The sequence below is a fragment of the Roseovarius sp. 10 genome (genome assembly GCF_033100315.1).
Taxonomy (GTDB): Bacteria; Pseudomonadota; Alphaproteobacteria; order Rhodobacterales; family Rhodobacteraceae; genus M30B80.
The window spans coordinates 347836-404819 of sequence record NZ_JAWLVH010000003.1 but is presented as its reverse complement, the minus strand read 5'-3'; the positions used below and the strand labels follow the sequence as shown (position 1 = coordinate 404819).

Sequence of the window (56984 nt, the reverse complement as noted above, 5' to 3'; positions counted from 1 at the left end):
CTGTTTGCGCGGGCGGTCGAGGCACCGGGCGGTTTGAAAATCCAGACAATCCACTCCTTTTGCGCCTCAGTTTTGCGGCGCTTTCCTGTTGAGGCGCACATATCGCCCGCCTTTGAGGAAATGGACGATCGCGACCAGACCGACCTCATCTCGGAAATCCTCGAAGATATGGCCACCGATAGTCTTGGACAGGGCCGTATCGCATTGGATGCGGTCGCCCCGTTTGTGTCTGACCTCGATGGGCACGAACTGGCCAAGGCGGTCATCAACAAGCGAGAGGCGTTTGATCCTGCCGCCACAGAAGCCCAACTGCGCCAGTTTTTTGAGCTTGGAACCAAGACCTTTGCAGATCTGATCGCTGAAACATTCATGGGGGATGAACAGGCACTTTGCGATAAATTGGCCAAGCTGTTGAGCTATGACAACAACAGGCAAAGAAAGTCCAAGATCACACTAGAAACCTATGATTGGTCAAAACACAGCCTTGCTTCCATCGCTGCGATAGAAGATGTTTTCGTCAACGGATCAACGGCGAAAACCAATCCAGATCAGGCCAAAGGCGCCACAATTTTCAACACAGATGTGCGCAAGGCAATGGGGGATGATTTCCCTGCCCTCTGTGATTTCATGGAGCGCCTTGCAACAGCGCGGCAGACCCGCCGCGCCTTGACCATGTTTGAAAAATCAAACGCGCTTCATCAATTCGCGGCAGAGTTTCTCACCCGATATGATCGCGCCAAGGAACGGCGCGGTTGGCTTGATTTTGACGACCTGATCCGGCTGACCAATCGACTTTTGACCAAAACCAGTCTGGCCCAATGGGTGTTGTTCCGCCTTGATGGCGGCATCGACCATATGCTTGTGGATGAGGCGCAAGATACGTCTCCCGCGCAATGGCAGATCATTGCAAAACTGGCAGAAGAATTTGCGGCGGGCCAATCCGCGCGCGATGGTTTGACCCGCACAATTTTCGTTGTGGGGGACAAAAAGCAATCCATCTATTCTTTCCAAGGGGCCGATCCCGAAGGGTTTGATCGCATGCGCGATGAGTTTGATCATCGCCTTGCCGCGGTGCAGTCGAAACTCCATAAAAACGTGCTGAAATATTCGTTCCGCTCGGCGCCAAGCATTTTGCAATTGGTTGACCGCGTGGCCGCCGATCAAGCCTATGCAGGTTTGGGTCAAGATGTGGAACACGCGGCCTATTTTAGCGACCTTCCCGGGCGGGTGGATATTTGGCCCGCAATTCCAAAAACCGAAAAAGCGGATATCCCCGAATGGGACAGCCCCGTGGATTTGGTTCATGACAGCCACCACACCGTGATTTTGGCTGATCAAATCGCTGATTTCATCTCGGAGAAAATCAATTCAAAGCAGATGATCCGCCTGAAAGGGGTAGACCCGCGTCCTGTGCGACCGCGTGATTTTTTGATCTTGCTGCGCAAGCGCAGTGATTTGTTTCACCAAATCATCCGTGCGCTCAAGTCACGGAATTTGCCCATCATGGGCGCGGATCGCCTGCGCATCAGCGCAGAACTGGCTGTGCGCGATCTCACGGCATTGATGAACTTTCTTGCGACACCAGAAGACGATCTTTCACTGGCCGCTTTTTTGCGCTCTCCCCTTGGCGGTTTGAGCGAAGACCAACTTTACGAGTTAGCCCATGGCAGGGCGGGCACGCTGTGGCAGGCGCTCTCTAACCACTCTGCTTACGCGGGGATCGTGTCCACGCTGCGGGAGTTGCGGAACAAGGCCGATTTTGAGAGGCCCTACGAGATTCTGGAAAATATCCTCACCCAAAAAGGTGGCCGCCGCGCTTTGATTGCGCGGTTGGGGCAAGAGGCCGAGGATGGGATCAACAGCCTGCTGCAACAGGCGATGAGCTATGAGCGCCACGATGTGCCTAGCATTGCGGGCTTTGCTGCATGGCTTCGGCACGGGGATGTGACCATCAAGCGGGACATGTCAGGGGATGATGACCAAATCCGCGTCATGTCCATTCACGGGGCCAAGGGTTTAGAAGCCCCGATTGTGATCCTGCCCGATACAGCGCGACAGAATAGTCGTGGCGGGGGTGGGGTTAACCTGCTTGAACCCAAAGACGGGCCACTGGTTTGGGCGAATTCGTCAGACGACCTCGATGCCGATCTGCGCGAAGCCTACGAGGCGCGCAAAGCCGCGCAGAATGAGGAAGAAAACCGCCTGCTTTACGTTGCAATGACCCGTGCAGAGACTTGGTTGGTCATTGCAGCCGCAGGTGATTTATCCGCAAAGTCGGGCGACAAACTATGTTGGTATGATCAAATTCGCGCCGCCGCAGAAAACCTGCCCAATGTGAAAGCCATAGACATGGCAGGGCAAACGGGGCTGCGACTGGAGAATGGCAACTGGGATAGTCACGCTCTCGACACATCTGACCCTGAACCCGCCTCGCCTCAAGGTGTTTCTGCACAGGTGAAAGCAGCCCTCGCCTCATGGGTGCGACAAGCACCGCCTCAACAGGCAAAAGACAAACCTGCGCTCAGCCCTTCAGATTTGGGGGAGACACCCGCACCCAGCCCGCAAGAGGCGGCCCTCAAAACCCAATGGGGCGATGCGGAGGCAGCCAAACTGCGGGGGCGGCGTCTGCATCTGTTGTTAGAGCATTTGCCCAAAACAACACCCGCCGCATGGGCTGCAACCGCGCCGATGATTTTGGCGGCTGAGGGTGATTGCAGCCCAGAGGAATGCGCAGCCCTCTTGAGAGAGGCAGAGCGCGTCTTGACCCACCCCAATTTGCGTGAGCTGTTTGTGGAAGATGCCTTGGCCGAAGTGCCGCTGACAGCCTTTAGCAAAACATTGAACCATCAGGTCTATGGCGTAATCGACCGCTTGATCCTTCGCGATGCAGAAGTGTTGGCGGTGGATTTCAAATCCAATCAAATCGTGCCGCAAAGCCCTGCTGAGGTTTCCGAAGGTTATTTGCGCCAAATGGCGGCCTATGGCGAAATGCTCAGGGCGCTATATCCATCACGGGTCGTGAAATTGGCCATTTTGTGGACAAGCGGGCCAAGCTTGATGGAACTGCCCGATGATCTGTTAGAACAAGCGCTGCAAAGAGCCGCAGGGAAAGGCGTGGGTTCTTGACGCGGGGCAACGGCATTCATAGGTTCCGTGTTAACCACTGGCATCCCAAGGAGGGCTATATCATGGCCACGACCGCAGTTACTGATGCGACCTTCGATAGCGAAGTTCGCCAATCCTCTATCCCCGTCATCGTTGATTTTTGGGCAGAATGGTGTGGCCCTTGCCGCCAAATTGGCCCCGCTTTGGAAGAGCTCTCATCCGAGTTTGAGGGCAAGGTGAAAATCGTCAAAGTGAATGTTGATGAAAACCCATCCTCGCCGATGGAGTTGGGCGTGCGCGGCATTCCTGCATTGTTCATGTTCAAAGATGGCGAAGTGATTTCAAACAAGGTCGGCGCAGCGCCTAAAGCCGCGCTTCAGAAATGGATCGAAGACACGATCTAATTCACCTCGCAGATGGGATCAAAAGGGCGCCTGATCTTGGCGCCCTTTTTCGTTACTCATAGACCCGCATGGCAAGCGTGGTTCCGTCTGCGCGTATCAAACTGGTTGCGCTGCAAATCCGCAATGCGCGTGATTTCGGCCATGACCGCTTGCGGAACGCTGAACCTGATGAGGCCCAAAAAAACCAGTCCACCGCGCATATCAGTCCAGCGCAACAAGCAACAGGATCGCCGCAACAAGTCCAGCGCCCACCATAACGCCGCGCGGCAGTTTGAATTCAACCTCTGCCTTCAGCCATGCTATAACAGTGGCCGTGGTGACTTGTGTTTCGTCCGTGTCGGATTGTGAAGCGTTGTTTTCCATATGTAATACCTTCCCAGAATTTAGCAGTGATACAGATATGGGCAGGCCAAAACGCAACAAAAACACAATCGATTGCTAAATTCTGATACTTTTTAGCTATAGATTTTTTCGCGCAAAATAAAAGGGCGCCCTGATAGGGCGCCCTTTCTCGTATGCCTCTGCCTGAAGGGAGGGAGGGAGGATCAGGCAGAGGTCGCGTTCTTCAATCAGCCTTTGGTGAAGTCAGGATAGGCTTCCATGCCCAACTCTGCCACATCAAGGCCACGGATCTCGTCCTCTTCGGATGGGCGTAGACCCATGATGCCTTTGAGGATGATCCAGACGATCAACGAGGTGACGAAGACGAAGGCACCGATTGCCACGATACCGATGATCTGCGCGCCCCAGTTGCCTGTGTAGAAGGCCACGGCAAGTGTGCCCCAGATACCCGCTACGAGGTGAACGGGGATTGCACCCACAACATCGTCAATCTTCATTTTGTCGAGCATTGGCACCGCAAAGACCACGATGACACCACCCACAGCACCTGTCAGCAGGGCGCCGAACAAGGACGGGGCAAGAGGCTCGGCAGTAATCGACACGAGACCTGCGAGAGCGCCGTTCAGCACCATGGTCAAGTCAACCTTACCATATAGAACCTGCGTCAGGATCAGGGCGGCAACGGCACCTGCTGCTGCGGCCATATTGGTGTTGGCGAAGATACGGCTTACATCCGCAACGTCACCCACAGTGCCCATGGCCAACTGCGAACCGCCGTTAAAGCCGAACCAACCCAGCCACAGGATGAATGTGCCAAGCGTCGCCAAGGCAAGGTTAGAACCAGGCATTGGGTTCGTCTTGCCATCTTTGAACTTGCCCAAACGGGGGCCAAGGACGATAGCACCTGCGAGTGCTGCAAAGCCACCTGCTGCGTGTACGAGGGTTGAGCCAGCGAAGTCGGAGAACCCAAGTTCAGACAACCAGCCGCCGCCCCACTGCCAAGATGCTTCGATCGGGTAGATAAAGCCAGTCAGCACGACAACAAAGACCAAGAATGGCCACAGTTTGATGCGCTCGGCCAAGGTGCCCGAAACAATCGAAGCGGTTGTGGCACAGAACATCAACTGAAAGAAGAAGTCGGAACCAACAGATGCATAATCCAATGCGGTATCTTCTGGGGACACGCCGACAGGCTCAAGCGAGGTTGGCGCGAAGGCCCCAAGCCAGCCGCCGATGCTCCAACCATCGCCTGGATACATCAGGTTAAAGCCAACCAACCAATACATGATCGCGGCCAAGGAAAAGAGCGCGATATTTTTGGTCAGCTGCATGGTTACGTTCTTGGAACGCACCAGACCCGCTTCCAACATGGCGAAACCTGCCGCCATCCAGAACACGAGGAAACCACCCATCAAGAAAAGAAGGGTCGTCAGAATATAAGATGTGTGAAGCGCAGGTTCACCCGTAGCAACGGTGGCGTCCTGTGCAAGCCCCATCGAAGGCAGCGCGACCGAAGCGGCCACGGCGGCGAGGGGAAGGAGGAATTTGGTATTCATTGGAATGATGTCCTTCTTGTCGAAAGAGCGCTCAAAGCGCATCGTCGCCTGTTTCGCCCGTGCGCACGCGCAACGAAGACGCAACGTCCAGAACGAAAATCTTGCCATCGCCGATTTTGTCGGTTTTGGCGGTTTTGTGGATGGTGTCGACCACCTGGTCGGCAAGACCATCAGCGACCACGATTTCCAGTTTGACTTTCGGCACGAAGTTCACGGCATATTCCGCGCCGCGATAGATTTCAGTATGACCAGATTGCGAGCCAAAGCCTTTGATCTCGGTCACCATCATGCCGCGCACGCCGATCGAAGTGAGCGCCTCGCGCACTTCTTCCAGCTTGAACGGTTTAATTGCTGCAATGATGAGTTTCACGTCATTTACCCCTTGCGGTTGATGCTGTCCCCTAAGGACGTCACGGCTCTCACAACACTGTGAGACGGGGGTGGCGACAACAAAACGGGCGGTTTCCAAGGGGCTGGAACGGGAAAAATGCAAAAATTTTGCGCAAATTTTGGTATCTGCCTAATTATTAATCACATGATTTATGACTTCTTTGGCTGCTCCCCCCTCCACAAGTGAGTCGAAAAGGCCTATTTTGTAGAAAAATTGGCAGGTCAAAATGAGCAAACCCCCTTCAGGCAGACGGCCCCTCGTGGCCCCGCGCCGCAATTCCGCTTCTGCATCACGCAGTGGCAGCGGTGCAGCTCGGCCTGCGCGGCGCAGTTCCAAGAAGAAGAAAAAACCAAGCGGCAATCATTCGCTGCTTGGGCGGTTTTTCCGTTGGATTGGGCGTATGGTGTTTGCCGTGGCGTGGCGTGGCGCGCTTTTGCTTGCGCTGATCCTATTTGGCTTCACCTTCTACTATTATAGCAAGCTGCCCCCCGTGTCTGACCTGTTAGACGCGCGCGCGCGCGGCTCCGTGACGATGTTAGATCGCTACGGCGAGGTTTTCGCATGGCGCGGCGAGCAATTTGGCGGCGCAATCACACCTGACACTGTCAGCCCTCACCTCTTGCATGCGGTTGTCGCAACCGAAGATCGCCGTTTTTACAATCATTTTGGCGTGAGCCCGCGCGGCATTTTGGGCGCAATGATCATTAATATGCGCGAGGGGCGCGGGCCCTTGCAGGGGCATGGTGGCTCAACCATCACGCAGCAGGTGGCCAAGCTGATGTGTTTGGGCACACCTTATGATCCAGAACTTTGGGACAGCGAAGCCGCCTATGAGGCCGATTGCCGCGAAACAACCATCGCCCGCAAATTACAAGAAGTGCCCTTCGCCCTCGCAATGGAGTGGCGCTACAGCAAAGATGACATCCTGAGCATCTATTTCAATCGCGCCTATCTGGGTGCGGGCACTCGGGGGTTTGAGGCGGCAGCGCAGCGGTATTTTGGAATTTCCGCCGCCGAAGTTAACGCACCCCAAGCCGCAATGTTGGCAGGGCTTTTGGTGGCACCTTCCTATTTCGCCCCCACCCGCAACTTGGAGCGTGCGCAAGAACGGGCCAATGTGATTTTGGGCCTCATGGCGCGCGAAGAGTATTTGACCGCCTCTGAATTATCCGCCGCGCGAGCCAACCCTGCCACGCTTTCGGATGCAGCCCGCGACAATATGGGGGGATATTTCGCCGATTGGATCATGTCCGAAGGGCCAAGCTTTCTGACACGCGACACCACAGAAGATGTGATCCTGCGCACCACCTTTGACCCCGCCATGCAGCGCGCCGCTGAAGACGCAATCAATGATGTCTTTACCAACCAAGTCCGCGAAGGATCAGAGGCGCAAGCCGCAATTGTTGTGATGAGCGCCGATGGGGCCGTGCGTGCCATGGTCGGGGGCCGCGATCTGCGGGGGGCAGGTTTGTTCAACCGCGCAACACAGGCGCAGCGGCAGACAGGCTCGGCGTTCAAGCCCTTTGTCTACGCAACCGCGCTGGATTTGGGATGGCGTTTTGACGACCTTATTCTTGATGCGCCGCTGACATTGAACATTCCAGGCTCTGGCGCATGGTCACCTGAGAATTACTCAGGGGAATTTTATGGCGAGGTCACCCTGACCGAGGCGCTTCAAGCCTCGCTCAACACCGCAGCGGTGCGTTTGTCTGAACAGGTGGGCCGCGATTTGGTGCGGCAGGTGGCCAGTGAATTCGGCATAGACAGCGATTTGGCGGCTGGCCCTGCCTTGGCGCTTGGGGCTTCTGAATCAAGCCTCTTGGAAATGTCGGGCGCCTATGCAGGTATTTTGAATGGTGGCTCTGCGGTTACGCCTTATGGCTTGTTGGAATTGCGCCTGATGGGGGATGACACTCCCTTAATGGGCCAAACAGGTGGTATTCGCGAGCGCGTGATCACGGATAATGCAGCGCGCCAATTGATCTATATGATGAACCAAGTGGTCGAAAATGGCACAGGGCAACGGGCCAATCTTGCCGATGTTGAGGTGGCGGGAAAGACGGGCACCACCAACTCAGCGCGGGATGCTTGGTTTATTGGCTTTACCTCCGATTATGTCGCAGGCGTTTGGATGGGTTATGACGATAACCGCCCTCTCACAGGTGTCACTGGCGGCGGATTACCCGCTGAGTTGTGGCGCCAAACAATGGAGCGTATCCAAGCAAATCAACCCGCCTCGCCTTTGCCGATGATTGACCCAATCGCCGAAGGCAGCCGCGGGCCAAATCGTGTGTTGAGCACCAATGAGGGCACAGGCCAAGTCCTAGACGGCGCGGCTGATCTCGCAGAGCAAATTTTGATGCAGGTTTTGGGCGGGCTTTTAGGGCGCAGCGACCAATAATCAACTGGCGTTGAGCGCTGCAATGAGGGCGTCAATGCTGCCGCCATTGGCATCGAGAATCGAGCGCATTTCTTGGCCTTCGGTGCTGCGAAGGTCGATGCCTTCAATCAAGATATTAAAGATGCGCGGCTGCCCAGATCCGTCAGACACGAGCCAAATCACCTCAACAGGTGACTGCCCCGCAAGACGCGCGCGGGAGCGCACTTCGAAAAAGCTGCGGATCGGACGTGCACCCGTCACTTCGATTGAGCCGCCCTCAAATTCATGGAAACGCGCGCCGTATTTACGGGCAAGATACCCGCGCAAGGCCTGTGTGAACCCGCGCCGCTGCGCATCTGACGCACTGCGCCAATCCACCCCCAAGACAGTTTGGGCAATAATCGGCATATCCGCATAGCGATCCAAAATGCGCTCGAACTGTGCAGGCGAAGCCGCGGCACTGCCCGATGCAATGGCGTTCAAATCGGCGCTGACGGTCTGGATCAATGCAGCCGCATCGCCCTCGGTCATCGCGCCTTGCGCCATATGCGCTGTCGAAAGCGCAAAGGACGAGGCCGCAATCAAGGCTGTCAACACAGCACGGCGGTTTGGACGGTCAAACATAGCGCGGCCACCTTTCACTGTGCATAAGGATCCGCGTAGGGATCCAGATATGGATCAGCATAGGGGTCAGATGCGGATGCAGCCCCCCCCTCGCCACTCACGGTTTCCAAATCACCACTTGCGAAATCGTTCAACTCAAACCGTCTGTTCTGCAGATAAATTAGTCGTGACTGCGCATAGCTATCCGCGCTGTCATAAAGCACTGTCTCAATTGTGCCACGCAACGCGTAGCGCACGCCAACAGTGTCAGCTACGCGCACCCGCCGCGCAGCAGACAGGGCATCATCACTGGGGCTGAGATGCCCCAAGGGATTCATGGCAAAGTCAACAATAAGCCCCGTTGCATCCCGTGTGGTTGACGGGCCGAATAAAGGCAATTCCAAATACGCCCCCTCGCCCGTGCCCCAAACATGGAGCGTCTCACCGAAATCGGCGGGTTGCCCCTCGATCCCCATCAGGGTTGCGACATCAAACAGACCGACCACTCCGATGGTCGAGTTGATCAAAAACCGCGCCCCATTGGTTGCCGCCTGATCCAAACGGGCCTGAAGAAGATTATTCACGAAATTTGAAGGCTCGCCCAAATTTGAGGCCATATTACCGATACCCGTGCGCACAGGCGCAGGGATAACCGTGCCATAGACCATCGAAACAGGGCGCAAAACAACCGTATCGACACCTTTGTTAACCGCGTGCATTCCGCGATTAACGGGTTCCAAAGGATCATTGGCGCTGCGGCTTGCTGCACCATCGCCCACGGTCGAGCAGCCTGCCAGAATGGCAAAAAGACCTGCGCCAAGCACAGCTCTTGCTCCCCGCTTTTGCGATGTAAAGGTCTTCACAGCCGCCACTTACCAAAATCCTATGAGTCGCATCATGAGGATAATAGATTAGTGCTGCCTGTTGGCCAGCCCAAGGTCAGAAACAATATTTTTTAGATTTAATCACCAATGTGTGCCCATTTGGCCAAGTTATTTGCAGCTGCACTAAAATGCATCGCAATTGCCAATTGGCGGCGGCTGTGGCAGCGGTAGGGTCAAAGCAATGTTATCACAAGGGATACTGCAATGAGCCAAACCTACGAAGCCCGTCTTGCCGAACTGGGCGTGACCCTTCCAGACGCGCCCGCCCCTGCCGCCAATTACGTGCCATTCGTGCAATCGGGCAACATGGTCTATGTATCGGGCCAAATCTCGATGAAAGATGGCGCGCTGATTACGGGCAAATTGGGTGCCGATCTTGACGTGACCGAAGGCGTGGCTGCCGCCAAATGCTGCGCCATCGCCCTATTGGCCCAACTTAAGGCGGCCTGTGGCGGTGATCTTCAGCGTCTACGCCGCGTGGTGAAACTGACGGGGTTTGTAAACTCTACCCCAGATTTCACCGATCAGCCCAAAGTCGTAAACGGCGCCTCGGATTTTCTGGTTGAGGCCTTGGGGTATGCAGGGCGTCATGCCCGCTCTGCGGTTTCCGCTGCAGCTTTGCCGTTGAATGTGGCGGTTGAAATCGAAGCGATTTTCGAAATTTCCGCCTAAAGCGGACTCGCGCTGCGCGGGTCTGCCTTGACCCGCGCGGGCCATGCGCCACATCTCATACTCTGACAACAGGGTCACAGCGCGCGCAATGAGCAACGACAATCTCACCATCGAAACGTATGATCGGATCAGCGCAATTGATGCCGAAGATTGGGATCGTTGCGCCTGCCCAGAAGCGCGCGATGGGGGCAGGCCCCGCGACCCTTTTACAACCCACAGATTTCTTGCGGCGCTTGAAGATAGCGGCTCCGTTGGGACGGGAACAGGATGGCAGCCGCTCTATCTCAGTGTCAAATCCGAGGGGAAAATCATCGCCTGCGCGCCGATGTATGCCAAGTCGCACAGCCAAGGCGAATATATCTTCGACCACGCTTTTGCCGATGCCTATATGCGGGCGGGTGGACGCTATTACCCCAAGCTGCAAATCGCCGTGCCTTTTACCCCCGCCACAGGGCGGAGATTGCTTGTCGCCCCAGAAGCCGAAGGTGTTGGGGATCGCGCGCTGATCACGGGTGCGCTTTCGGTGATGGAAGATCATCACCTATCTTCGCTTCATATCACCTTTTGCACCAAGGACGAGGTGGCCGCCCATGCCGATGCCACCCTCTTGCCACGCAAAACCCAGCAATTTCATTGGCACAATCAGGGCTATCAAACCTTCGATGATTTTCTTGCCGCGCTCTCCTCGCGCAAGCGTAAGAACATCCGTAAAGAACGGGCAGAAGCACAGAATTTTGGGGGCGAGATTGTGCTTTTGACGGGTGATCAGATCGAACCGCATCACTGGGATGCATTCTGGGAATTTTACCAAGATACGGGCGCGCGCAAATGGGGGCAGCCCTATCTAACACGGCGCTTTTTCGATATCGCCCATGAAACCCTGCGTGACGATATGCTGTTGGCCCTTGCCATGCGCGAGGGGCAGCCCGTGGCGGGGGCGCTGAATTTCATCGGACGCGAGACGCTTTATGGCCGCTATTGGGGCTGTGTCGAAGACCATCCCTGCCTGCATTTTGAGCTGTGCTATTATCAGGCGATTGACTGGGCAATCGCGCAAGGTCTGTCACGGGTCGAGGCGGGCGCACAGGGCGGGCATAAACTGGCGCGCGGATATCTGCCCGTTGAAACCTATTCGCTGCATGCGATGCGCGAGCCCAGTTTTTCGCGCGCTGTGGCAGAATATCTCAAAGCCGAAGCCCGTGCGATGGAGGAGGAGATCGAGATCCTCACCAGCTATGGCCCGTTTCGGAAAACAGCCGTGGAGGAACAAGAATGAGCATTGCAAAACTGACCCAAGCTGAGCGCGATAGTGATCTGGCCAACCTTATAGAAAACGGATGGTCACTTGTGGATAACCGCGATGCAATCGCGAAAACCTATCAATTTTCCAATTTTATTGCCGCTTTCGGTTGGATGACCCGCGCTGCGCTACAGGCGGAGAAACTGGATCATCACCCCGAATGGTTCAACGTTTACAACCGTGTCGAAGTGGTTCTGTCCACCCATGATGCAGGCGGCCTGACAGGTTTGGACATCAAATTGGCCCGCGCCATGGATCGCCTTGCAAGCTGAGCGCCCTGCCCAAAGCGAGGCAGGGCGCGCATGTCTTTTAGATCGCCGCCAAAAGGGCTTCGCCACCTGAGATTTCGCAGGTGCCAGGGCTTTCTTCGGGATGGAAGGCTGTAACAACCCCATCTCGCGCATAAAGCGCGTAACGCTTGGAACGCGCCAAAAGGCCAACAGGCTCGGCGGTGAAATCCATACCAATCGCCTTGGTAAAGGCGCTGCCTGCATCCGAGAGCATCGTCAACCCCGCCTCGGTCGCACCCGTGGCCTCGCCCCATGCTTTCATCACAAACGGATCATTGACCGAAATGCAGATGATCTCATCCACGCCTTTTGATGCAAACTGATCTTTAGTTCGGATAAAACTTGGCACATGCGCTGAATGACAGGTTGGGGTGAAGGCACCTGGAACGGCGAAAATCACCACGTTACGCCCTGCCAATTTCTCGGACAAAGACACGGTTTCTGGGCCTTCTGCCCCCAATCGGATCAATTGGGCCTCTGGCAGTTTATCCCCGACACTGATGGACATTTTTTGCTTCCCTCGCTTCTTGCAAATCCTATCCGCCCATATAGGGTGAAGCCGAAACAACGCCAGACCAAATCTGACGAAGGGCGCGCAAATGGCAGGGATTGCAATTATTGGGGCCGGGCAGGCAGGGGCGGCGCTTGCCGCCAAACTGCGCAGCGAAGGGTATGAGGGCGAAATTGCGCTCTTTGGCCGTGAGCGCGTGCCCCCCTATCAGCGCCCGCCCTTGTCAAAGGCCTATCTCTTGGGAGAAAGCCCGAAAGAGCGCCTCTTGCTTCGCCCTGAAACCTTCTACGCCGATCAGAACATCAGCCTGCATCTTGGGCAGACCATCACCGAAATTGATGCCGCGGCACAAAGCATCACCACGGCTGAGGGGGCGGTTTTCACCTATGACCAACTTGCCTTTACCACGGGCGCAGAACCCCGCCGTCTGAGTGCCGAACAAGGGGGCGATTTGGGTAATGTCTTAACCATGCGCAGCATGGATGATGCCGACAGGCTCGCGCCCCTATTAGAGGACGGCAAACGCGCTGTGATTATCGGAGGCGGTTATATCGGTTTAGAGGCCGCCGCCGTCTGCGCCAAGCGCGGGATGCAGGTTACCGTGATCGAGGCCGCCCCACGTATCTTGGGCCGTGTCGCTTGTGAAGAAACCGCCACTTATTTCCGCGACTTGCATGAGGGCAATGGTGTCACCATTCGCGAAGGCGTGGGGCTTGATCGGCTCCGTGGCACCGATGTGGTGCAGGCAGTGCATCTCACCTCGGGCGAGACTTTGGCGGCGGATTTGGTTCTGGTGGGCATAGGGATCATACCTGAAACCCAACTGGCCGAAGCCGCAGGGGTTGCGCTGGATCGGGGGATCGCAACAAACCAGATGGGGGCAACCTCGCTTCCGCATATTTGGGCCGCTGGGGATTGCACAAGCCTACCCTATCGGGGGGAACGTATCCGCCTTGAATCGGTCCAAAACGCGATTGATCAAGCCGAGGCCGTGGCCTGTAACATGCTTGGGGCTGCAACACCTTATGTCCCAAAGCCTTGGTTCTGGTCGGATCAATATGACACGAAACTGCAAATCGCAGGATTGAACACGGGCTATGATCGCATTGTCATTCGCGACAATGGCGAGGGTGCGCGCTCGCATTGGTATTATCAGGGCGACACGCTCTTGGCGGTGGATGCGATGAATGACCCCCGCGCTTATATGGTCGCCAGGCGATTGATAGAGGCGGGCAAAAGCCCCGATGCCGCAGCCATTCAAGATACAAGCGGCGATATAAAATCGCTCCTGCGCTGATGCGGATTATTGGCGGGACATTGCGCGGCAAGAAATTGGCCGAGCTTGGCGCGGGTGATCTGGCCGCACATTTGCGACCGACCTCTGACCGCGTCCGCGAAAGCCTGTTCAATCTTTTGATCAACGGGGCGCGCGGGAATCTTGTGTCAGAGGCGCGCGTCCTTGATCTTTTTGCGGGGACGGGCGCCTTGGGGTTGGAGGCGCATAGTCGCGGTGCAAGCTATGTGCAATTTGTGGAAAATGGCGCAAAATCAAGCGCCATTCTGCGCGAGAATGTCACTGCCTGCCGCGCCGAAGCGACAACCCACATTCACCGAATTGACGCGCTGAAACTGGGGCGCGCGACATTGCCCCCCTCGACCCTTATCTTCCTTGATCCGCCCTATGGAAAATCCATGGGCGAAGCAGCCCTTGCCGCAGCCCTGTCGGGCGGTTGGATCGCGCCCGAGGCCATTGTGGTTTGGGAGGAAAGCACCCCCCCTGTTTTGCCACCAGAATTCACCCTTCTTGATCAGCGCAGCTATGGTGGCACGCTGATCACCCTAGCCCAAAGATTTTAATCATGCCCCTCTCCGCTGCCCCTCAACTTGTGATTTTCGACTGCGATGGCGTCTTGGTGGATAGCGAGCCAATCACGAACCAAATCTTAGTCGACAATCTGGCACGTTATGGTTTGCAGGTGTCACTTGCCGATTGCATGACGCTTTTTGTGGGCGGCACGATGCGGGGGGTAGAGACCCGCGCGCGCGAGTTGGGGGCCGACTTACCCAAAGATTGGATTGATGAGATTTACGGCGATATTTACGCGCGCCTGCGCCAAGGCCTGCCATCCGTTCGCGGAATCGAAGCCGTGCTTGATCGGCTAGAGGCGGCAGATATTCCCTATTGCGTGGCCTCAAATGGCAGCGAGGAAAAGATGGAGATTACCCTTGGCGCAACGGGGCTTGCGCGCCGCTTTGAGGGCAGTCGCTTTTCGGCCCATACACTTGGCGTGGCCAAACCTGATCCGCGCTTGTTTTTGATTGCGGCTGAGAAAATGGGGGGCGATGCCGCCCATGCCGCAGTGATCGAAGACAGTCCCACAGGCGCAAAAGCGGCCGCGCGGGCGCATATTCCCTGCTTTGGCTATGCGGAACATGATGACGGCGCGCGCCTTGCTGCGGAAGGGGCCTATGTGTTCCACGATATGGCAGATTTGCCAGCGCTTTTGCGCTTGCCTTAACCTTGTGCCTTTGGCCCCGATATGGGACAGAAGGGCCAAAGCAGCAAAAAAATAATCAGGCATGAGCAGCGCAGAGGCCCTTTTATCCCGTGTATTCGGCTTCCAAAGTTTCCGCCCTGGACAGGCGGAGATTGTGGAGGCCGTGGCCAAAGGTGAAAACGTCCTCGCCATTATGCCGACAGGTGGGGGGAAATCCCTTTGCTTTCAGCTGCCAGCCTTGATGCGTGATGGCGTCACTTTGGTCATTTCGCCCCTGATTGCATTGATGCGAGACCAAGTGCGGGGCTTGCGCGAAGCAGGGATCAATGCAGGCGCGCTCACCTCAGGCAATACGGCCGAAGAAACCGATGCGGTCTGGGACAGTCTGTCCAAAGGCGAATTGAAACTTCTCTATATCGCGCCAGAACGCTTGGCCTCGGGCGGGATGGAGCGGGTATTGGCAAAATCGAATGTCAGCTTGATTGCCGTGGATGAGGCCCATTGTGTCAGCCAGTGGGGCCATGACTTTCGGCCTGATTATCTGAAAATTGGCGCGCTCAGGCGCAGCCTTGATGTGCCGCTTGCGGCCTTTACCGCGACAGCGGATGCCGAAACCCGTGCCGAGATTGTCACGCGGCTCTTTGATGGCCAAGCCCCACAAACTTTTTTACGCGGCTTTGACAGGCCAAATCTGAGCCTTGCCTTCGAGGTGAAAAATCAACCACGCCAACAAATCTTATCTTTTGCAGCAGCGCGCAAAGGACAGTCAGGCATTGTCTATTGTGGCACTCGCGCAAAGACAGAAACCTTGGCACAAGCCATGCGCGAGGCGGGGCACAATGCCTGCTATTATCATGGCGGGATGGAGGCCGAAGATCGGCGCATCGTTGAAAGCCGCTTTGCCAATGAGGATGGTTTGGTTGTGGTTGCCACTATCGCCTTTGGAATGGGGGTCGATAAACCTGATATCCGTTGGGTGGCCCATGCCGATCTGCCCAAATCCATTGAAGGCTATTACCAAGAAATCGGGCGCGCAGGTCGTGATGGCGCACCGGCGGACACGCTCACACTCTATGGCCCCGAAGATATCCGATTTCGCCGCACCCAAATTGACGAGGGGCTAGCCCCGCCAGACCGCAAAGCGGCAGATCACGCACGGCTGAACGCGCTTTTGGGTTTGGCCGAGGCAATTTCTTGCCGCAGGCAGGTCTTGCTGCGTTATTTCGGGGAAGATAGCGCGCCTTGCCAGAATTGCGATCTGTGCCAAACCCCGCCCGCGTTATTCGAAGGGGGCGAGGCCGTTCAAAAGGCGCTATCGGCCATTTTGCGCACAGGCGAAAGTTTCGGTGTTGGCCACCTAACCGATATTTTGGTCGGCAATCCCACCGAAAAAGTGCGTGAGCGCGGCCATGACAGTTTGCCCACATTTGGGGTCGGGCGCGAATTTGATACGCGCGGATGGTCAGCCGTTTTTCGGCAAATGATGGGCCATGATTTGGTGCGGCCCGACCCAACACGGATGGGGGCCTTGCGGATGACTGAGGCCGCGCGACCGATATTGCGCGGGGAACAGGGCATCACACTGCGCCGCGATACGGTGCAAAAAACAACGCGCCAACCGCAGGTCAAAACACTCGTTTCCGAGGATGATGCGCCCCTATTATCTGCCCTCAAGGCCAAGCGCCGTGCATTGGCCGAGGCGGGCGGCGTGCCACCCTATGTCATTTTCACCGACAAAACCCTGATCGAAATGGCGCAAACGCGGCCCCAAGACCTTGACGCTATGGCACGCATCTCAGGCGTAGGCGCGGTTAAACTGGAACGCTATGGCGCAGATTTTCTGGCCATCATTACAGGGGAAAGCAGCGCCAAACTGCATCCTGCACGCCGCAAATTGGCGGGGCAGGCAGGGGCTGATCTCTATGATCAATTGCTCGAATGTCAGGCGGGGCTCTATTACGGGGCAGATAACACCGAAAAACCCTTAAGTTGCACCGCTGCGCAAATCGCGAAAATTGCGCAAATGCGTCCTCGAGATACGCAGAGCCTGTCGCGAATTCTGGATGAAAAGCGTATCGCACGATTTGGTGACGCTTTTCTCGAAATTTTGCGCACGGGTGGATAATCACCGCGCCTAACCCTAAGTTAGGGTCAAGTTCTGGTTCAGGAGGTTTGATATGCTGGTCGTCATTTCCCCCGCAAAGCGTCTTGATTGGGCTGCGCAAGAGGCAGCCACAACCACACCTGCCTTTGCCGCGAACGCGCGCGAATTGGCGGCCGTGGCTAAGAAACTGAAACCCGCTGATCTGAAAAAGCTGATGTCCATCTCTGACGATTTGGCAAAGCTGAACCATGAGAGGTTCCAGAATTTTGAGGCCGAAACCGATCTGCGCCCCGCAATCTATGCTTTTGCAGGGGACACTTATACGGGACTAGAGGCGCAAAGCCTCTCTGACGATGGTTTGCGCTATGCCCAAGACCATTTGCGAATTTTATCGGGGCTTTATGGTGTTCTGCGCCCGCTGGACGCCATTGCGCCCTATCGCCTTGAGATGGGCAGCCGCATGAAAAACGCCAAAGGGGCCAACCTCTATGCCTATTGGGGCGATCGTTTGGCACAAGCCCTTAACGAGCAGGCACAAGCCACTGGTAGCGCGTATTTGGTTAACTGCGCCTCGGTCGAATATTTCGGCGCGGTGGATGAAAGCAGCCTCGCCCTGAAGGTCATCACCCCCGTTTTCATGGAGGACAAACCCGCAGGGCCAAAAATCGTGAGTTTTTTCGCGAAAAAGGCACGCGGTGCAATGGCGCGGTTTATCGTTGAAAACCGCATCACCGACCCTGAAGGCCTCAAGGATTTTGATCTTGGCGGCTATAAATTCGCGCCAGAGCTCAGCACAGCAGAAAAGCCGACTTTCCTGCGGGATGAGGCCGCTGCAAAGGCGGCTTAATCCGCGGGTTTGTTCTTTTCGAAATCCGCCAATTGCGCAGCGCTCGCATCGGATTGATACTGCGCTTTCCAATCGTCATAGGGCATTCCGTAAATTGCTTCGCGGGCCGTTTCTTTGTCGATGGAAAGACCCTGTTCCTCAGCCGCTTCTTGATACCACCGCGAGAGGCAATTGCGGCAGAACCCTGTCAGGTTCATCATATCAATATTCTGAACATCTTTGCGGCTATCAAGATGCGCCAACAGGCGGCGAAATGCGGCGGCTTCAAGTTCGGTGCGGGTCTGCTGATCCATTCTGCCCTCTCCTTTATCTTACACTAAACTTGGGCATTCCGAAGGGCTTGGTCAAGCAAAGGGGCCAATCGCACGGCCCATGCTTTTTGATCCTCAGGGCGTTCAATCAAATCATTGCGCAATTCAATCAACACATGGGGTCGCCCTGTCTGTAGGCCATGGCGATCCATTGCATCCCCACCCAAGGCCCCTGAATAGGGTTGGTTATCACCCACACAAAGATCCGCTTCGCCACGCAAGAGATCAAGCAGTGGCGCAGCTAAGCGCGTGTCTTGCGCATAGAGCACCCCAACCTGCCACGGGCGCAGGGCGCGACCGCGGAATTGCGGGGTGAAGGAATGCACCGCCAAAAGCACAGGATTGGGCCGTGCAGCAATCACTTGGGCCAAAGCGTTGTGATAGGGGCGGTGGAACTTCGCCAAGCGGCGCTCAACTTCAACCTCGTCCACATGGCGATTGGTCGGAATGATGGTTCCATCATACAGTTTCATCACCAAGGTCGGATCATCCTCGCCCCGATTGGGATCAATCACCAAACGTGAAAAAGTCGAGGCGACAACGGGCGCATCCATCAGCACACCCAAATGGCGCGCGACACCCAAAGCACCGACATCATAGGCGATATGGCGCGCCATATCTTCGGGCGCGATTTGAAGATCACCGCCGTTGACACAAGGCGGCACCGTATTGGACGCATGATCCACCGAAATTACCCAACGAGAGGGACGCATTTCCCCCTCGACTGTGACGGGCACAAAATCAGGATCCGATATTTGCAGGTTTGACTTAGCCATCGTCACGGAATGCTCACACTTGTTTGTCAGATTGGGGTTGAATATCAATCGAAGTGACAAAGGGCTAGGTCATCAATTCGAATTGAAGATAGATTGCTCTTATGCGCGCTTCGTCTATAAGAGGCGCAAGATGTGAGCGCTAACATTCGCGCAAAGCAGAACCAGACCAAGAGAGCGGCCAGAGGGGAAGATCGGATGAAACGGATGCGGAATGTGAAAATTGTTGCCACATTGGGGCCTGCCTCCAGTGACGAAGCGACAATTGAGGCGCTGTTCGAAGCAGGCGCGGATGTGTTCCGCCTTAATATGAGTCATGGCACGCAGGACGACATCGCCGCCCGCCATGCAATCATTCGCCGTATCGAAGAAAAAACCGGCCGCCCCATTGCAATCTTGGCCGATTTGCAAGGGCCAAAACTACGCTGCGGCGTGTTTGAGGGCGATGCCGCGCAAGATCTCGAAGAGGGGGCAGCCTTCCGTTTTGACCTCGACAAAACACCGGGTGACGCGACCCGCGTTTGTCTGCCCCATCCAGAAATTTTTGAAGCCTTGGAAGTTGGCGCGCATCTTTTGGTGAATGATGGCAAGCTTAAACTGCGTGTCACCAAATGCGGCAAGGATTTTGCCGATTGTGTCGCGCTCAATGCGGGCACAATTTCGAACCGCAAGGGCGTGAATGTGCCTGATGTGGTGCTGCCTTTGGCGGCGCTTTCGGCAAAAGACCGCAGTGATCTGGAATTCGCTTGCGAATTGGGGGTGGATTGGTTGGCGCTGTCCTTTGTGCAGCGTGCCGCTGACGTTGAAGAGGCCCGTGGATTGGCGAAGGGCCGTGCCGCGATCTTGTCGAAAATTGAAAAGCCCGCGGCCGTGAAGGCGTTTGATGAAATCCTTGCCGCTTCAGATGGCATCATGGTGGCCCGCGGTGATTTGGGCGTAGAATTGCCAGTGCAAAACGTGCCGCCCATCCAAAAACGTCTGGTGCGCAAATGCCGTTCTGCGGCCAAGCCCGTGATTGTGGCAACCCAGATGCTTGAATCCATGATCGAAAGCCCCGTGCCAACCCGCGCCGAAGTCTCGGATGTGGCAACTGCGATATATGAGGGTGCGGATGCTGTCATGCTCAGCGCTGAGTCAGCGGCGGGCCAATATCCAATTGAGGCCGTTCGCACGATGGACGCAGTCGCGCGCGAAGTGGAAAGTGATCAAACCTATCGCGAAGTTATTGACGCGTCCCGCCGTGTGAACCGCGCCAGTGTTGCGGATGCAATCGTGGTGGCCGCGCGGGAAATCGCCGAAACAACCAACATCAAAGCGATTTGCTGCTTCACCCAATCGGGCACCACCGCCGCCCTTGTGGCGCGCGAGCGGCCTTGCGTGCCCGTGATTGGCCTGACGCCCGTCTTACGGGTGGCGCGGCGGATGTGTTTGACATGGGGAACAACCTGCGTGCTGACCGAAAAGGTCGAGCGCTTCAAAGGCGCCGTCATCAGCGCCGCGCGCGCCGCGCGCGAAGGCGGCTTCGCCGAGGCTACGGATCAGATTGTGGTGACCGCAGGCGTGCCGTTTAACGTGCAAGGCACAACAAATATTCTGCGGGTCGCCCCTTGTGATGAACGGCTGATTTATTCTGCTGATCCTGAGTAACTGTGAATGCCCCTCGTGAACCTATTTTTGGTGACAGGGACACTCTGCGCAGGGCTTGGCGCGGTTGCGGTGATCTCAGCTTGGGCAAATCGCAAACGAAACGTCACCGCGGCGGGCGTTTTGGGGGCAGGGCTGGCGATGCTGATTGCGGTTTATACCCTCGGCGGTCTTCCCATCGGATGGGCGCCATTTGCAGCAAGTTTTGTTGAGGTGGCGGCACTTATACTCCGCTGAAGAGGGGTTGCGCTTTCACCGTTTTGGGGGTAAGCGGCGCTCTCCAACGGTGCGATCGGCCAAAAGTGGCATGCCGAATCGCGCTTGAACGTTGCCTAAGAAGGAGACGAAAATGCCCAAGATGAAGACGAAGTCGAGCGCCAAAAAGCGCTTCAAAATGACGGCGAGTGGCAAGGTCAAAGCTGGCCAAGCTGGCAAGCGCCACGGCATGATCAAGCGGACAACCAAGTTCATCCGCGACGCGCGCGGCACGACAACATTGTCGGCCCCTGACGCGAAGATCGTCAAAACCTACATGCCATACGCTCGTTAAGGAGGCGCTGAGATGTCCCGCACAAAAGGTGGTACCGTCACCCATCGCCGTCACAAGAAGGTTCTTGACGCGGCAAAAGGTTATTATGGCGCGCGTTCGCGCAACTTCCGCACTGCAACGCAGGCGGTCGATAAAGCCAACCAATACGCAACCCGCGACCGCAAGGCGCGTAAGCGTCAATTCCGCGCTTTGTGGATTCAGCGCATCAACGCTGCCGTGCGCAGCTTTGACGCCGATCTGAGCTATTCGCGCTTTATCAATGGTCTTGCAAAAGCAGGGATCGAAGTCGACCGCAAGGTTCTGGCTGATCTCGCTGTGCATGAGCCAGAAGCGTTTGGGGCGATTGTTGCACAGGCGAAAGCCGCGCTCTGATTTGCGCCAAAATTTGGTAAGTGAAACCCCTGCCAACGATTTGGCGGGGGTTTTTCTTTGCTGAACACGCAGCCAAAAGCCGTTGCCCCTGTTGCAGGCCTTGCATTTGAGGGTTCTTGTGATAGCTCAAGCGGCAATTCTACGGAGACAAACCCATGACCGCATTTGATGACCTGCGCCACCTTTGGCTTGATCGCATTGCTCAGGCTTCGGACGAAGCCTCACTTGAAGAGTTGCGTGTGGCTGCCCTTGGCAAAAAAGGTGAGATCAGCCTGAAGATGCGCGAACTAGGGCAGATGAGCGCCGAAGAGCGTCAGGTGGCAGGCCCCGCGCTGAACGCGCTGAAGGATGAGGTCAACAGCGCGCTTGTGGCGAAGAAAGCCGCGCTTGGCGATGCCGCACTAGATGAACGGCTGAAGGCAGAATGGCTAGATGTGACCCTGCCCGCCCGCCATCGCCGTCAGGGCAGCATCCACCCCGTGAGCCAAGTCACCGAAGAAGTCACCGCGATTTTCGCGGATATGGGTTTTGCCGTGGCAGAAGGCCCGCAGATTGAAACCGATTTCTACAATTTCGATGCGCTAAATATTCCAGGCCATCACCCTGCCCGCGCGGAAATGGACACATTCTACACCCACCGCGCCGAAGGGGATGACCGCCCGCCCCATGTGCTGCGCACGCATACAAGCCCCGTGCAAATCCGTTATATGGAGGCCAATGGCGCGCCTTGCCGCATCATTGCACCCGGTCGCGTCTATCGCGCCGATTACGACCAGACCCATACACCGATGTTCCATCAGGTCGAGGGCTTGGCGATTGATAAAGATATCTCCATGGCCAATCTGAAATGGGTTTTGGAGGAGTTCTTCTCGGCCTTTTTCGGCACATCGGTCAAAACCCGCTTCCGCGCCTCGCATTTCCCCTTCACCGAACCTTCCGCCGAGGTAGACATCCAATGCTCATGGGAAGGCGGCACGGTGAAAGTGGGCGAGGGCAATGACTGGCTTGAGGTGTTGGGGTCAGGCATGGTGCATCCAAAGGTGCTGCAAGCAGGCGGGATTGACCCCAATGAATGGCAAGGCTTTGCCTTCGGCATCGGGATCGACCGCTTGGCGATGCTGAAATACGGCATCCCGGATCTGCGCGCGTTTTTCGATTCAGACCTGCGCTGGCTGCGCCATTACGGCTTTGCAAGCTTGGATATGCCGAATTTGCATCGGGGGTGAGGGGGATCAACCCCAACACCTCGCCCGAATAACGCCGAGGGCGCCGGGCGAGCGCCTGCCCGCCCCATCGGGCTGGCGCTATGGCACCACCTTCGCGCGCTCGGGGGTCGTCCGATCTTGAAACGATAAAGTGCTGGATCAGCGCCACCCCGCGGGCAAGCGCGCGCCCTCATTCCACCCTTCCAATCACGCGCGCCGTGGTTTAATCGACATCCGACCGCTTAAACGGAGGCCCACGCCATGAAATTCACGCTGTCTTGGCTGAAAACCCATCTCGACACCACCGCTTCGGTTGAGGACATCGCCGATGCGCTGACCGATCTTGGGCTTGAGGTGGAGGGGGTCGAAAACCCCGCCGCGAAATTGGCAGGGTTTCGTCTGGGCCGCGTCACCCATGCCGAACAACACCCCGATGCGGATCGTCTGCGCGTCTGCACTGTGGCCACCGATGAGGGGGACAAGCAAATTGTCTGCGGTGCGCCAAATGCGCGTGCGGGCATCACTGTGGTTGTCGCGCGCCCAGGTGACTATGTCCCTGGCATTGATGTGACCCTTTCGGTCGGCAAAATCCGCGGGGTCGAAAGCCACGGTATGATGTGTTCCGAGCGGGAATTGGAGCTTTCGGACGAACATAACGGCATCATCGAATTGCCTTCGGGCGAGGTGGGTCAAAGCTTTGCCGATTGGTTGGCAGAGCATGATCCAGAAAAAATTGACCCTGTGATTGAAATTGCCATCACCCCGAACCGCCAAGATGCGCTTGGCGTGCGTGGCGTGGCGCGGGATTTGGCCGCACGCGGGCTTGGCACGTTGAAACCCTATGAGGTCGCCCCTGTCAAAGGCAGTTACCCCTGCCCGATCTCGGTGACGATTGACACCGATACGCTTGATGGCGCGCCGCATTTCACAGGCCGCGTGATCCGTGGCGTAAAGAACGGGCCATCGCCCGCGTGGTTGCAAGCGCAGCTCAAAGCCATCGGCCTGCGCCCCATTTCCGCCTTGGTCGATATCACCAATTTCTTCACCTATGACCAAAACCGACCCTTGCACGTTTTTGATGCCGATAAGGTCAAAGGCGGCTTGCGCGTTCACCGCGCCAAAGGCGGCGAAGAATTATTGGCCTTGGACGAGAAAACCTACCGCTTCGGCGCGGGCCATATGGTGATTTCCGATGACAATGGCCCCGAAAGCATCGCGGGCATCATGGGCGGTGAAGAAACGGGATGCACGGATGAGACCGTGAATGTGTTTCTTGAATCGGCTTGGTGGGATCCTGTTCAAATCGCCTATACAGGGCGTGATCTAAAAATCCATTCGGATGCGCGGTATCGCTTTGAGCGCGGGGTTGACCCTGAATTCACCCGTGACGGGCTTGAGGCGGCAACGCAGATGATCCTTGATCTGTGCGGGGGCGAAGCCTCGGATGTGGTTGAGGCGGGCGCGGCGCTTAAAATGGCGCGCAGCTACAGCTTGAACCCTGCGCGCGTGATCAGCCTTGTCGGTATGGACATCCCGCGCGAGGAACAGGTGCGCATCCTGACTGCGCTTGGTTTTTCAGCCAGCGGCAGTGGCGAGACGCTTGAGGTTTGGGTGCCCTCGTGGCGGCGCGATGTTCAAGGTGAGGCGGATTTGGTGGAAGAAGTGGCGCGTGTCGCCTCGCTCACCAAACTGGCGCCAAAGCCCTTGCCACGCCTTAGCACAGGCGTGACGCGCGCTGTCCTGACCCCAATGCAAAAACGTGAAGCCACAGGGCGGCGCACCCTCGCCGCTTTGGGGTATAATGAATGTGTCACCTATAGCTTTATTGATCAAAAATCTGCGGCGCTCTTTGGGGGTGGCACGGATGCGGTGCGTTTGGAAAATCCGATTTCTTCGGAAATGAGCCATATGCGTCCCGCGCTTTTGCCTGGCCTTTTGCAGGCAGCAGCCCGCAATCAGGCGCGCGGCATGACAGATTTGGCCTTGTTTGAACTGGGGGCCGCGTTCCATGGCGGCGAGCCAGAAGAACAGCATACGCAGGCCGCTGGTCTTTTAATTGGGCAAACTGGCCCGCGTGACCCGCATGGGGCACGCCGCGCTGTGGATGTATTTGATGCCAAAGCTGATGCTGAAGCCGCCCTTTCCGCCATGGGTGCGCCTGCGCGGATGCAAATCATGCGCAGCGATGATCCATGGTGGCATCCTGGGCGGCATGGGGTTCTGTGCCTTGGCCCCAAGAAAATCTTGGGCGTTTTTGGTGAAATTCACCCCAAAATCTTGCGCGAGATGGATGTGAAAGGTCCTGCGATGGGGTTTGTTCTTTACCCAGCTGAAATTCCATTGCCCAAAAATACCTCGGCCAGCCGTGGCGCTTTGGAAATCAGCGATCTGCAACCCGTAGAGCGCGATTTCGCCTTTGTCACCGATGTCACCACCGCTGCCCTTGATCTGGTCAATGCGGCCCTTGGTGCAGATAAGGCTTTGATCACCGATGTTAGCGTCTTTGACGAATTCATCGGCGGCTCACTTGGGGAAGGGCGCAAATCAATCGCGCTAACCGTTCGGATGCAACCGCGCGACAAAACATTGACCGAAGACGAAATCGAAGCCACTGCCGCCAAAATCATTGAAAAAGTGGGTAAGGCAACGGGGGCAACCTTGCGCGGTTAATCTGCGCCCGTTTCGCTGCAATGGCGGCGAAAGGCGGATTTTAGCAAATCAAATTCTGCGCGCAGCATGTCCAACTCAGCGCGCAGATCCCCCGCAATCTGCGGATCACAGACGACAGAAAACCGATCCAATACCGCCCCTGTCTCATGGCGGATGTCGACAATTTGCACCTGCGCCCCAATCAGACGTGCTGGCAGTTCAAGGCGCAGAACACAGGCGCGACCCGTGCCACGCGTGGCCGTTCCGGTGGCAACGACCTGCCCGTTCACAACAGCCTCAAAGCGCAATGCATCCTCGGTCATATGGGCAACTGTGGCCTCATAAACCCCATCTTTCAGGCTCAACCGCGCAAGCGTCAGTTCCGTCATGCTTTGATCCCTTACTCAAAGTTCGGCGCGCGGCATGCACACCACGAGAAAATCGCCCATCTGCAATAAGTTCATGCTGGGGCGCTCGAAAATCAGATCAATCCAGATTTTTTCGATCCGTTTGTCGTTTACTTTGGAATAGGCCATGTCGAATTCGGCACTGAGCCTGCCGTTGTGCCATTCCATTTTGCGCACCAATTGCTCGGAATTCGGGCCATGGATCACATTGACCCGCGCATAAAGGTCAATCGGGAAATCCATGCTGATGTCGAGCGAAACTTGAAGAATATCCGACAGCTTAACGCTTGTCGCCCGCGCACGGGGCACATCAAGCGCCATGGATAAAAACGATCCATCAAACCGAAAAACTTCTAAGGAAATGGCAAAAGGGGCGCTTGCGTGAGGATCATTGCGCGGGGTTTGGCGCAAAATAATCTCTGATTGCGTGCAATCATGAAAAATCTTGAGCCCCCCTTTAAGATCAAAGGGGCTTTGCACCGCAACTGTGGTCGCGGGTTCAATCGGTTGAAACAAGGCATCAGGGCGATACCCCCAATGCGCAATTTCAGGCAAACCCTCTTGGCGGTCTTTTCCAATGGCGCGGCGGCGTAAATCCTGATCAGCCAATCGCGCCAACGCCATCAGATCACTTGCATAGGCGATGGCCTCGGCGCGGCGCTTTTGCAAATCCGATAGGGACAGTTTGCCAAGCCGCGCTTTCAAAGCCGCGATATCAGCGTTGAATTTTATCCATCTGGCCTGCGAAAATGACGGCCTGCGCCAGAACCCCATCCCATTGCCCTCAAGCTTGGCCCGCCCCTCCCAGTCAGAGGGGGGCCTTTTTCCAGTTTAGCAAAGATAGAGATAAGGGGATTTTCTCTAATTGAAAAGCCTACGCAGCAATCCAACCGTATCAAGTGTGCGCACAACGGTGCGCGCGGCCCGTGCGGGTGACACGGTGCGGGTGGTTGGGCGGGTTGGCGCACTGCTTCCTGAACCATCGCCGCTTTGCGCGGTGGCTTGATCACTATCATACGGGCCATCGGGCAAGGGGGTTGGTTCCGCCTCGGCCAAAATCGCGGGCTGTAAACCTGTTTGATTATTGACCGTAGCGATTTGACCAGCAAAGGCGCGCAACGTCTCAAGGCTTTGCGCCTCGGTGAGGTTACTGTCTTCAAGCGCAAGAACACTGAGCGTGGCGATGCGATTGCCCACATCCATATAGACGCGCCAGTAATCTTCTTTCACACCCCGAATGCTGCTGGCCGAACTGTCGCGCGCATTCAAGAAGAACACATCGCCTTGGTGAAACATATCCAGAATTTCAACCGAATTCGGATCTTGGTCGCGGCTTAACAAGCCACGCCCTTGCTCGGAGGTGAAAAATGCAGCCATTGCAGGGATATTGCTGCGCAAACTGCCCTCTGGCCCTGCCTCGGAAATGGCGGCCGTCAGGATTGAAGGATGTTCTGGCTGTGGCAGGCGCGGTGAATTTCCAATAGCCGCGCAATTTCCCAAAAGCACAAAGGCGCTTATGCCGCGATCTTGGGTCGCCGCAGGATCTATGCAAAACCCATCAGGCCCAGTGACCACCAAGCGGTCACTGGTTACGGCAATTTCTGTATCCACATCTGGAAGGGGCCCCGCATAAGGCGCCCCACCGCCCGAGCAGCCGAAAAGAAAAAGGCCCGCACCCAAGAGGGTGCAGGCCTGAACGGATTTAGATGTCCATATAGACATGCTTCTCCTCTTTGCCGCCTGGATGCGTGACCGCCCCATAGCGCGCTGAACCCACCTGTTGCGCATATTTCCAAAGCGCGCCAGTGGCGTAGATTGTTGGCTTTGCGCCTTGCCAATCGGCGCGGCGGGCTTCCAATTCGGCGTCAGACAGATCAACGCTGATCTTCCCATTGATCGCGTCAATCGTGATCATATCCCCGTTTTTCAAGAGACCGATTGGCCCACCATGGGCGGCCTCTGGCCCAACGTGACCGACACAGAAACCACGGGTCGCACCCGAGAAGCGGCCATCGGTGATAAGCGCCACTTTCTTACCCATGCCCTGACCAGACAGGGCCGCCGTGGTTGCCAACATCTCACGCATACCTGGCCCGCCAGATGGGCCTTCATTGCGGATGACGATCACTTCGCCCTCTTTGTAATCACGGGTTTGAACAGCCACGAAAGCATCTTCTTCTGATTCAAACACGCGGGCAGGGCCTGTGAATACAAGCTGCTCTTTTGCCATACCCGCAACCTTTACGATGGCACCATCTGGGGCAAGATTCCCTTTGAGACCGACCACACCGCCTGTTGGCGATAGGGGTTTCTCGATGGGATAGATCACGCGACCATCTGCTTCGCGGGTGATGATGTCGATCTCTTCACCAATGCTGCGGCCTGTTACGGTCAAGCAATCCTCATGGATCAGACCTGCTTTCCGCAATTCTTTGAGAACGACAGGAACGCCGCCCGCCTCATACATATCTTTGGCCACATATTGGCCACCGGGTTTGAGGTCGACAAAGTATGGGGTGTCTTTGAAAATCTCGCAGACATCAAACAGATCGAAATCAATACCCGCCTCATGGGCGATGGCAGGCAAATGGAGGCCTGCATTGGTCGAGCCACCGGTGCAAGCCACAACGCGCGCCGCGTTCTCAAGGCTTTTGCGGGTCACGATATCGCGGGCGCGAATGTTCTTTTCGATAAGCTTCATCACAGCTTCACCCGAAGCCACGCCATATTGGTCGCGGGACTCATAAGGCGCGGGCGCACCTGCTGAATTGGGCAGGGCCAAACCGATGGCCTCAGATACACAGGCCATGGTGTTTGCCGTAAACTGACCGCCACAGGCGCCTGCCGAAGGACAGGCTACACGTTCCAAAATAGCGAGCTGTTCGTCAGAGTAATTGCCCGCCTGATGCTGACCCACCGCCTCAAAAACGTCTTGCACGGTTACATCTTTGCCATCCAACCGACCCGGCAGAATGGAGCCGCCATAGATAAACACCGATGGCACGTTAAGGCGCACCATGGCCATCATCATCCCGGGCAGGGATTTATCACAGCCCGCCAAACCCACCAGCGCGTCATAGCAATGCCCGCGCATGGTCAATTCAACAGTATCCGCAATCGCTTCACGCGAGGCCAAGGAGGAACGCATTCCCTCATGCCCCATCGCGATCCCATCGGTCACAGTGATGGTGGTAAATTCGCGCGGCGTGCCATTGGCGTGCTTTACACCCAATTTCACCGCCTGCGCCTGACGGCTGAGCGCAATGTTACAGGGCGCTGCTTCGTTCCAGCAGGTGGCGACACCCACAAAAGGCTGCGCGATTTCGTCCTCGGTCAAGCCCATCGCATAGTAATACGAGCGATGCGGTGCGCGCGCAGGCCCTTGCGTCACGTGACGGCTTGGCAGTTTGGACTTATCGAATTTGCTCTGCGACATGGCAGCCTCCCTTGGGGTCGATAGAAATGTTACACTCGGCATAAACTTTGGGCCCCTGCGGCACAAGCGCGATTGGAAAAAGACCCATGAAACCTAAGTTTCAGACTATAGATGGGCCATTTATGGGTTCAAGCGGAATGGGGATTTAAAGCGCTGATGCTTCGGGGATTTTTTGCACCACAAAATCAGCCCAATTTGATGGTCGAGGCCGCGCGGGCGCAACCTGCTTTGTGGCGGGTGATTGTGGGCATGGTCATCTGCCTTTTGACCTATGTCTTGGGGCTGTTGGCCTATTTCTATGCAATGTCGCATCTGATCGGCACAAAATTCGAAGCCGTATGGACGGCTGACCCGCAAACATCTGGCCCGAGCCTGACGCTGATCCTTCTGGGCAGTTTCGTGACAATGCTGGTTGGCCCGTTTTTTGTGGCATGGCTGCTGCATGATCGCAGCCCATGGTCACTGTTTGGCCCATTGCGCCAAATGCACCGACAGTTCTGGGTCGCGGTGGCGGTGTTTTCTGCCCTCGCGACACTCAGCGCGCTGATCCCTACCGATTTTGCGCTTGTGAGAAGTCTGGGCCTCAATCAATGGTTGCTTTTGCTGCCTCTCGCCCTTGGGCTGATTGCCATTCAGACAGGGGCTGAAGAACTTCTGTTTCGCGGCTATATTCAAAGCCAACTGGCCGCGCGGTTCAAATCCCCAATCATCTGGGCGGTTTTGCCGTCCGTTCTGTTTGGTCTTGCCCATTTTGCACCAGAAGAACATGGCGGCGCGGCGTGGTATCTTGTGTTGGCCACAGGCGTTTTCGGGCTTTGCGCTGCTGATTTGACCCATCGCTTTGGCACAATCGGGCCAGCGTGGGGATTTCACTTTGCGAATAATGTGATGGCAATGTTGGCTGTTTCGCTGCCTGGTGCTTTGGGGGGGCTTGCCCTGTATCATTTACCGATTGCGGCCAATGATGCCGAGGCGATGGTTCCCCTTATCTTGCGCGACATTGCTGTTACAATTGTGATTTGGCTTGGCATCCGTTTTGTCCTGATATGGCGCGAAAATGCCCATCGCTGATTGCAATCTGCCGCGCCATTGCCTATTGCGAGTGTAAGGATCGGCCAATGGAAAAGACCCAATGAACTGGATCACCAACTACGTCCGCCCAAGGATCAATTCGATGTTCTCGAAGCGCGATATGCCCGAGAACCTTTGGACGAAATGCGATGAATGCGGAACCATGCTGTTCCACCGTGAATTGAGCGACAATCTGAATGTCTGCACAAATTGCGATCATCATATGGTCATCACCCCGCGAGAGCGGTTCAATGCCTTGTTCGATGGCGGTATTTTCACCGAGGTCAAAGTGCCAAAGCCAATTGCAGACCCGCTGCAATTCCGCGATCAGAAACGCTATCCCGACCGCATGAAGGCGGCACAGAAATCCACGGGCGAAACCGATGCGATGCTTGTGGCCGAGGGTGAAATGGGGCGCACGCCCATCGTGGCCTGTGCGCAAGATTTCAGCTTCATGGGCGGCTCGATGGGGATGTATGTCGGCAATGCCATCATTGCTGCTGCCGAGCGCGCGATTAAATTAAAGCGCCCTCTGATCCTGTTCTCCGCCGCAGGTGGCGCGCGGATGCAAGAGGGTATCCTCAGCCTGATGCAAATGCCCCGCACCACAGTTGCGGTAAATATGCTCAAAGAGGCGAACCTGCCGTATATCGTGGTTCTGACCCATCCAACCACAGGGGGCGTAACCGCCTCTTATGCGATGCTCGGCGATGTGCAGATTGCCGAACCAAATGCGTTGATCTGCTTTGCTGGGCCACGGGTGATTGAGCAAACCATTCGTGAAAAGTTGCCCGAAGGGTTCCAGCGCGCCGAATATCTTTTGGATCACGGGATGCTTGACCGCGTGACCCATCGCACTGCGTTGCGCGATGAGTTGATTTCGATCCTTCGGATGCTGATGGGCATGGAACCCCCAGTCAAAGGGGATCTGCCCGCCCCAACTGAGGCTGCGCCAAACGCGGCGGAGGCAAAATAAAAGTGAGCACCCCCCGCTCGGATCTCTTATTGGAGCGCATGATGGCGCTTCACCCAAAGATCATAGACCTGACGCTAGATAGAATGTGGCGGATCTTGGCCGCCCTTGGTGATCCGCAACAGGCGTTGCCGCCTGTCATTCATATTGCGGGCACCAATGGCAAAGGGTCGACCCTCGCCTATATTCGCGCGGGGCTTGAGGCGGCAGGGAAAAGCGCACATGCCTATACATCACCGCATTTGGCACGGTTTCATGAACGCATTCGGTTGGCGGGAACGCTGATTGACGAAAACCATCTATCAGACATTCTTGATGAATGTTTGGCGGCCAATGGCCCAGATGCAATTACCTATTTCGAAATCACCACAGCCGCCGCGCTTTTGGCATTTGCCAGAAATCCTGCCGATTACACGCTGTTAGAGGTGGGTTTGGGCGGACGTTTGGATGCAACCAATGTCATTGACAGCCCTGCAGTGAGCGTGATCACCCCCGTTGATCTCGACCATCAACAATATCTTGGCGATACAATCGAGGATATCGCAGGCGAAAAGGCAGGCATTATCAAGCGCGGGTGTCCCGTAATTGTTGCCCCACAACAAGAGGCCGCACTGGAGGTGATCGAGGCACGCGCCGCGCGGCTTGGCGCGCCCATCTATGCCTATGGCCAACACTGGCATGTTACGACCGAAGCAGGGCGATTGATTTTCCAAGATGAAACAGGCCTTTTGGACTTGCCTCTGCCTGCCCTTGCGGGCCCGCATCAAATCCAAAATGCAGGCACGGCCCTTGCCGCAATGCGGGTGTTGGGTTTGGACGAGGCGGCCTGCGAGGGTGCCATGCGCAACGTCACTTGGCCCGCGCGTATGCAGCGCCTGCGCCACGGGCCGCTGTTTGACACTGCACCCGATGCTGAACTTTGGCTTGATGGGGGCCACAACCCCCATGCCGCGCTTGCCATTGCCGCCACGCTCAAAGGCTTGCCGCAACGTGAAACGCATTTGATTTGCGGCATGCTGAACACAAAAGACGTGACAGGCTTCATGGCCCCGCTTGCGCCCTTCGCATCATCGCTGCACGCTGTCTCAATTGACGGCCAAGCCGCAACACTGAGTGCCGAGGACACAAAGGCAGCCGCAACCCGTGCAGGTATAGCGGCCCAAACCGCACCAGATGTGATCAGCGCCTTGCGCGACATCTGCGCCACAACCCCGAATGCGCGGGTTTTGATCTGTGGTTCCCTTTACTTGGCGGGCGAAATTCTAAAAGAAAACGGTTAGGCTACTAGACAGCGCCTGCACTCTGGCCTAGCCCTGTTGCATGCTCGCGATATTCCTCAAAACACTTCCATTTTTTGCGCTGATCGGTGTGGGCTTCCTCGCCGCATATCGTGGGTTTTTCACGCAAAGCGCGACCGCCTATCTGACAAAATTCGTGTTTTACTTCGCGCTATCGGCCATGTTGTTTCGCTTTGCCTCGACCTTATCGCTTGGCGATATTTTCGATTGGAATTTCATCGGGGCCTATCTGTTTGGATGTTTCGCGATTTATGCGCTTGCGACTGTCGTTGCCTTGATCCGCAAGCGGCCCGCTTCGGAAGCGGCAATTGAAGCACAATGTGCCGTGATCGGAAATACAGGTTTCTTGGGCGTGCCGATGTTGGTGGTTTTGATGGGGCCTGCGGCGGCGGGCCCTGTCTTGATGATCTTGGCCACTGATTTGATCGTTTTCTCAAGCTTGATCGTGATCATCATCACGGCAAGCCGCGATGGCCGCATGAGCCTGACTATTTTCCGCTCAATCGCGATTGGGTTGATTAAAAATCCGATGATTGTGTCTATGGTCGCGGGGCTATCCGTCTCGGCCGCGGGGCTAAGCCTTCCCGCACCTGTGGATGAATTCATGGCACTATTGGGCGCGGCGGCGACCCCATGTGCGCTCTTCGCAATAGGGGCGTCATTGGCAGGCAAATCAACTGAGCGGGCTTCGGTCGCGCTTTGGCTGTCCTTCGCCAAGCTGATCTTACACCCTGCCGCAGTCGCCATTGGTGCGCTTATAATTTTCGAGGTTGATCCCTATGCCGCGGCAGTGATGATCGCGGCCTCCTCGCTGCCTGTCGCAGGAAATATCTATATGCTGGCGCAGCATTACAACGTGGCCCCGCAACGGGTGTCTGCCTCGATTCTGATGTCGACCGCTATTTCCATCCTCACCGTGTCACTTGTGATCGGATGGCTGTCTCAAATGGCGGGCCTCAGCCTGCCTTGATCGCGAAAGGTTTGATCATGTCCAAGATTGAAGCGGTGATTTTTGACATCGGCAATGTGCTGATTGAATGGCAGCCTGAGCGGTTCTACGACCGCACCATCGGGGAAGCGCGCCGCCGCGAAATGTTTGCCACTGTGGATTTGCACGGCATGAATGACCGCGTGGATTTAGGTGAAGGGTTCCGCGATATCATCTATGAAACGGCAGAAGCCTATCCTGAGTTTCGCGCGGAAATTCGGATGTGGCATGATCACTGGTTGGAATTGGCAAACCCTGTGATTGATCACTCCGTGATGCTCTTGCGCCGCCTTCGTGCCAAGAATGTGCCCGTCTTCGCATTGACCAATTTCGGGATCGAGAGCTTTGCCTATGCGCAAGAGCATTTCGATTTTCTGAACGAATTCGACCACGCCTATGTCTCTGGCCATATGGGGGTGATCAAACCCAATCCAACAATTTATCAAATGGTCGAGGATCATTGCAAAATCGCGCCAGAGGCGCTTTTGTTTGCAGATGACCGCCCTGACAACATCACCGCGGCCGAGGCGCGCGGATGGAATGCGCATCTGTTTACAGCGCCACACAGATGGGCCGAAGTCTTGGTCGACCATGGCCTTCTAACCAAGGATGAAGCAGGACTATGACACAAACCCCCTTCCAAATCATCGGGCCTGAGGCCGAAGCCAAGCTTGATTGGCTCAAACTTGGCGCGGCGTTGGAGGCGGGGCATATGCTACCGCGTGCGGAGATTTCGGATAGTTTCCTCTATCGCGGCAAGGACACGTTGCTTAATCGTGCCGCATGGATAGACGGGCTTGGCCTCTTGGTGAAATCGGCCACAATCTTTCCTGAGAACGCCGCGCAAAATTTGCCCGCTGTGAATGGCGGTGCAGCGCTTTATGGCGATAAGAATGGCCTTCTTGAGGCTTTGGTCGATTTCCATCTTTTGACCAAATATAAGACCGCAGGCGATAGCCTATTCGCCGCGATGAAACTGGCGCGACCCGAGAGTAAAACCATTTTGATCGTTGGCGCAGGCACAGTTGGCCGGTCGTTGCGCGCGGCTTATGGCGCGGGGTTTCCTGAGGCGCGCTTCTTGATCTGGAACCGCAATATAGCGCGGGCCGAGGCCCTTGCCCGTGATTTCTCCAATACGGATGTCGCCGAAAGCCTAGCGGATGCCGTGCAGCAGGCCGATATTGTCACCTGTGCAACCATGGTGACAGAGCCCATCTTGCAAGGTGAATGGCTGAAGGCGGGACAGCATATTGACCTCATCGGGGCCTATCGCCCCGATATGCGCGAGGCGGATGATGCTGCGCTCAAAAAGGCGCGCATCTTTGTCGACAGCCGTGCTACCACGATTGAACATATTGGCGAATTAAAACGCCCCATCGCGGCGGGGGTGATCACAGCAGATGATGTTGTGGCCGATTATTACGACATCGCCTCTGGCGCCTTTGCGCGGGGCAATGACGCAGAAATCACGCTGTTCAAGAACGGCGGCGGCGCACATCTTGACCTCATGACCGCCGCCTATATCCGTGACGCGGTGAAAGGTTAGGCGGCCAACGCCCGCTCGCGCAGGGGGCTTTCTTTCACGGGCAAATGGACGATGGCCGAAAGCAGCCCCACGCCAACACCCACCCACCAAACCGTGGTGTAGGTGCCATGCAGGTCATACATCCAACCGCCAAGCCAAACCCCGATGAAGCTGCCCAATTGATGGCTAAAGAACACGATACCATAAAGCGTGCCCATATAGCGCAGCCCATAAATATATCCCACAAGTCCTGAGGTCAGCGGCACTGTGGCCAACCACAACGCGCCCATCGTAACCGAAAACACAATCACCGTCAGGGGCGTGATGGGCAACAAAATGAACGCGGCCGCAATAATGGTGCGGCCAAAATAGATGCCCGCAAGCAGGTATTTCTTAGAATAGCGTTTGCCCAAATAGCCCGCCAAAATCGTGCCACCAATATTGGCCAAGCCAATCAGCGAGATCGACACAGCCCCAAGCGCGGACGTGGTCGTGATGCCCAAAGAATGTAGGAAAGATCCAGGCTCAATCGGGCCGCAAAGTTCGGTCACAAAGGCGGGAAAATGCGCGGTGACAAAGGCAAGCTGATACCCACAGGAAAAGAAGCCGATAAAAATCAGACTGAAAGAGGGATCGCGAAACGCTTTGCCCAAAATCGCGCTCATGCTTTCTTCAAGTTCTGCCTTGGATAGGGGCGCAGGCGCGCGCAGCATGGGAAGGAATAAAAGCGCGGCCAAAATTGCCGCTGCAAAGATCAAAAAGACGCTTTGCCATGGCATCACCGTCAACAGCGCCTCTGCCACAGGCGCACCAAAGACCTGACCTGCAGAGCCCGCCGCAGTGGCAATCCCAAGCGCGAGTGAGCGATGCTCATCCGATGCGGCGCGGCCCACAATCGCCAAGATCACGCCAAAGCCCGTGCCCGCAACGCCAAAGCCCACAAGAATTTCCAAAAGCTGATGCGCGCCGGGCGTGATTGCATAAGCCGAAAAGACCAAACCCGCCGCATACATCAAAGCGCCGATGATAATGGCTTTGCGATCCCCAAACTTCTCGGCAATCGCGCCAAAAATCGGCTGCCCCACGCCCCAAGCAAGGTTTTGAATGGCAATGGCCAAAGAAAATTCGGCGCGCAGCCAACCGAATTCGTCCGCTATGGGAATTTGAAAAACCCCAAAACTTGCCCGAATGGCAAAGCTGATCATAATGATAAAACAGCCCCCGATGAGGACGGGGGTGAAAATCGAATTGCGCTGCATCTTCATTTGTCCTGTCAAAGGCCGCAGGCCTGTCACGCTGCGACAGAGATTGCGCCGCAAGCCCAAGAGCGTCAATGCTGATTGCGCATGCAATCCCTCTGGCCAGAGGGGCCAGAGATGTCCTAAGAGGCGCTTATGTCGCAACATTTAACCGCCATATACGACACCCGCGTCAGCGAAGGCTTACTGCGCGCAGACCCCGCACAACGCGAGGTTTTGCATCGGTTTGAATCCTTGCGCGAAACGCTTGAGGCGCGGCCAAAATCAGGGCTTCTTGCGCGTTTTTTTCAGGAAAAACCACAATCTGGCCAACATAGTCGCGGATTTTATGTCTGGGGCGGGGTTGGGCGCGGCAAATCCATGATTATGGATTTGTTCTTTGCGCACACGGCGATTAACGGGAAACGCCGCGTCCATTTTCACGCCTTTATGCAAGAAATCCAATCAGCCCTGCACGAGGCGCGTAAAACAGGCACAGATGATGCGTTGAAACCCGTGGCCGAGGCGATTTCAAAAGACCTGCGCCTGCTGTGTTTTGATGAGATGCAAATCACCGATATCACCGATGCCATGATTGTAGGCCGCCTCTTTGAGGCATTGTTCAAGGCAGGGGTGAGCATCGTCACCACCTCCAATCGCCCGCCAAAAGATTTGTATAAGGACGGGTTGAACCGACAGCTATTTGTGCCGTTCATCACGCTTTTAGAGCAGGAATTAGAGGTGATTGAAATGCAATCACCCACCGATTACCGCCAAGACAGATTGTCAGGCGAAACCACCTATTTCACACCCATCACCGCCGCCACGCGGCAAAGCCTTGATAAGATTTGGCACGATCTGACCCATGGGCAGGAAGAACCCCTCGATTTAGAGATCAAAGGCCGCCATGTCGTCATCCCGCATTATTGGGCGGGCATGGCCCGCGCCGATTTCTGGGAGCTGTGCGGCAAACCTTTAGGCGCGGGTGATTATTTGGCGCTCACTGGGGCGGTGAAACTGCTGATGTTGGAAAACGTCCCGCGTCTTGGCATCGACAATTTCAACGAGGCAAAACGCTTTGTCACCCTCATTGATGCGCTTTACGAGGCAGGTATCCGCGTGATCTTATCTGCCGATGATGTGCCAGAACATCTTTACGCCGAGGGCACGGGCAGTTTCGAATTTGAACGCACCGCCAGCCGCCTGCGCGAGATGCAATCGGCGGATTGGGGCCAATAGATCGCGGCAAGGCTTGCAAAAACTGAACTGATCGGTTTACAATGGGGTCAGGGAGTATGCGCCATGAACATGCAAGCACAGACACGCAAAGGTCGAAAATTCGATCAAGTCATTGATGGCGCGCGTAATATTTTCCTAAGCCAAGGGTTCGAAGGGGCAAGTGTCGATGTGATCGCGCGCCAAGCAGGCGTGTCCAAAGCCACGCTTTATTCGTATTTCCCCGACAAACAAGCGTTGTTTATGGCGGTTCTGAACCAAGAATGCGACCTGCAACGCCGCGCGCAAATGGATATCGAATTTCTGCAGCGCGATGTTCGCGATGCCTTGCACCATTTGGCCTATTCGATGCTTGAATTTCTGATGTCGGACGAAGGTGTCTCGATCTTCCGCGTCTGCGTGGCTGAGGCCCAAAGGTTCCCCGAATTGGGGCGTGCTTTCTATGAAACAGGCCCTTCAACGGCCATGTCCCATGTCGCAGGCTATTTTAGCACGCCAAAGGTGGGCAACATGCTCGATATAGATGACCCGATGAAGGCGGCGGATTTGTTCATGAAGCTGTGCCGTGGTGATCTAATGCTGCGCCGTCTTTTATGCGTCAGCAGCGAAGCCACCCATGAAGAAGTGTCCGAAGCCGCAGATGAGGTGGTGGCTACATTTATGGCACGGTATCGCAAGGCCTAATCTACAAGGGATTTGAACATAACAAGGGCGTCCACCAATCCTTTGCTTGGATGATCAAAGGCTTGTGGCAAACGGCCCACAATCTCGAAACCTGCCTTTTGCCATGTCGCAACCGCACGCGTGTTTTCCGAAACGACAAAGTTATACTGCATCCCGCGATAGCCTTCGGCGCGGGCAGTCTGGAGCGAATGCGCCAACATCGCGCGCGCAATCCCGCGCCCCTGCGCCGCAGTGGCAGTGATATACCCACAATTGCAGATATGGGCGCCGCCGCCCGCCTGATTGGGACGGATATAATAGGTGCCAACGACCTCACCCCCGTGTTCTGCTATGAACACCGACTTTTCGGGGGCTGTCCAAAAGGCCAAGGCATCGACCGCGGATATGTCAGGGTCGACTGTATATGTATCACCCGCCCGAAACACAGGCAGCACGAGGGATACAAGCGCCGCATCATCGCGTGCCGTTTTTGGACGAATTGTGATTTCGATTTTCGCGTTCATGTCGCGCAAATGGCCACGCCGCGCCCCAAAGCGCAAGATGGCAGCTTGCTATAACCCCCGATTCTCTCTATATGACGGAACAACAGGTGCTTGGGGGTCCAAACTCCACGCTCCACCCTAGATGCTTCCGCGGGCCCTGTGGCCCGTTTTTTTATGTCCATAGGTCTTATGTCCAACCTGATCGCAAAATCGAGCATTGATCGCCGCATGGCTGAGATCATCACCCCTGTCATCGAAGATATGGGGTTTGAACTGGTGCGCGTGCGCCTGATGGGCGGCGAGACAAAAACCCTGCAGGTGATGGCAGACCGCCCCGAAGGCGGGATCAATGTGGATGATTGCGCCGATATCTCAACGGCGATTTCGGCAAGCCTTGATGTCGAAGACCCGATTGAGGGGGCCTATAACCTGGAAGTTTCTAGCCCCGGTATCGACCGCCCGCTGACGCGGTTGAAGGATTTTGATATCTGGCAGGGCTATGAAGCCAAACTTGAAACAAGCGAAATGATCGATGGCCGCAAGCGCTTTAAGGGTGTTTTGGCAGGGATCGAAAACGATGAAGTGCTTATCAATGTTGAACAAGGTGGCGAGACGGTCACCCTTGGCCTCGATTTTGATTGGCTTTCAGATGCGAAGCTCGTTCTGACCGATGACCTGATCGCCGAGATGCTGCGCCAGCGCAAAGCCTCGGGGGTCATTGACGAAACCCAATTTGATGAAATCACGCAAGAGCCCGAAGAGGCGGAGGACTGAAAATCCATGGCTATTACATCAGCAAACCAACTTGAGCTGTTGCAAACAGCAGAGGCCGTTGCCCGCGAAAAGATGATCGACCCCGATCTGGTCATCGTGGCAATGGAAGAAAGCCTCGCCCGCGCCGCGAAATCGCGTTACGGCTCGGAATTGGATATCCGCGTTTCGATTGATCGCAAGACAGGCCGCGCGACATTTACCCGTGTCCGCACTGTGGTTGAGGAAATCGAAAACCATTTCATTGAAATGACACTGCGCGATGCGCGTGCCTATAAGGCAGATGCAGAAATCGGTGACGAGATCATTGATGAAGTGCCCCCTGTTGAAATGGGCCGTATCGCCGCGCAAAGCGCCAAGCAGGTGATCCTGCAAAAAGTGCGCGAAGCTGAGCGTGATCGCCAATATGAAGAATTCAAAGACCGTGCAGGCACAATCATTAACGGTGTCGTAAAGCGCGAAGAATATGGCAATGTGATTGTCGATATTGGCCGTGGCGAGGCAGTTTTGCGCCGTAATGAAAAAATTGGGCGCGAAAGCTATCGCCCCAATGAGCGCATCCGCTGCTATATCAAAGATGTCCGCCGCGAGGCGCGCGGCCCTCAGGTCTTCCTCAGCCGCACCGCGCCCGAATTCATGGCGGAATTGTTTAAGATGGAAGTGCCTGAAATTTACGATGGCATCATCGAGATCAAGGCCGTTGCCCGTGACCCGGGCTCTCGCGCGAAGATCGCGGTGATTTCCTTTGATAACTCGATTGATCCCGTTGGTGCTTGTGTGGGTATGCGCGGCAGCCGCGTACAGGCTGTGGTGAACGAGTTGCAGGGCGAAAAAATTGACATCATTCCATGGAATGAGGACGCCCCAACCTTCCTTGTGAACGCGCTGCAACCTGCCGAAGTGACCAAGGTGGTTTTGGACGAAGATGCAGGGAAAATCGAAGTGGTTGTTCCTGACGAACAGCTGTCTCTTGCCATCGGGCGCCGTGGTCAAAACGTGCGTTTGGCAAGCCAGTTGACAGGGCTTGATATCGACATCCTCACGGAAGAAGAAGAAAGCGCGCGCCGTCAGGCCGAATTCGCCGAACGCACCAAGCTGTTCATGGACACATTGGATTTGGACGAATTCTTTGCCCAACTTCTGGTATCCGAAGGCTTCACCTCTTTGGAAGAGGTTGCCTATGTCGAGCAAGAAGAATTGCTTGGCATTGATGGTGTCGATGAAGCAACCGCGGACGAGCTTCAGGCCCGTGCGCGTGACTATATCGAAGAGCAAAATCGCAAAGCCCTCGAAAGCGCCAAGGCGCTTGGTGTCGAGCAAAGCTTGATTGATTTCGAAGGGCTAACGCCACAGATGCTTGAGGCGCTTGTCCAAGATGGGGTCAAAACGCTGGAAGACTTCGCAACCTGTGCTGATTGGGAATTGGCAGGCGGTTGGACAACCGTAAACGGCGAGCGCGTCAAAGATGAAGGCGTGCTTGAGAAATTCGATGTCAGCCTCGAAGAAGCCCAGAATATGGTCATGTCCGCCCGTTTGGCCTTGGGTTGGGTAACCGAAGAAGACCTTGCATCTGACCAAGAAGACGCAGGCGAAGAAGAAGAGTAAGCCCGATTTCAGGAGCCAAATCCATGTCCCGTGGCGGTGCCACCAAAACCAAAGACACGTCCGAGCGGCGCTGTATCGCAACAGGCGACACAGCGCCAAAGGCGGGGCTGTTGCGTTTTGTGGTCAGCCCTGAGAATGTGGTGACGCCCGATATCCTTGAACGCCTACCGGGCCGAGGCATATGGTGCAGCGCTGATCGCGCGGCGGTGGAATTGGCGGTCAAGAAAAACCTTTTCTCCCGCTCAGCCAAAGCGCAGGTGACTGTGCCAGATGATTTGGTGGGCACGCTTGAAACCCTGCTTGCGCGGCGCATTGGCGATTTGATTGCCTTGGCGCGCAAATCTGGTGATGCCGTTGCAGGGTTCGAAAAGGTCAAAGATTGGCTTGCCACGCGCCCTGTGCGGGTGCTGCTGCAAGCTTCGGACGGGTCTGAACGGGGAAAGTCCAAGCTTTGGACGCCTGAGGGCGCGCGTTACTTCGATTGCCTAACCGCTTTTGAATTAGGTTTGGCATTCGGGCGAGAAACTGTGATACATGGCGCGCTGGCGACTGGCGGACTCGGCGATCGTGTTGTAGAGGAAGCAGCAAAGCTGCAAGGGCTGAGGCCCAAAACCAGCTTGAACAACGGCAAGACCGTTGGGAAGGACAAGAAAGACGCATGAGCGATCAAGACGGAAAAAAACCACTCGGACTATCTGGCGGCGCCCGCAGCGGACGCGTGAACCAGAGCTTTTCGCGTGGACGCACGAAAACGGTTGTTGTGGAAACCAAGCGCAAGCGCGTGATGGTTCCCAAATCGGGTGCAGGCGGCAAAGATGATGGCACGGGTAATATGGAGGGTGGCAACGCTTCCGCCAATCCAGAACTCGAACGCCGTATGAAGGCCGTAATGGCCGCCAAGGCCCGTGAGGCCGAAGAAGAAGAACAGCGCCAGCGCGAAGAGCAAGAACGCGAAGAAGAGCGTCAGCGCCGCCGCGCCGAGGCCGAGGCCCGCGAACGCGAGGAGCGTGAACGCGAAGAGGCCATCCGCGCCAAGGAAGAAGAAGAGCGCCGCCGCCTTGAGGAATCAAAGGCTGCAAAGTCCCGTAAAGCGGACAGTGCCCCCGTGGTGACATCCCCCGCAGATCTGCCTGATCCTGCGGTGGCAGCTGCCCGCGCGAAATCAGCCGCAGCACCTGCGCGCCGTGATACGGATCGGGACGACAAGCGCGAGCGCGTCTCGAAAGGTGATCGCGACAATGATGGCCGCCGTTCCGGCAAGCTGAGCGTCAATCAGGTTTTCTCTGATGGCGAAGGCGGGCGTCAGCGCAGCCTTGCTGCCATGAAACGCAAGCAGGAGCGTCAGCGCCAGAAGGCGATGGCATCCCAAGGTGACCGCGAAAAAATCGTCCGCGATGTGCAAATTCCAGAAACCATCGTGGTTTCCGAATTGGCCAACCGCATGGCCGAACGCGTGGCCGATGTGGTTAAATCGCTGATGCAGATGGGCATGATGGTCACGCAGAACCAATCCATCGATGCCGATACGGCGGAATTGATCGTCAGCGAATTCGGTCACCGCGTGCAGCGCGTATCTGACGCGGATGTGGAAGATGTGATCAAGGTCGAAGAAGACAACCCAGCCGAGCTGCAACCACGGCCACCCGTCATCACGATCATGGGCCATGTTGACCACGGCAAGACCTCGTTGCTTGACCGCATTCGCAAGGCCAATGTTGTCTCTGGCGAAGCAGGCGGGATCACGCAGCATATCGGGGCCTATCAGGTGCGCACCGAAAGCGGCGCGCTTTTGACCTTCCTTGATACGCCGGGTCACGCGGCTTTTACCTCCATGCGGGCGCGTGGGGCGAATGTCACGGATATCGTGGTGCTTGTGGTTGCCGCCGATGACGCAGTGATGCCGCAGACCATCGAAGCGATTAACCACGCCAAGGCGGCCAAAGTGCCGATGATCGTGGCGATTAACAAAATCGACAAACCCGCTGCCAACCCTGACAAGGTGCGCACCGATTTGCTTCAACATGAGGTGATCGTTGAGAAGATGTCAGGTGAGGTGCAGGATGTCGAAGTTTCCGCCGCCACTGGCCAAGGTTTGGATCAATTGCTTGAATCCATCGCGCTTCAGGCCGAATTGCTTGACCTGAAGGCGAACCCTGACCGCTCAGCCGAAGGGGCCGTCATCGAGGCGCAGTTGGATGTGGGCCGTGGCCCTGTTGCGACTGTTCTGGTGCAACGCGGCACGCTGAAACAAGGCGATATCTTCGTTGTGGGCGAGCAATGGGGTAAAGTCCGCGCGCTGATCAACGATCAGGGCGAGCGCGTGAAAGAAGCGGGGCCATCCGTTCCTGTTGAGGTTCTGGGCCTGAACGGCGCACCCGAAGCGGGTGACGTTTTGAACGTGGTGCAAACCGAAGCACAAGCCCGCGAGATCGCGGATTACCGCATCCAAGTTGCCAAAGACAAACGCGCCGCAGCAGGTGCAGCAACAACCTTGGATCAGCTTCTGGCGAAGGCCAAGGCGGATGAAAACGTAAAAGAATTGCCCATTGTGGTCAAAGCGGACGTTCAAGGTTCGGCCGAAGCCATCGTTCAGGCGATGGAAAAAATCGGTAATGACGAAGTGCGCGTGCGCGTTCTGCATTACGGCGTGGGCGCGATCACTGAATCCGATATCGGCTTGGCCGAGGCTTCGGGTGCGCCTGTCATGGGCTTTAACGTTCGTGCCAATGCCCCTGCGCGCAATTCCGCCAACCAAAAAGGTGTTGAAATCCGCTATTACAGCGTGATTTATGACCTTGTGGATGATGTGAAGGCGGCAGCTTCAGGTCTTCTTGGTGCTGAAATTCGTGAAAACTTCATCGGCTACGCCCAGATCAAAGAGGTGTTCCGCGTCTCTGGTGTTGGCTCGGTTGCGGGCTGTCTGGTCACCGAAGGTGTCGCGCGCCGCTCGGCGGGTGTGCGCCTGTTGCGCGATGATGTCGTGATCCACGAAGGCACGCTAAAAACCCTCAAGCGCTTCAAAGACGAAGTCAAAGAAGTGCAATCGGGTCAGGAATGCGGCATGGCCTTTGAGAATTACGATGACATCCGCAAAGGCGATGTGATCGAGATTTTCGAACGCGAAGAAGTTGAGCGTAAGCTCAGCTAAGCCGTTCTGAACATGACAAAAAAGCGCGCCCCACGGGGCGCGTTTTTTTATGCTGATCCTTTGGCAACCTCAGGATTCAACCGCCAAACCTCAAAATTCAACGCGCCTGCAATGGTGACCCAAAGCAGATAGGGCACAATCAAAGCGCCCGCGAGCGGATCAAGCGCCCAGAAACTCAGCATTGTTCCCAAAACCGCAACCCAAAGCGCGCTGAGGATGACCATACCCGCGCGAATGCGGCGCAAGCCAAAGAAAACGGGGCTCCATAGCGTGTTCAGCGCGATTTGCAGCGCCCAAAATCCCATCGCATGGCCATTTTCCGCCACCAATGCCACGCGCGCCGCTGCATAGGCGGAGGCGATATAAAGCACTGTCCAAGCAACGGGAAAGAGCCAATTCGGCGGCGTGAAAAATGGCTTCCGCAAATCGCGATACCACGCGCCAGGGGGAAACATAGATCCCGTGGCCGCAGCAGCAGCGCAGGCGGCAAAAAATAATATGAAAACAGACCAATCCATGATGGGTCAGTTAGCGCGTTATGGGTTCGGTTCCAGTATGCGCCCGCGATCTTGCGCCTCTAATTGCGCCAGAACAGATATGACCTGATCACTCCATCCTGCGCGATCTGGTTGCCGCTTGGCGGCGGCATCAACCAAAAAGCGGGTTTCTTCCAAAGGGGGGGCATAAAGCATCGGGCTGCGCGGCGCCAAAGTGATGATCGTGGCCTGAATTGCAGAATAGCTGAGCAACCCAAATTTTTGTCGCGCCGTTGTGAAAGCGCGTTGCGTGACGCCATCATACCCGCGCCGCGCCACAGCACCGCCAATTGCATCATAGCAGTGTCGCGCCGCTAAAATCCCCGCACGGCTGATCAAGGGTAATTGCGACACACCCGCCTCGGAGCGTTCATAAAGCCTGCGCGCCTCAGCCAAGAGCCTGCGATTGATCCGCCGAAGGGCAGGGGAAATACGCGGATCTGCGAGAAAGCGATCAAGGTTAACACCTTCTTCCTCAAGCCAATCTAGGGGCAAATAAACGCGCCCTGCGCGGGCATCTTCGCCCACATCGCGGGCGATATTGGTTAATTGCATGGCCACGCCCAGATCACAGGCGCGCGCCAATGCATCGCCCGAACGCACCCCCATCAATACGCACATCATCGCCCCGACAGCCGAGGCAACCCGTGCCGAGTAACCACGCAAATCTGACAAGGTGTTATAGCGCCGCTCGGTCGCATCCCATGCGAGGCCCTCAAGCAGGGCTTCGGGCAAGGCGCGGGGCATTTCGAAATCCTGCACCACCGCAGCAAAGGCGCGATCAGCGGGACAGTCGACAGGCCGCCCGCAATAGATACGATCCAACCGATTACTAAGATCAAGAACGGCATGTGCCTTGTTCTGGCTGAAATCCACTGCATCATCGGAAATACGACAGAATGCATAAAGTGCCAGCGCAGGATCGCGCACTCTGCGCGGCAAGATACGCGATGCAATATCGAAGGAATGTGACCCTTCGGCAATTGCCGCGCGGCAATAGGCAAGATCCTGATCGTCAATCATTCTGCGGCCATCTTTATCTCATGGCCAGATGAAACGGAGACCGCATCTGGCACCAGTTTTGCCAACACTTCAGCCGATGAAATGACCCCAGGCAAACCCGCCCCAGGATGCGTGCCTGCCCCAACGAGATAGAGACCTTCCGCCTCCTCCGACACGTTATGGGGACGAAAATAGGCGCTTTGCAGGATACGCGGCTCGATTGAGAAGCCAGACCCGTTGGGGGAAAGATAGCGACTTTCAAAATCTGCGGGGGTCAGCACCTCGGAGGCGGAAAGATGCGTGCCCAAATCAGGCAATAGTTGATCTTCCAAAACCTGCTGCACTTTTTGGCGATAGGCTTCGCCCATCTTGGCCCAATCCACAGGATCATCAAACCCCAGATGCGGCACAGGTGAAAGGGCGTAGAACGTATCATCCCCCTCTGGCGCGCAGCTTGGGTCAGTCACCGAGGGGCGATGAACATAAAGGCTCATATCTTCGCTAAGTTTGCCTTTGATAAAGATATCTTTGACCAAACCACGATACCGCGGGCCGTTGAGGATCGTATGATGACCCACATCCGCCCATTTGTTGCGCGTGCCGCGTGTTCCGAAATACCACACAAAAAGACCCATCGACCAACGCGCGCGGGTTAATTTTCCATCCGTCCAACGGCGGCGGGGGCGATTGCGCATCAAATGCTTATAGGTATGGCCCGCATCCGCGTTTGAGACGACAATATCCGCCGCAACAGCCTCGCCCGTGGCAAGGCGCACACCTGTGGCGCGGTTATCCTGAAAGATGATTTCATCCACAACGTGATGAAAGCGAAGCGCGCCGCCTTGGTCCTGAACAACGCGGGCCATGGCCTTGGCAATCGCGGCGACACCGCCCATCGCATAATGGACACCGAATTCTTTTTCGAGATGGCTGACCAAGATATACATCGAGGTCACGTTAAACGGATCCCCCCCGATAAAGAGCGGATGAAAACTAAACGCCATCCGCAGTCGTTCATCCTTAAACCGCTTTGCCGCATGCGCATAAACCGAGCGATCCGCACGCAGCATGCCGAATTTTGGCAAAACCTTGATCAAATCCCACAGCTTGTGCATGGAACGGCGACCGAGATCTTCGAACCCAAACCAATAGCGCGCGGCGCTGTCCTGCAAGAACCGCTCATAGCCCTTGGCATCTTGTGGCGATAGGCGCGCCACTTCGGCGCGCATCGCATCGGTGTTTTGACTGGCGGTAAAATGTGATCCGTCTGGCCAACGGATTTCGTAAAATGGCTCAATCGGGCGCAGATCAACATCCTGATCGAAATCGCGCCCGCAAGCCGCCCATAATTCCCGAAACACTTGTGGCACGGTGACAATGGTCGGGCCGAGGTCAAAGCGATGCCCGTTCTGGTAGAGCGCAGAACCACGCCCCCCCGCCATATCCAATTTATCAATGACCGTGACGCGATAACCCTTCGCCCCCAACCGCATGGCCGAGGCCAATCCCCCCAACCCCGCCCCAATCACAATCGCATGGGGGCGAGCATCGCCCGCATTTGGGGCAAAGCCTGATCGAGGATCGCTATGCACTCGGTGGTCATCCATCATAGGCCCTATCGTAAACTGTCTAGTTTAATTTACAACATGAATTCACAGCCAAAGCCGATCACGAATACAAGCGCACCAATAAAACAAAAGAAATCATGGAAATATATTGTTCTCTTTCCTTTATTAGCTAAATCTGTCACTATTAGTTGACAGATAAAAAGATCGACCATGCAATCTGTAACGCTAAGCTTATTTCGATTTGGAACCGTCTCCGCACGGATGTGGGCCTTTGCCCAAATGGCAACAGCACGATTCGCCTTGCGCCGTGAGGCGGGGATCGGGTTTTTCAAATTGCTTGGCTCAGGCACGGGTGAGGGATTTACGCCCATTCCGAATGTTTCGGTTTATGCCATCCTTGCCACTTGGCCCGACCATGTGACCGCACAATCGCTGATTGCAAAAAGTCCAACCTTCCGCCGCTATCGCGCACATGCAGTCGAAGATTGCACCCTGTATCTCACCCCCAGCACAGCGCGGGGGGAATGGGATGGGCAAGCGCCGTTTGTGACCGAGTCAGAGCCAACAAACGGCCCGATTGCGGCGCTGACCCGCGCCACAGTAAAACCCCTAAATGCGCTGCGCTTCTGGCGGCGCGTCCCTGATATTTCGCAGGTCATTGGCGATGATCCTAACGTTCTGTTCAAGATCGGCGTTGGCGAAGTGCCTCTCCTGCATCAGGTCACGTTTTCAATTTGGCCAGACACGCAAACCATGGCGCGTTTTGCACGCCATGACGGCCCGCATGCCCGCGCCATAAAAGCCGTGCGCGATGGCGCATGGTTCAAAGAAGAACTCTACGCCCGCTTTGCCCTAAAAAATATAGAAGGCACGTGGGAGGGCGGCTGCCCCCTGCAATCCCGTATCCCGACCTATGAAAGGCCCATTATATGAGCCATGCTTTTCCTTTTTCTGCCATCGTAGGCCAAGATGCGATGAAACAAGCCATGCTTTTGACCGCTATTGATGCGGGCATTGGCGGCGTTTTGGTTTTCGGGGATCGCGGCACGGGGAAATCAACCGCCGTGCGAGGCTTGGCCGCTTTGCTGCCACCGATTACGGCGATAAAGGGCTGCCCTGTGAATTCTGCCACTGAGGCAGACATACCTGATTGGGCCAATGTTGCGGATCGCGAAGTGGTCGAAAAACCCACACCCGTGGTCGACCTGCCACTTGGCGCAACAGAGGATCGCGTGGTCGGGGCCTTGGATATCGAAAAGGCGCTCGCCAAGGGTGAAAAGGCCTTTGAAGCAGGCCTTCTTGCGCGGGCCAATCGTGGCTATCTCTATATTGACGAGGTCAACCTGCTCGAGGATCACTTGGTCGATCTTTTGTTGGATGTGGCGCAGTCTGGCGAAAATCTGGTCGAGCGGGAGGGTCTCTCAATCCGCCACCCTGCACGATTTGTTTTGGTGGGTTCGGGCAACCCAGAAGAAGGCGAATTGCGGCCCCAACTTTTGGATCGTTTCGGCCTTTCCGTTGAAGTGAAAAGCCCAAAGGATATCGACACACGCATTGAGGTCATCAAGCGCCGCGATGCCTTTGACCAAGACCGTGCGAAATTTGTGAAATCCTGGGCCAAATCGGATGAGGCTATCCGCAAATCCATCACTGCCGCGCGCAAACGCCTGCCAAAAATCCGCACAAGCGATGCGATCTTGAAGGATTGCGCCGCCCTGTGCCTTGAACTTGGATCAGACGGGTTGCGCGGCGAATTAACCCTGTTACGCGCCGCCCGCGCGCAAGCCGCGTTCGAGGGATCCTCCGAAATCACACGCGCGCATTTGCGGGCCGTTGCACCCATGGCGCTGTCACACCGCTTGCGCCGCGACCCGTTAGATGAGGCAGGCTCAACCACGCGCGTGATGCGCACAGTTGAGGCTGTGCTGCCATGACATCAGCACAGGACAGATGGGCCAGTTTCAATCTGGCCATCGCCCTGTTTGCGATTGATCCCGCACCCCTTGGGGGTATTTGGCTTCGGGCCCGCGTTGGCCCCGTTCGGGATCGGATTATTCAGGCTCTAAACAAGGCGTTAGAAACTGATTTTTTTCCGCGCGTTCACCCAAATATCAGTGATGAGGCCCTGTTTGGCGGGTTAGACCTAAGCGCAACCTTGGCAACTGGGCGCCCTATTCAAACAGAGGGACTTCTCAACAAGGGCGGCACAGTGATCCTGACAATGGCCGAACGTGCCGAATCCGCGCTTTTGGCACGATTGGCGGGGGCGTTGGACGCTGAGACAGGCTTGTCGATTATTGCCCTCGATGAAGCCGCCGAAGAAAGCGAAGGGTTGGGGCATAGCCTCAGTGATCGCCTCGCGCTGCATCTGCAGCTTGATGCTATTCCACAATCGGCGGCGCAGGAAATGGAATTTGACAGCGCAGCTTTGACCGAGGCGCGTGCGCGCTTACCCCATGTGCGACATGCGCCTGACGACTATCGTGATCTGTGCTTGGTGGCTGAGGCGCTTGGCGTCACATCCTTGCGCGCCGTTCAGCACGCGCTGCGCCTTGCCCGCCATTCAGCGGCCTTGATGGGGGCGGATCAGGTCGAACAGGCGGATTTGCAACTGGCTGTGGAATTGGCCCTTGTCCCACGCGCCACGCAAATCCCAGAACCAGCCCCGCCTGAACAAGCGCCCCCACCACAACCACAAGAACCAGAGGCGCAAGAAAACCCGTCCGATCCCGAAGATCCGCAAAAGGAGGGGGAGGATCTTCCCCCTTTCGAGGCGTTGATCGAGGCAGCAAAGGCCATGCTTCCGCCCGACCTCTTGGCACGATTGGCAGCACAGCGCGCCGCACGGCAAAGCCAGGGCAGCTCAGGAACGGGAAACCGCAAGAAGGGCAATCATCGTGGCCGCCCCGTTGCCTCGCGCAGTGGCGAATTGGGGGGCGGCGCGCGGATTGATTTAATGGCAACCTTGCGCTCCGCTGCCCCATGGCAAGGGCTGCGCGCCCAGACGACAGCGCCCAAGCCGCGCGGCCTGCATATCCGCAAAAGTGACATCCGCGTAAAGCAGTTTGAACAAAGCTCTGACAGGGTGATTATCTTTGTGGTGGATGCGTCTGGCTCTAGCGCGATGTCCCGCATGGCCGAGGCCAAGGGGGCGATTGAGTTGATGCTGGCAGAGGCCTATGCGCGGCGCGATCATGTGGCCTTGGTTGCGTTTCGCGGCGCAGGGGCGGATATTTTGCTAAACCCCACGCGATCCCTCGTGCAGACCAAACGCCGCTTGCAAGACTTACCAGGTGGCGGGGGCACACCGCTTGCCGCAGGGCTGAAATCGGCTCTTGATCTGGCGGTTCTCACAAGTGGAAAGGGAATGACGCCGTCCATCGCGGTTCTGACGGATGGGCGCGCGAATGTCAGTCTGGATGGCAGCGCAAACCGCGCGCAAGCGGGCGAAGATGCGCAGAATATGGCAAAGGCCCTGCGCGGTCGCGGTGTTCCCGCGATTGTCATCGACACGGGGCAACGCCCAACGCGAGGGCTGGATGATCTGGCCAAGGTAATGGGCGCGGCTTACGTGCCGCTTCCGCGCGCAGATGCCAAATCCCTCAGCGCCGCTGTCGAGGCGGCATTGCCAAGCGCATGAGCGGGCTTGCGGATATTCCAAGCAACTGGCCATGGCGCGCCCATAGCCAAATCATCGCATCCCATCCCCATCGGTGGCATGTGCAGATTATGGGCACAGGCCCTGATCTGGTTTTGATCCATGGCGCAGGCGCATCTACGCATTCTTGGCGGGCCATGATGCCACTATTGGCACAAACTCATCGCGTCATTGCCTTTGATCTGCCAGGTCAGGGCTTTAGCCGTGCTGGCACCCGCAGTCGGTCATCCCTGTCCTTGATGGCGCAAGACGTTTTGCGGCTGCTGCAGGGCCAAGGCATCACGCCCGAGGTGATTATTGGCCATTCTGCGGGGGCCGCGATTGCCTTGCAGCTGATGCTGCTTGCGCCTGATACTGCGCAAGGGGTCGTGGCGATCAACGGGGCGCTTGAGAATTTCTCTGGCGCTGCGGGTTGGCTCTTTCCGATCATGGCAAAAATGATGGCGATGAACCCGCTGACGGGGCTTTTCTTAGGCTCGGGGATGAGTGACCGCAGGCTGATTGCCATTTTGCAAACAACAGGCTCAGAACCTGACGCAGAAACCTTGGGCCATTATCGCGAATTGATGCGCAGGCGCGCGCATATCGAAGCAACTTTAGCAATGATGGCGCAGTGGGATTTAGAGGCGCTGCACCGCAGCCTTCCCCAGATCACAGCGCCAATCCTGTTCTTGCATGGCGCTAAGGATCAAGCAGTTGCACTAGAGGTCGCCAAACGCGCCCAAGGGATGGTGCCACAGGGCACCATGAAGGTGATTTCAGATGCAGGGCATCTTTTGCCTGAATCACATCCCGCCGAGGCGGTTGCTGCGATCGCGGACTTCGTCCAATCGCATCGAAAAAAATGAAAAAGGGCAGATCAATGTCTGCCCTTTTCACTGCCGTCACAAAACGATGCGGTTACTGCGCCGCAAGGCTTGCAAGATATGCATAGACGTTTTTCGCGTCTTCTTCACCACGGACACGGAACGCCATAGCGCTGCGTGCGCGGTTGTCACCGGTTGCTTCTCTCAAAAAGGCGGTCGGGTCTTGCACATAGGCCACAAACGCCTCTTCCGTCCAAACAACCCCTGCTTCACCTGCGGCGGTGATAGATGGAGAATAACGGAAATCTTCGATCGAAGCCGCAGGACGACCTGCAACGCCGTAAAGATTTGGGCCTGTGCGGCCATTGCGGCCTGCCAGAGTTTCACCTGCATCGTTTGCCACCACGTGGCAGGCGACACATTGATTGAAGACACGCTCACCTGCAGCCGCATCACCCGATGCGCCATGGCCATCCGCGAAGGCGGACGTTGCAGCGCATAGTCCTGCGACTGCTGCGATGATTGCAGATTTTTTCATGGTTCTCTCTCCCTCGGTTAAAGGTAACCGCTCAGCAACCTAGCCCTTTTTCAAGCCGCTCCAAGGGCAATTTACAGAAAACTTGTCACATCTACGCGACTGCATGCGAAACAGCGCATTGTTTCCAGAGTGTTTTCAGGGCCAAAACGAGATATTCGATGTCCTCATCCGTGTGCAAAGGGCCAGGGGTAAAGCGCAGGCGCTCGGTGCCTTTGGGAACTGTAGGATAATTGATTGGCTGCACATAAATGCCGAATTGTTCCATCAGAATATCCGACAGCATTTTGCATTTCACGGGGTCTTTCACCATCACAGGAATGATGTGGCTGTCATTGTGGACATGCGGGATGCCTTCGGCATCAAGACGGGCGCGCAAACGAGCAACTTGGCGTTGCTGCATGTCGCGCTCATAGCTTGAGTTTTTCAGATGATGAATCGAGGCGCGCGCGGCCGCCGCAACGGCAGGGGGCAGCGCCGTTGTAAAGATAAACCCGCTGGCAAAGCTGCGGATGAAATCCACCAATGCATGGCTGCCCGTGATATAGCCACCGACCACACCATAGGCCTTGCCAAGCGTGCCTTCGATCAGGGTGATGCGATCCATCAGCCCTTCGCGCTCAGCGACACCGCCGCCGCGCGGGCCATACATGCCGACCGCGTGAACCTCGTCAATATAGGTCATCGCGCCGTGCTTTTCGGCCACTTCAACGATCTCGCGGATCGGCGCAATGTCACCATCCATCGAATAGACCGATTCAAACGCGACAATCTTGGTCGCATTGGCGGGCAATTCTGCCAATTGCCGATCCAAATCAGCGACATCGTTGTGCTTCCAAACCCGCTTTTCGCATCGTGCATGACGGATGCCCTCAATCATAGAGGCGTGATTCAACGCATCCGACAAAATCACCGCATTCGGAAGACGGCTGCCCAAAGTCGACAGGGCGGCCCAATTTGAAACATAGCCCGAAGTGAACAGAAGGGCCGCTTCCTTACCGTGCAGGTCAGCCAATTCCGCCTCGAGCAATTTGTGGTGATAGGCATTGCCCGAGATATTGCGCGTGCCGCCTGCACCTGTGCCGCAGGCCTCGACTGTGTCGATCATTGCCTTGATCACATCGGGGTGCTGGCCCATGCCCAAATAGTCATTTGAGCACCAAACAGTGACTTCTTCTTGACCTTCGCCGTGATTTTGGACACGGGGGAAATCTCCACATTTGCGCTGCAATTCTGCGAAGACGCGATAATTGCCCTCTTGTTTCAGGGTGTCCAACTGGCTCTGAAAGAGTTTGTCAAAATTCATCGCACGTCCTCATTTTGCAAAATGGCGATCTGGGGGCCGTCTTGGCCATTGCTTTGGCGAGACGGAAGCATCCACCGCCACAGCCGTTCATCGGGAAGGGGCAGAACCATGAACCAATGCTCCAACAAAGCGAGCATGGTCAGGGCTGCCAATAAAGCGAAACCAATCTCTTGCGACATGGTTTGCGCGCTCCAAATCCGCTCCATCCAACAGGCAGCGGCAAAGCTGAGGCCCGTGATCGAGAGCGGAAACAGCCAATTCATCCGCGCGGTGCGAAAGTGACTTGGCAAATGGTTCAGGGGTTCGGGAATGAATTCCACATTGATTTTTCGCACCCCAAGATAAAGGTTCAGCTTGGCGCTGATCCGCGCGAAAAACAGAATGGCGAATGTCCACATCCCAAAGGGGTTCACCGCATCAAGGCTAAACAGGATCATCGTCACCATCATGAACACCAACAGAAGTTCATGATAAGCAATGGTGCCCCATGCGCGGATAAAGCGTTCCCACTCAGGAACCCCATCCCTCAGACGGTTGCGATTGGGGCCTGTGATGACACCCGTCAAAAAGGCAAGCTCAATCCAACCCCAAAGCGCAATGGCAGATAAAAACGCCACATAAACCCCTGCTAGGCTCTCGTCATAGCGGGATTCCAAAAACCCAACCGCACCCAAGATCAAAAAGGGCAGGTTCATCAAAACGGCCCAAATTCGGGCCTGACGACCTGCCTGATCTGCGCGCCGCACAACCAAAAGGATTGCCCCTGTGGAAAACCACCACAGGAACAAGGCGACCAAGGCCGCCACCCAAGGATTATGCAGCGCAGCCGCGATCAATAGACAGGCTCCATCCGCGTGCTCACAGGCACGGCATGAGATTTGGCAGGGATCGTATACAGCGCCACAAAGGCCAGACCCGCACGAATGCTGGCGCCAATTCGCTTGAAGAATTTGCCATGCGCCTTGGCATCGGCCAAATCCGCATTGGCGGCTTGCAAGGCCGTCAGACCTTTCTGCCAACGGGGATGATCAATGTCCAAAGTGATTGGGAAAATCTGCTTTGAGATGTCACTGGTTTTGCGGAACACTTCGTGGCCATACCAATCGGTATCTACACCCAAAGCCTCGTGAAAAGCGGGGCGTTGGTGGTCGCGCACATACATCGTTGCGAACACGGCCGTGAGGAAGAATTTGATCCACAAAACATTCACGCCACGCGTCAACTTGGGGTCAGTCTTCATCAACAGCGCGAATGCCTCGCCATGGCTGAACTCATCATTGCACCATTCCTTGAACCATTTGAAAATCGGATGGAACCGATGTTCAGGATGCGCCTCAAGATGGCGGAAGATGGTGATATAACGCGCATAGCCGATCTTTTCGGACAGATATGTGGCGTAATAGATGAATTTTGGCTGGAAATAGGTGTATTTCTTGGCTTGCGTCAGAAAGCCCAAATTCACCGCAATCCCCGCTTCCCGCAGCGCGTCATTGATAAAACCTGCATGGCGGGCTTCATCACGGGCCATCAACTGGAACAATGTGGTGATGTCCTCATTGCTGCCGCGCCGTTTCATTTCTTTGTAGAGAACACAGCCCGAGAATTCGGCCGTGCAGGAGGAAACAAGGAAATCAATGAATTCCTTTTTCAGCTTTGGCTCCATCCCATCCCAATCGATGTGATCCCAATCTTCGTTTTTCTTGAAATGGCCCTTATTGGGGTCGGATTTCATTTGATCAATCAGCTGATCCCAATCGCTGCGGACTGATGAAACATCAATCGCATCCAATTCGTCAAAATTGGTCGTGTAAAACCGCGGGGTCAAAAGCGTGTTTTGCATCGCAAGCGCGGTTGCGCTTTCACTATCAACCACTGCTTGTTCGTAATTGCGTGCCGCCAAAGCGTCTTCAACGGTGGTCGCATCTGCGGAATGTTTTGCTTGGACATTCATAGCGAAACCTCCTCTGAGAAACTAAATTCACACAGCTCCATGAACTCGAAATCACCTGTCATTTTTGTCCAAAGCTGTTCGATTTTGCTGGCGCGGGTGATCGTGGCGGTGCGGGTTTCACACACCACTTCGCCATAAGGCGCCATCACTGGTGCGCCATGCACCAATACCTCGTCACCTGGATTAATGGTTGCGCCGTTCAAGAATTTCACATGCGCGTGCAGGCTTTCGAATTTGTGGCTCACCTCAACCTCGCAAGGGGCCGTTTCGGTCGTTCTGGTCATCCATCCCATGGGTCATTCCTCCATGATGCGGGCAAAAACCCGCTCGTTATCCGCGCCAAAGCCATAAAGCTCGGTGCGGAAATCCGTCAGATCATCGCGTAGGGCGAGGCGGCCATCGGCCATTCGAACCAAACGGATTGGACCGCTGCCAGATGCGCCAACAGCGCCGCGGCGGCGTTCAAGCACGCGATAAATCCCCGCGACAAAGCCACCTTCCTCTTTGCTCAAGGTGACAATCACATTGCCTTCGGTATCCATCACGCGTGCTGATCCATCCATAGAGCCAAAAATCTGGATCAACCGCTCTTCCACAACGGGCAGTTCATCCGCGGATGGGGGCATTGCCGCGAGCGGGCGATCCGTCAGCTTGGCATAGGTCACGATGACAAGAACGCTCATGCACAGCACAAACATTGCGCGCACCAGAACCTTGGGCACCATTTCGCGGTCACGTTCGACCAGTTTATCTTCAGGGCTCATTGCCATAATCAGATCCCCCTTATTCTGCCGCAACCGCGCCACTTGGCGCAGGATCACGTTTGACAACGGGTTGGCTGACCACGGTTTCTGCCGCCTCAGACAGGATCGCAGCCACGTTTTGCGCATCAGGAATGCAACGCAACGCAGGTTGGGTGTTTTTCATCACCCATGGCCGCACATGGGGCCATGTGTTCAGATAGGATAACCGCACATTGGATGGCATCAATTCCAAGGCAATCGTGCCAGTCCCATCCTTGCGCAATCCCAAATTCGCATTGGCCACCTGACGGTAGGGCAGGTTCAACGTCATCGTCAAAGCCGCACCAATCCGCATGGCAACACGGCGATTTGTGATGGTGTAAACCGTTGCTTTGGCTTGGACATAGGCCACACCCAAAAGCAGAACCGCAACAATCGCGCCAAGCACCAAGAAGAAGGATGCAGCAATCGCACTGTCGGCCCATGAGGTGACGGCAGCCCCAGATGTGGTGCGCCAAGCGAAGAGGAATAGGAAATATCCAACGACCCACCAGAAACTCAGCGCATCTTTCGCCAGAGCAAACCAATGGGGTGCGCCCTGCCAAAGAATTTCTTCTCCAGCAGGG

The 56984-nt window shown here is 56.0% G+C and carries 57 protein-coding genes (2 of these 57 only partly in view); 33 read left to right on the top strand and 24 right to left on the bottom strand.

All coding sequences use genetic code 11. The features are described from left to right. On the top strand, positions 1-3126 hold the 3' portion of the coding sequence (gene addA / locus RYZ18_RS12400) for a double-strand break repair helicase AddA (protein WP_317657171.1). Its footprint begins 336 nt before the window's first position; the window shows 3126 of its 3462 coding nt (coding positions 337-3462); its start codon lies beyond the left edge, outside the window; its stop codon occupies positions 3124-3126. A gap of 62 nt (positions 3127-3188) precedes the next feature. Continuing rightward, entirely contained in the window at positions 3189-3509 is a 321-nt protein-coding gene (gene trxA / locus RYZ18_RS12395; protein ID WP_317657170.1) for a thioredoxin, read from the top strand. Between the two features lie 201 nt (positions 3510-3710). Here trxA and RYZ18_RS12390 read toward each other — a convergent pair whose 3' ends face one another. The 3 genes from RYZ18_RS12390 to RYZ18_RS12380 form a co-directional block, all read right to left on the bottom strand. Then, complete coding sequence (locus RYZ18_RS12390; RefSeq protein WP_317657169.1) at positions 3711-3872, bottom strand: hypothetical protein; 162 nt, start codon at positions 3870-3872, stop codon at positions 3711-3713. A 206-nt stretch (positions 3873-4078) separates the two neighbouring features. Beyond that, positions 4079-5407, bottom strand: a complete 1329-nt coding sequence (locus RYZ18_RS12385; RefSeq protein ID WP_317657168.1) for an ammonium transporter — start codon at positions 5405-5407, stop codon at positions 4079-4081. Between the two features lie 31 nt (positions 5408-5438). Beyond that, positions 5439-5777: a P-II family nitrogen regulator gene (locus tag RYZ18_RS12380; protein ID WP_317657167.1), complete on the bottom strand. Its 339-nt coding sequence runs from the start codon at positions 5775-5777 to the stop codon at positions 5439-5441. A 247-nt stretch (positions 5778-6024) separates the two neighbouring features. Between RYZ18_RS12380 and RYZ18_RS12375 the strand changes: the two genes are divergently transcribed. Further along, positions 6025-8199, top strand: coding sequence for a transglycosylase domain-containing protein (locus tag RYZ18_RS12375; protein WP_317657166.1), 2175 nt, complete (start codon positions 6025-6027; stop codon positions 8197-8199). Here the strand turns inward: RYZ18_RS12375 and RYZ18_RS12370 are convergent, their stop codons facing one another. Together RYZ18_RS12370 and RYZ18_RS12365 are read right to left on the bottom strand one after the other, a co-directional pair. Next, on the bottom strand, positions 8200-8802 hold the full coding sequence (locus tag RYZ18_RS12370; protein ID WP_317657165.1) for a phospholipid-binding protein MlaC: 603 nt from the start codon (positions 8800-8802) through the stop codon (positions 8200-8202). A 14-nt stretch (positions 8803-8816) separates the two neighbouring features. Further along, positions 8817-9653 carry a VacJ family lipoprotein gene (locus tag RYZ18_RS12365; RefSeq protein ID WP_317657164.1) on the bottom strand — a complete coding sequence of 279 codons (837 nt, stop codon included), beginning with the start codon at positions 9651-9653 and terminating at the stop codon, positions 8817-8819. Positions 9654-9869: 216 nt separating this feature from the next. On the opposite strand from RYZ18_RS12365, the gene RYZ18_RS12360 reads away from it, so the two are divergent. The 3 genes from RYZ18_RS12360 (at position 9870) to RYZ18_RS12350 (ending at position 11909) form a co-directional block, all read left to right on the top strand. Continuing rightward, positions 9870-10337 (top strand): RidA family protein, encoded by a 468-nt coding sequence (locus tag RYZ18_RS12360; RefSeq protein ID WP_317657163.1) that lies wholly within the window; start codon positions 9870-9872, stop codon positions 10335-10337. 88 nt (positions 10338-10425) lie between these two features. Continuing rightward, entirely contained in the window at positions 10426-11613 is a 1188-nt protein-coding gene (locus RYZ18_RS12355; RefSeq protein WP_317657162.1) for a GNAT family N-acetyltransferase, read from the top strand. Further along, on the top strand, positions 11610-11909 hold the full coding sequence (locus RYZ18_RS12350) for a 4a-hydroxytetrahydrobiopterin dehydratase (RefSeq protein ID WP_317657161.1): 300 nt from the start codon (positions 11610-11612) through the stop codon (positions 11907-11909). The genes RYZ18_RS12355 and RYZ18_RS12350 overlap by 4 nt, the downstream gene beginning before the upstream one ends. A 37-nt stretch (positions 11910-11946) precedes the next feature. On the opposite strand, the gene RYZ18_RS12345 is transcribed toward RYZ18_RS12350, so the two are convergent. Beyond that, a complete protein-coding gene (locus RYZ18_RS12345) occupies positions 11947-12435 on the bottom strand; it encodes a peroxiredoxin (RefSeq protein ID WP_317657160.1) in 489 nt (162 codons plus the stop codon). A 91-nt stretch (positions 12436-12526) separates the two neighbouring features. Here RYZ18_RS12345 and RYZ18_RS12340 point away from each other — a divergent pair, with 91 nt between their 5' ends. The 5 genes from RYZ18_RS12340 (at position 12527) to yaaA (ending at position 17887) form a co-directional block, all read left to right on the top strand. Then, entirely contained in the window at positions 12527-13735 is a 1209-nt protein-coding gene (locus tag RYZ18_RS12340; protein ID WP_317657159.1) for an NAD(P)/FAD-dependent oxidoreductase, read from the top strand. Further along, positions 13735-14295, top strand: coding sequence for a 16S rRNA (guanine(966)-N(2))-methyltransferase RsmD (gene rsmD, locus RYZ18_RS12335; protein ID WP_317657158.1), 561 nt, complete (start codon positions 13735-13737; stop codon positions 14293-14295). Before RYZ18_RS12340 ends, rsmD begins: the two co-directional genes overlap by 1 nt. A 2-nt stretch (positions 14296-14297) precedes the next feature. Next, entirely contained in the window at positions 14298-14957 is a 660-nt protein-coding gene (locus tag RYZ18_RS12330) for an HAD family hydrolase (protein WP_317657157.1), read from the top strand. 61 nt (positions 14958-15018) lie between these two features. After that, complete coding sequence (gene recQ, locus RYZ18_RS12325; RefSeq protein WP_317657156.1) at positions 15019-17061, top strand: DNA helicase RecQ; 2043 nt, start codon at positions 15019-15021, stop codon at positions 17059-17061. A gap of 52 nt (positions 17062-17113) precedes the next feature. Beyond that, positions 17114-17887 (top strand): peroxide stress protein YaaA, encoded by a 774-nt coding sequence (yaaA, locus tag RYZ18_RS12320; protein WP_317657155.1) that lies wholly within the window; start codon positions 17114-17116, stop codon positions 17885-17887. Here the strand turns inward: yaaA and RYZ18_RS12315 are convergent. Both RYZ18_RS12315 and RYZ18_RS12310 read right to left on the bottom strand, forming a co-directional pair. Further along, positions 17884-18180 carry a DUF1244 domain-containing protein gene (locus RYZ18_RS12315; protein WP_317657154.1) on the bottom strand — a complete coding sequence of 99 codons (297 nt, stop codon included), beginning with the start codon at positions 18178-18180 and terminating at the stop codon, positions 17884-17886. The genes yaaA and RYZ18_RS12315 overlap by 4 nt on opposite strands. 23 nt (positions 18181-18203) lie before the next feature. Continuing rightward, on the bottom strand, positions 18204-18974 hold the full coding sequence (locus RYZ18_RS12310) for an N-formylglutamate amidohydrolase (protein WP_317657153.1): 771 nt from the start codon (positions 18972-18974) through the stop codon (positions 18204-18206). Positions 18975-19169: 195 nt separating this feature from the next. On the opposite strand from RYZ18_RS12310, the gene pyk reads away from it, so the two are divergent. From pyk to pheT, 6 genes are all read left to right on the top strand, one after another. Continuing rightward, positions 19170-20618, top strand: coding sequence for a pyruvate kinase (gene pyk / locus RYZ18_RS12305; protein WP_317657152.1), 1449 nt, complete (start codon positions 19170-19172; stop codon positions 20616-20618). 15 nt (positions 20619-20633) lie between these two features. Then, positions 20634-20852: a hypothetical protein gene (locus RYZ18_RS12300; protein WP_317657151.1), complete on the top strand. Its 219-nt coding sequence runs from the start codon at positions 20634-20636 to the stop codon at positions 20850-20852. A gap of 112 nt (positions 20853-20964) precedes the next feature. After that, entirely contained in the window at positions 20965-21165 is a 201-nt protein-coding gene (gene rpmI, locus RYZ18_RS12295) for a 50S ribosomal protein L35 (protein ID WP_317657150.1), read from the top strand. A 12-nt stretch (positions 21166-21177) separates the two neighbouring features. Beyond that, on the top strand, positions 21178-21537 hold the full coding sequence (gene rplT / locus RYZ18_RS12290) for a 50S ribosomal protein L20 (RefSeq protein WP_317657149.1): 360 nt from the start codon (positions 21178-21180) through the stop codon (positions 21535-21537). 155 nt (positions 21538-21692) lie between these two features. Beyond that, positions 21693-22763, top strand: coding sequence for a phenylalanine--tRNA ligase subunit alpha (pheS, locus tag RYZ18_RS12285; protein ID WP_317657148.1), 1071 nt, complete (start codon positions 21693-21695; stop codon positions 22761-22763). A 240-nt stretch (positions 22764-23003) separates the two neighbouring features. Next, on the top strand, positions 23004-25412 hold the full coding sequence (gene pheT / locus RYZ18_RS12280; protein WP_317657147.1) for a phenylalanine--tRNA ligase subunit beta: 2409 nt from the start codon (positions 23004-23006) through the stop codon (positions 25410-25412). Here pheT and RYZ18_RS12275 read toward each other — a convergent pair. The 4 genes from RYZ18_RS12275 to ilvD all read right to left on the bottom strand — a co-directional run bounded on the left by RYZ18_RS12275 (position 25409) and on the right by ilvD (position 29234). After that, complete coding sequence (locus RYZ18_RS12275) at positions 25409-25780, bottom strand: hypothetical protein (protein ID WP_317657146.1); 372 nt, start codon at positions 25778-25780, stop codon at positions 25409-25411. The two genes, pheT and RYZ18_RS12275, sit on opposite strands and share 4 nt — an antisense overlap. A 15-nt stretch (positions 25781-25795) precedes the next feature. Next, positions 25796-26572 (bottom strand): DUF6478 family protein, encoded by a 777-nt coding sequence (locus RYZ18_RS12270; RefSeq protein WP_317657145.1) that lies wholly within the window; start codon positions 26570-26572, stop codon positions 25796-25798. Positions 26573-26659: 87 nt separating this feature from the next. After that, complete coding sequence (locus RYZ18_RS12265; protein WP_317657144.1) at positions 26660-27520, bottom strand: hypothetical protein; 861 nt, start codon at positions 27518-27520, stop codon at positions 26660-26662. Continuing rightward, complete coding sequence (gene ilvD / locus RYZ18_RS12260; protein WP_317657143.1) at positions 27501-29234, bottom strand: dihydroxy-acid dehydratase; 1734 nt, start codon at positions 29232-29234, stop codon at positions 27501-27503. Before ilvD ends, RYZ18_RS12265 begins: the two co-directional genes overlap by 20 nt. Positions 29235-29390: 156 nt before the next feature. Here ilvD and RYZ18_RS12255 point away from each other — a divergent pair, with 156 nt between their 5' ends. From RYZ18_RS12255 to RYZ18_RS12230, 6 genes are all read left to right on the top strand, one after another. Then, positions 29391-30305, top strand: coding sequence for a CPBP family intramembrane glutamic endopeptidase (locus RYZ18_RS12255; protein WP_317657142.1), 915 nt, complete (start codon positions 29391-29393; stop codon positions 30303-30305). Positions 30306-30366: 61 nt separating this feature from the next. Further along, complete coding sequence (accD, locus tag RYZ18_RS12250) at positions 30367-31281, top strand: acetyl-CoA carboxylase, carboxyltransferase subunit beta (RefSeq protein ID WP_317657141.1); 915 nt, start codon at positions 30367-30369, stop codon at positions 31279-31281. Positions 31282-31283: 2 nt separating this feature from the next. Next, on the top strand, positions 31284-32558 hold the full coding sequence (locus tag RYZ18_RS12245) for a folylpolyglutamate synthase/dihydrofolate synthase family protein (RefSeq protein WP_317657139.1): 1275 nt from the start codon (positions 31284-31286) through the stop codon (positions 32556-32558). Positions 32559-32598: 40 nt separating this feature from the next. Next, a complete protein-coding gene (locus RYZ18_RS12240; RefSeq protein ID WP_317657137.1) occupies positions 32599-33546 on the top strand; it encodes an AEC family transporter in 948 nt (315 codons plus the stop codon). A gap of 17 nt (positions 33547-33563) precedes the next feature. Beyond that, complete coding sequence (locus RYZ18_RS12235; RefSeq protein ID WP_317657136.1) at positions 33564-34190, top strand: HAD family hydrolase; 627 nt, start codon at positions 33564-33566, stop codon at positions 34188-34190. Next, a complete protein-coding gene (locus RYZ18_RS12230; RefSeq protein WP_317657135.1) occupies positions 34187-35110 on the top strand; it encodes an NAD(P)-binding domain-containing protein in 924 nt (307 codons plus the stop codon). The genes RYZ18_RS12235 and RYZ18_RS12230 overlap by 4 nt, the downstream gene beginning before the upstream one ends. Here the strand turns inward: RYZ18_RS12230 and RYZ18_RS12225 are convergent. Beyond that, entirely contained in the window at positions 35107-36348 is a 1242-nt protein-coding gene (locus tag RYZ18_RS12225; protein ID WP_317657305.1) for an MFS transporter, read from the bottom strand. The genes RYZ18_RS12230 and RYZ18_RS12225 overlap by 4 nt on opposite strands. 135 nt (positions 36349-36483) lie before the next feature. Between RYZ18_RS12225 and zapE the strand changes: the two genes are divergently transcribed. Continuing rightward, positions 36484-37566, top strand: coding sequence for a cell division protein ZapE (gene zapE, locus RYZ18_RS12220; protein WP_317657134.1), 1083 nt, complete (start codon positions 36484-36486; stop codon positions 37564-37566). A 63-nt stretch (positions 37567-37629) separates the two neighbouring features. Next, positions 37630-38247, top strand: a complete 618-nt coding sequence (locus RYZ18_RS12215; protein WP_317657133.1) for a TetR/AcrR family transcriptional regulator — start codon at positions 37630-37632, stop codon at positions 38245-38247. Here the strand turns inward: RYZ18_RS12215 and RYZ18_RS12210 are convergent. Further along, positions 38244-38750 carry a GNAT family N-acetyltransferase gene (locus RYZ18_RS12210; RefSeq protein ID WP_317657131.1) on the bottom strand — a complete coding sequence of 169 codons (507 nt, stop codon included), beginning with the start codon at positions 38748-38750 and terminating at the stop codon, positions 38244-38246. The genes RYZ18_RS12215 and RYZ18_RS12210 overlap by 4 nt on opposite strands. A gap of 168 nt (positions 38751-38918) precedes the next feature. Between RYZ18_RS12210 and rimP the strand changes: the two genes are divergently transcribed. Genes rimP through infB form a run of 4 tightly spaced genes read left to right on the top strand, consistent with a single transcriptional unit; the run spans position 38919 to position 44253 of the window. Beyond that, the gene (gene rimP / locus RYZ18_RS12205; RefSeq protein ID WP_317657304.1) at positions 38919-39503 is read left to right on the top strand and encodes a ribosome maturation factor RimP; all 585 of its coding nucleotides are present in this window, start codon (positions 38919-38921) and stop codon (positions 39501-39503) included. Between the two features lie 6 nt (positions 39504-39509). Then, positions 39510-41105, top strand: a complete 1596-nt coding sequence (nusA, locus tag RYZ18_RS12200) for a transcription termination factor NusA (RefSeq protein ID WP_317657130.1) — start codon at positions 39510-39512, stop codon at positions 41103-41105. Positions 41106-41128: 23 nt separating this feature from the next. Beyond that, on the top strand, positions 41129-41767 hold the full coding sequence (locus RYZ18_RS12195) for an RNA-binding protein (protein WP_317657129.1): 639 nt from the start codon (positions 41129-41131) through the stop codon (positions 41765-41767). Further along, positions 41764-44253: a translation initiation factor IF-2 gene (infB, locus tag RYZ18_RS12190; RefSeq protein WP_317657128.1), complete on the top strand. Its 2490-nt coding sequence runs from the start codon at positions 41764-41766 to the stop codon at positions 44251-44253. The genes RYZ18_RS12195 and infB overlap by 4 nt, the downstream gene beginning before the upstream one ends. Before the next feature lie 47 nt (positions 44254-44300). On the opposite strand, the gene tspO is transcribed toward infB, so the two are convergent. From tspO to RYZ18_RS12175, 3 genes are read right to left on the bottom strand one after another with little or no spacing between them, the layout of a single operon-like run. After that, positions 44301-44771, bottom strand: a complete 471-nt coding sequence (gene tspO / locus RYZ18_RS12185; RefSeq protein ID WP_317657127.1) for a tryptophan-rich sensory protein TspO — start codon at positions 44769-44771, stop codon at positions 44301-44303. 18 nt (positions 44772-44789) lie between these two features. Continuing rightward, the gene (crtB, locus tag RYZ18_RS12180; protein ID WP_317657126.1) at positions 44790-45812 is read right to left on the bottom strand and encodes a 15-cis-phytoene synthase; all 1023 of its coding nucleotides are present in this window, start codon (positions 45810-45812) and stop codon (positions 44790-44792) included. Next, the gene (locus RYZ18_RS12175; RefSeq protein ID WP_317657125.1) at positions 45809-47398 is read right to left on the bottom strand and encodes a phytoene desaturase; all 1590 of its coding nucleotides are present in this window, start codon (positions 47396-47398) and stop codon (positions 45809-45811) included. The genes crtB and RYZ18_RS12175 overlap by 4 nt, the downstream gene beginning before the upstream one ends. 171 nt (positions 47399-47569) lie before the next feature. Between RYZ18_RS12175 and crtA the strand changes: the two genes are divergently transcribed. The 4 genes from crtA to bchO are packed head-to-tail and all read left to right on the top strand — an operon-like array spanning position 47570 to position 51865. Beyond that, entirely contained in the window at positions 47570-48292 is a 723-nt protein-coding gene (gene crtA / locus RYZ18_RS12170; protein WP_317657124.1) for a spheroidene monooxygenase, read from the top strand. Continuing rightward, on the top strand, positions 48289-49293 hold the full coding sequence (bchI, locus tag RYZ18_RS12165; protein ID WP_317657123.1) for a magnesium chelatase ATPase subunit I: 1005 nt from the start codon (positions 48289-48291) through the stop codon (positions 49291-49293). Before crtA ends, bchI begins: the two co-directional genes overlap by 4 nt. Then, the gene (locus RYZ18_RS12160; protein ID WP_317657122.1) at positions 49290-50999 is read left to right on the top strand and encodes a magnesium chelatase subunit D; all 1710 of its coding nucleotides are present in this window, start codon (positions 49290-49292) and stop codon (positions 50997-50999) included. Before bchI ends, RYZ18_RS12160 begins: the two co-directional genes overlap by 4 nt. Next, entirely contained in the window at positions 50996-51865 is an 870-nt protein-coding gene (gene bchO, locus RYZ18_RS12155) for an alpha/beta fold hydrolase BchO (protein ID WP_317657121.1), read from the top strand. The genes RYZ18_RS12160 and bchO overlap by 4 nt, the downstream gene beginning before the upstream one ends. Positions 51866-51917: 52 nt before the next feature. Here bchO and RYZ18_RS12150 read toward each other — a convergent pair whose 3' ends face one another. The 7 genes from RYZ18_RS12150 to puhB all read right to left on the bottom strand — a co-directional run. Next, a complete protein-coding gene (locus RYZ18_RS12150; protein WP_317657120.1) occupies positions 51918-52361 on the bottom strand; it encodes a c-type cytochrome in 444 nt (147 codons plus the stop codon). Between the two features lie 91 nt (positions 52362-52452). After that, the gene (gene hemA / locus RYZ18_RS12145; protein ID WP_317657119.1) at positions 52453-53664 is read right to left on the bottom strand and encodes a 5-aminolevulinate synthase; all 1212 of its coding nucleotides are present in this window, start codon (positions 53662-53664) and stop codon (positions 52453-52455) included. Beyond that, complete coding sequence (gene puhE / locus RYZ18_RS12140) at positions 53661-54500, bottom strand: putative photosynthetic complex assembly protein PuhE (RefSeq protein WP_317657118.1); 840 nt, start codon at positions 54498-54500, stop codon at positions 53661-53663. The genes hemA and puhE overlap by 4 nt, the downstream gene beginning before the upstream one ends. After that, the gene (acsF, locus tag RYZ18_RS12135; RefSeq protein WP_317657117.1) at positions 54497-55615 is read right to left on the bottom strand and encodes a magnesium-protoporphyrin IX monomethyl ester (oxidative) cyclase; all 1119 of its coding nucleotides are present in this window, start codon (positions 55613-55615) and stop codon (positions 54497-54499) included. Before acsF ends, puhE begins: the two co-directional genes overlap by 4 nt. Then, a complete protein-coding gene (locus tag RYZ18_RS12130) occupies positions 55612-55908 on the bottom strand; it encodes a hypothetical protein (RefSeq protein WP_317657116.1) in 297 nt (98 codons plus the stop codon). The genes acsF and RYZ18_RS12130 overlap by 4 nt, the downstream gene beginning before the upstream one ends. A 3-nt stretch (positions 55909-55911) precedes the next feature. After that, positions 55912-56385 carry a photosynthetic complex assembly protein PuhC gene (gene puhC / locus RYZ18_RS12125; protein WP_317657115.1) on the bottom strand — a complete coding sequence of 158 codons (474 nt, stop codon included), beginning with the start codon at positions 56383-56385 and terminating at the stop codon, positions 55912-55914. 13 nt (positions 56386-56398) lie between these two features. Beyond that, positions 56399-56984 carry the 3' portion of a photosynthetic complex putative assembly protein PuhB gene (gene puhB, locus RYZ18_RS12120; RefSeq protein ID WP_317657114.1) on the bottom strand. The gene runs 53 nt beyond the window's last position, so the window shows 586 of its 639 coding nt (coding positions 54-639); its start codon lies off the right edge, out of view; it ends in the stop codon at positions 56399-56401.

Coding starts and splice junctions, on each gene's coding strand:
- trxA (WP_317657170.1), top strand. CDS start 3,189: ATGGCCACGACCGCAGTTACTGATGCGACCTTCGATAGCGAAGTTCGC.
- RYZ18_RS12390 (WP_317657169.1), bottom strand. CDS start 3,872: ATGGAAAACAACGCTTCACAATCCGACACGGACGAAACACAAGTCACC.
- RYZ18_RS12385 (WP_317657168.1), bottom strand. CDS start 5,407: ATGAATACCAAATTCCTCCTTCCCCTCGCCGCCGTGGCCGCTTCGGTC.
- RYZ18_RS12375 (WP_317657166.1), top strand. CDS start 6,025: ATGAGCAAACCCCCTTCAGGCAGACGGCCCCTCGTGGCCCCGCGCCGC.
- RYZ18_RS12370 (WP_317657165.1), bottom strand. CDS start 8,802: ATGTTTGACCGTCCAAACCGCCGTGCTGTGTTGACAGCCTTGATTGCG.
- RYZ18_RS12360 (WP_317657163.1), top strand. CDS start 9,870: ATGAGCCAAACCTACGAAGCCCGTCTTGCCGAACTGGGCGTGACCCTT.
- RYZ18_RS12355 (WP_317657162.1), top strand. CDS start 10,426: ATGAGCAACGACAATCTCACCATCGAAACGTATGATCGGATCAGCGCA.
- RYZ18_RS12350 (WP_317657161.1), top strand. CDS start 11,610: ATGAGCATTGCAAAACTGACCCAAGCTGAGCGCGATAGTGATCTGGCC.
- RYZ18_RS12345 (WP_317657160.1), bottom strand. CDS start 12,435: ATGTCCATCAGTGTCGGGGATAAACTGCCAGAGGCCCAATTGATCCGA.
- RYZ18_RS12340 (WP_317657159.1), top strand. CDS start 12,527: ATGGCAGGGATTGCAATTATTGGGGCCGGGCAGGCAGGGGCGGCGCTT.
- rsmD (WP_317657158.1), top strand. CDS start 13,735: ATGCGGATTATTGGCGGGACATTGCGCGGCAAGAAATTGGCCGAGCTT.
- RYZ18_RS12330 (WP_317657157.1), top strand. CDS start 14,298: ATGCCCCTCTCCGCTGCCCCTCAACTTGTGATTTTCGACTGCGATGGC.
- recQ (WP_317657156.1), top strand. CDS start 15,019: ATGAGCAGCGCAGAGGCCCTTTTATCCCGTGTATTCGGCTTCCAAAGT.
- yaaA (WP_317657155.1), top strand. CDS start 17,114: ATGCTGGTCGTCATTTCCCCCGCAAAGCGTCTTGATTGGGCTGCGCAA.
- RYZ18_RS12315 (WP_317657154.1), bottom strand. CDS start 18,180: ATGGATCAGCAGACCCGCACCGAACTTGAAGCCGCCGCATTTCGCCGC.
- RYZ18_RS12310 (WP_317657153.1), bottom strand. CDS start 18,974: ATGGCTAAGTCAAACCTGCAAATATCGGATCCTGATTTTGTGCCCGTC.
- pyk (WP_317657152.1), top strand. CDS start 19,170: ATGAAACGGATGCGGAATGTGAAAATTGTTGCCACATTGGGGCCTGCC.
- rpmI (WP_317657150.1), top strand. CDS start 20,965: ATGCCCAAGATGAAGACGAAGTCGAGCGCCAAAAAGCGCTTCAAAATG.
- rplT (WP_317657149.1), top strand. CDS start 21,178: ATGTCCCGCACAAAAGGTGGTACCGTCACCCATCGCCGTCACAAGAAG.
- pheS (WP_317657148.1), top strand. CDS start 21,693: ATGACCGCATTTGATGACCTGCGCCACCTTTGGCTTGATCGCATTGCT.
- pheT (WP_317657147.1), top strand. CDS start 23,004: ATGAAATTCACGCTGTCTTGGCTGAAAACCCATCTCGACACCACCGCT.
- RYZ18_RS12275 (WP_317657146.1), bottom strand. CDS start 25,780: ATGACGGAACTGACGCTTGCGCGGTTGAGCCTGAAAGATGGGGTTTAT.
- RYZ18_RS12270 (WP_317657145.1), bottom strand. CDS start 26,572: ATGGGGTTCTGGCGCAGGCCGTCATTTTCGCAGGCCAGATGGATAAAA.
- RYZ18_RS12265 (WP_317657144.1), bottom strand. CDS start 27,520: ATGTCTATATGGACATCTAAATCCGTTCAGGCCTGCACCCTCTTGGGT.
- ilvD (WP_317657143.1), bottom strand. CDS start 29,234: ATGTCGCAGAGCAAATTCGATAAGTCCAAACTGCCAAGCCGTCACGTG.
- RYZ18_RS12255 (WP_317657142.1), top strand. CDS start 29,391: ATGCTTCGGGGATTTTTTGCACCACAAAATCAGCCCAATTTGATGGTC.
- accD (WP_317657141.1), top strand. CDS start 30,367: ATGAACTGGATCACCAACTACGTCCGCCCAAGGATCAATTCGATGTTC.
- RYZ18_RS12240 (WP_317657137.1), top strand. CDS start 32,599: ATGCTCGCGATATTCCTCAAAACACTTCCATTTTTTGCGCTGATCGGT.
- RYZ18_RS12235 (WP_317657136.1), top strand. CDS start 33,564: ATGTCCAAGATTGAAGCGGTGATTTTTGACATCGGCAATGTGCTGATT.
- RYZ18_RS12230 (WP_317657135.1), top strand. CDS start 34,187: ATGACACAAACCCCCTTCCAAATCATCGGGCCTGAGGCCGAAGCCAAG.
- RYZ18_RS12225 (WP_317657305.1), bottom strand. CDS start 36,348: ATGCAGCGCAATTCGATTTTCACCCCCGTCCTCATCGGGGGCTGTTTT.
- zapE (WP_317657134.1), top strand. CDS start 36,484: ATGTCGCAACATTTAACCGCCATATACGACACCCGCGTCAGCGAAGGC.
- RYZ18_RS12215 (WP_317657133.1), top strand. CDS start 37,630: ATGAACATGCAAGCACAGACACGCAAAGGTCGAAAATTCGATCAAGTC.
- RYZ18_RS12210 (WP_317657131.1), bottom strand. CDS start 38,750: ATGAACGCGAAAATCGAAATCACAATTCGTCCAAAAACGGCACGCGAT.
- rimP (WP_317657304.1), top strand. CDS start 38,919: ATGTCCAACCTGATCGCAAAATCGAGCATTGATCGCCGCATGGCTGAG.
- nusA (WP_317657130.1), top strand. CDS start 39,510: ATGGCTATTACATCAGCAAACCAACTTGAGCTGTTGCAAACAGCAGAG.
- RYZ18_RS12195 (WP_317657129.1), top strand. CDS start 41,129: ATGTCCCGTGGCGGTGCCACCAAAACCAAAGACACGTCCGAGCGGCGC.
- infB (WP_317657128.1), top strand. CDS start 41,764: ATGAGCGATCAAGACGGAAAAAAACCACTCGGACTATCTGGCGGCGCC.
- tspO (WP_317657127.1), bottom strand. CDS start 44,771: ATGGATTGGTCTGTTTTCATATTATTTTTTGCCGCCTGCGCTGCTGCT.
- crtB (WP_317657126.1), bottom strand. CDS start 45,812: ATGATTGACGATCAGGATCTTGCCTATTGCCGCGCGGCAATTGCCGAA.
- RYZ18_RS12175 (WP_317657125.1), bottom strand. CDS start 47,398: ATGGATGACCACCGAGTGCATAGCGATCCTCGATCAGGCTTTGCCCCA.
- crtA (WP_317657124.1), top strand. CDS start 47,570: ATGCAATCTGTAACGCTAAGCTTATTTCGATTTGGAACCGTCTCCGCA.
- bchI (WP_317657123.1), top strand. CDS start 48,289: ATGAGCCATGCTTTTCCTTTTTCTGCCATCGTAGGCCAAGATGCGATG.
- RYZ18_RS12160 (WP_317657122.1), top strand. CDS start 49,290: ATGACATCAGCACAGGACAGATGGGCCAGTTTCAATCTGGCCATCGCC.
- bchO (WP_317657121.1), top strand. CDS start 50,996: ATGAGCGGGCTTGCGGATATTCCAAGCAACTGGCCATGGCGCGCCCAT.
- RYZ18_RS12150 (WP_317657120.1), bottom strand. CDS start 52,361: ATGAAAAAATCTGCAATCATCGCAGCAGTCGCAGGACTATGCGCTGCA.
- hemA (WP_317657119.1), bottom strand. CDS start 53,664: ATGAATTTTGACAAACTCTTTCAGAGCCAGTTGGACACCCTGAAACAA.
- acsF (WP_317657117.1), bottom strand. CDS start 55,615: ATGAATGTCCAAGCAAAACATTCCGCAGATGCGACCACCGTTGAAGAC.
- RYZ18_RS12130 (WP_317657116.1), bottom strand. CDS start 55,908: ATGGGATGGATGACCAGAACGACCGAAACGGCCCCTTGCGAGGTTGAG.
- puhC (WP_317657115.1), bottom strand. CDS start 56,385: ATGGCAATGAGCCCTGAAGATAAACTGGTCGAACGTGACCGCGAAATG.